We start from the raw sequence: 57,671 nt of genomic DNA on the forward strand, positions 1-57,671 counted from the left end.
AAGAAAGTGTCTTAATTACAAGACACCTTTTGAAACCTATACTGAAATGAGTGGTGCACTTCTACTTTGAATAAGGGAGATACAAAAACATGCCATTAATCATGGCTGTCTATGTTGGCTTCTGTTTGACCCATTTTTCTCGGCTAAGATAATATAATAGAGATAGCCATAATTATTTCTCAACGCTTAACTCAACACCTTACGATGCAAAGCCCATGACTCGGGGTCTTGGCTGCCTGCTAAGCATTACCAAGCAGAGGACTTTCACCTCCAATCTTCTACCGATTTATCTCGGCGCACTGGGTGTCTTGGTTATTTTGTTTCTAAACAAACCACGAATTTTCAATCACCCCCGTATATTTTTAGCTAATAAACCAATATTTTAAATGGTTATTTTTATACCAAGATGTTTATCACAACAATATTAATTTAAATGTTATACAATTAATCATTATATTTATGATGAACTAACAAATTAATTTATGAGTACTGCATTCATACAAATTCACAATAATACCAAGTTGGATAGTTCATCCTCACGCATGTTCGAATTACAACAAGAATTACACAAAACTGCGGAGTGTTTTGGATTTATTGGTGCAACCTATTTTATTAACCTTTCTGAAAACATAAGTATCAAAGACTCTTTATTAGCGAAACCAATTAACCCATCCTTACGCACTAAATGGGATAATTTTATATTCTCCAGTCCGAAAATGAAAACTTTACGTCAAGAGTTTGCTAGTAAATCAATTAAATCCGACCCAAATATCAGTAAAATAAAACACCATGATCATGCTGTATTTTGTTATAAAGGTGATGGTGAAGATGTGATATCGTGTCGTAAGACGCTTGATAAATATGGAATAAAAAGTCGATTATATTTTAGATTTACATGTGATGATTACCCCGAATTTAGTGCACACATTCTACTTATGAGTAGTTTATCTTCGGAACAGTTAGCCCTTTATGTTGAGAAATACGGGCCAAAACTCCGCAATACTTTGCAGTCGTTTCATCAAATGGTGTTTTGCAGTCGAATAACTGCAGATATTAATCCAATCGTTGGATTAGGTTTGGTATCAATTAAAGGTAAAGCCGTTCTTGAACTTGTCGCTAAAGGTTATTCTAGAACCGAAATATCTAAAACATTATTTTTAACTGAACGTGGTGTTGATTATCATGTTAATAAATTAAAAACATTACTGAATGCTAGAAATAATGCACATCTAATACGAGAATCTTTTCGACTTAAAATATTAAGTTAATTTTAAAACAAAGAAGGCTTGAAAATAATTGCCTTCTTTATTTTAAATATCTACAACTATTTGTTCGGGTGACATGTCATACAAGAGTATGGATCAGGGAAATGTTTTGACATACTCCAATCTGAGTTGGTGCCAGTTTTCACTGCAGTGTAGGATGCCCGATTGCCAGGAGCATCTCGTGGGTGAGTAGCCGCGGGTCCATTAGTGAAGATCTGTTTTTCCATGTCAAGTTTATCCAAAATACTGGCGATCGTACGCTGACTAAACGCGTCCCCGTGAAATTCAGGGGTTTTGGAGTCTGAATGACACCAGAAACATCTCGCGGTCGCACCATGGCCATCACTGCCACCATTAGTACCGTGACAGGTCGCACAGAAATATGCCTGGGGCTGGTCGAAACCATCAACGCTGTTAACCGGTAATGGAGCACCGTTCATGTGGCCAGTTTCACTTTCGTGGCACAACATACAATCAGCTTTTCCCCAACCGTAATGACTTTCTGTTAGTAGGGTGTCAACGTCTGAGTCGGTTGCTGGCAATAACTTCTCCAGTGTTACCACATCACCATCACCAAAGTCGTACTCTTTACTACCTTTGTCACCGTTATATTCCTCAAAACCGAACATTGGGTAGTGACTGGAATATTTCAACAAAGCATACTCTTTGGGATACGGCATCACCCACACATCGGTCATCAAGTGCAGCATGTCCCCGCCAAATATGAACTGGAAATCTTCGATGCACTCTTCTTTGCTAAAGGCACTCTCTAAGACTGGCTTACCCTCTTTATCCCATTTACAACTTGGTGACTTAAGAGTGAAATCATTGGCTGTATGATCTTCACCAAAATATGACAGCCAACCTTTACCCGCAGTAGATGTCAGACCATCAGCACGATTAATCGAGTAAGAATAAACCTTTGAACCAGTATCCAATACTGGCCAGTAGCTCATTTTGTAGTCGTAACCCGCATCAATGGCTGACATAAAGATGTCTACTGCAGTAATCACCCCTGGTTGAAATACGTCAGGACGCAGATCATGGGCGAATACTTCGAGATCGCGCACATAAGTGTAAGGCGTTGGCGCCCCCTCTTTCTGAATTCGCAACTCTGGGATTACATACTTACCATTATTGGCATCTAAGCGTTCCATTTCTGTTTTCCAAGAGAAGAACCGACGGGCTGTCATCGCCTCACCAAACGGCTGGAAACGTATGTCCATGTCATCTTGTGCCCACATTTCATCCATTCGAGCATAATTGGCTTCACCTGCTGGTTCACCAATATCACGCTGGAAATCGCCTGCACTGGTTTTAAAACGGTAAAACCAATCGTCCGAGTTAGAGTATTCCCCGTCGTCACTGAAGTCACCGTTATTATTGGCGTCGTAAGAAAGTACAAATTCAGTGGTGTTAAGCGGTGAATCTTTGGCTGTTACCACAGATTCAAAGCGCAATTGTGGATTGCTGTGAACCACATAACGTAGCACATCAAATACGCTGTACTGCCCTTGAACAAAGATATCAGGCCGAGCAGTATATTTACCCAATTCATCAGGATTTGCCTCAAGAAATGCGAATATATCTACAGAGTTTATATTGGGATCACCGAGAGGGTCGTTGAAAACCCCAGCCTGATGTGCATCTTCAACTGTGATTTTACCATCCTTGTCTAGATCGGCACCATCTGGACCATGGATCCACGCTTTAACCTTGTCATCGTAGCGGCCGAGAGAAACCCGATGAACTTTATCTATAATTGGCTGATGGTTAACGTCCACCACAGAATACTTTTCTAGAGGAAAAGTTTCTATCGGTGGCGCAACAGCCGAATTATCGTCATCACTGCCACATCCAGACAATATTAGACTCAGTAAAACAGCACTTGTTACTCTATTAAAATTCACGATCCATCTCCTCAAACCATTATTAAATACAGCTGATTTAACCGCTGTAGTTCCTGCGCCCAAAACTAATCAATGCCACTGCTATATTGCAGTGCGAGCAAATCAGGTACAGGACAGTTTAGTTTTGTGAAATTTGAAAAGCAGGTGTCACAATTCATAGTTAACGAAGCTTAAACATCAGTATTTTGAATGGGATCACATTGAATTGAGTCAATTGGTAAGTAAATCGATAAGTCAGATTAAACTAAAGAGATGTCTGTGACTATCACCTGAGGAACGGCCCGTTGAGAGTTAAAAGCATTTGCCGATACAGTGAGTGAAGTGCGTCCTTAAAGCATGTATTTCATCAAGGGATTGACTATTAACCGAGTCAGTTCACCTAATAAAAACGTCGAGCAAAACCCCGTCACATGACATGTTTTAAGTCGCCTTCGGTTTTAAATCAATGGCATTAACGGCTTAATTTCGAGTGATCCACTTCGAATTTAAATTTAGGAATCGCGAGTCAAACTTGACAGTTGTTGTTTACAAAATGTTCGCGATCTCATCCTGACAGCCAACCCGCATTACATAAATGACGCCATTCAAGCTTAAAGATGAGATGCTAAATGTTCTGCTGAAGATGTTATATTTTTGCGGCAGTGACTCAACTCTCCTTTCAACCCCAAAATATAATAATTTCCAGCCACTTCAAAACGAAGCATGCTTCCAATTTTTTCAGAGCTACTTGCAACCACTAACGAATCGTGTGCTAGATATAAGAAACTATCACATTGAGTGCGAACTTTTATATTTTTCATCTCTTGTTGCTATAGCGTAAACTCGAAAAACTCACAGTTTCCCGGTACTTGCTGTTGATCGGACCAAGGTGCCACTCCGCTTGCGACATTTTGCAGTACCCGTAGCCACTCTCCGTGCCCTATCACCACTAAGGTATTAATGTCTAAACACTCAATGCTGGCGAAAAACTTTTTGACTCTGGCTAATACCGCAGTGGCTGACTCCGCATTCTTAATGTCAATATGGTTAGCATTGAAGCGTTGATCATAAACGTGCCATCTATCATCGCCCTTCTCTCTTAATAGACCTTGTAATTCCCCAAAGCATCGTTCACGCAGTAACGAAGATGACCGGGTAGAAATATTCAAACTCTCATTCACGTACGTTGCCGTCGACAGGGCGCGGCCCAGATCGCTAGAGATAATGAGATCCGGCTGATACTGAGACAACTGACATCCAAGCTGTCTTGCTTGTAATATGCCTTCTTGGCTTAATGCACTATCAAGGTGGCCTTGTAACTTACCTTGCTGATTCCACACCGTTTCGCCGTGACGACAAAAGAGTATTTTCATATTCTCAGAGACTCCCACGATCGCGTTCACGCGCAATATCCGCCGCATTTGATAAGGCAAGCGCCTGCAGAGCGAATGTTAATTGAATCCACTGTTCTTCATCTGCAGGTAAGCCAAAGCGCAAAGCATCTTGCTCATCGGTTAAACGGGTCAAAATATTTTGACCACATAAGTGGTCATGCCATAAAGGCGCATTGGTTAGATAAATCGTCTGAAAGAGATCGGTACCAACGGCCTTGCCAGGCAAAAATAACAACAGTTCCTGTAATCGAATGCTAGATGCGTGCAGTCTTTTTTTCTGTCGTTGATGCCAACCAATATCGTCAAATGCGGCTTTACAGACTTCTCTTGCTGGGCCATTGAGACACCATGGACCAAGCTGAGTTTGCAAGGCATCCCTAATCTCATTTGCTGCATAGATAAACCCAGCGCGAACACCTGCTAAGCCAAAAAACTTACCGACTGAACGCAGGACAATTAGATTGTCATTCGTCAACGGCAGCATGCTCTGCTCTGGGGTCATGTCCATAAAGGCTTCGTCAACGACGAGAATGGCGTCCCTTGCAGACAATCGTTCTAGCCAAGAAATTAGGACGGTTCGTGGTGTAAGATGAGCCGCGGGGTTGTTAGGATTGATAACCAGCAGTACATCACAACGTTTAAGCTGTTCAGCTCGAGGTTGATAAACCTCGATAGGCATATCATCGTTATCTGCACCGTAGTATTCAATCTTCCAACCGTGCATACGCCAAGCTCGTTCATGTTCCTTGTAACCAACCCTTGGTAGCAGCACAACACCGGCGCCACCACGCTGCGCCGCCAATACCTTTGGTAAACACTGAATTGCAGCTTGAGAACCCGCAACAGGTAAAGCATTACGGCCACCATAGTAGCGGTCAGCGGACGCAATTAAGCCATCTTCGTCCTCGGGTAAACGATTCCAGCACGATACTGGAATATCGGGTATTGGATAGTGCCATGGACTCACACCGGTAGATAAATCTAGCCAGCTTGTCTCGTCGACGCCATACCGCTTAGCCACATCTTTTAGCCGGCCGCCATGGTGCAATAAACTCATATCACTATTCTCAAAAGTAAATTTTTAAAAGTAAGCTCTCAAAAGTAAGCTCTCAATAATATGTTCTAAAATCGATGTACTCAGATCACTTTAAGCAAGAATGCCATCACTAATAATGCTGCGACCCAATAAAAGGCGCTGAGCCAGACAAGATGACAAGCCCGCTTGATGTCACTTGCATCTGCAGCTCTGCCCTCACCCAGAATGGGTTTGTCGCAAGAATAGCCATCGTATTCAGCGGCGCCGCCCATGGTGATATTTAGACTGCCAGCGCCAGCGGCCATCACCACACCACCGTTCGGGCTGGCGCATTTAGGTGCCTGTGTGCGCCAACAGCGAAGCGATAACCTAGTCTTGCCGCCAAGGGCATAGGCAATAGCGCACAAACGCGCAGGGATATAATTGAGCAGATCATCAAGTTTGGCGGCACACCAGCCAAATTGAAGGTAGGTTTGATTCTTATAGCCCCACATTGCATCTAAGGTATTGCTGAAGCGATACAATAAGGCCCCCGGAACGCCGGCAACCGTAAACCAAAACAGGGCACCAAAGAGTGCATCGTTGCCATTTTCAAGAACCGATTCAAGAGTGGCATTGACCACTTGTTGCTCTGACAGGTTTTCGGTCTTACGGCTAACAATCATACCCACTCGATTTCTAGCCAGGGTTAAGTCACCTAACTTGAGTGCCTGACCAACAGCATTACCATGTTCAGACAGGCTGCGACCACCAATAACCAGATACAGAATTATCACGTCAAGCCACCATAGGCGTGGAAGGTACATAAAGGGCAAGATAGGCAACAAGACTAATAATACAGCGACAACGCCGCGGTATTTTGTAGGCTGCCAAAGGCATCTTTTGATCCGATTGGCAAACAGACCAAGACCCACTAGAGGGTGAGAACGTGACATTTCACCTAAGAGACGGTCGAGCAGCAGTGCTAATGAGATAACGCCGGCACAGTAAAGAGGGTCAAACCACATTAAGGTTCTCCTCTGGTCTCAATATCATCATGTGAATACGGCTGTGAGATAAACGACTTGAACAATTGTGCATCGTCAATGGTTCCAAAAGGAAAAAGATGCTGAAAACCAGATAGGTAAATACACGAGTGAATTTACAAAACCAAGAGCGCCCGCCCAGTTTTACAGCGTAACCATCAAGGTGGGTGCTCTGACTTCTGGTTTATTGCTTGCTTCAGCTTTTTGGTATTCCCAAATAGTTGAGCAACACTTGTCCAGTTACAGTTGCGGGTACAGTCCAGAAATTTCATCTGGTTCCCCCAATTAAACCTTATGGATCCTTGATAACATGTCTATTCTATAATAAAAACCGTAGGTTATTCACTGTTACTTTCTACAGTAAATTCAAATAAATCAAAAAGTGAGTGCTCATACTTGCTCCGATATAAGCAGCTTTGATCAAATATAAAAAAACCGAGAATAGATGCCTCTATTCTCGGTAAAGATGGGAGCAAGTTTTTAAGGAACTTACTTTTATTATTAAGGCAATGCTCTCAATAAATCGCTTTTAATCAACAGCATTCAATAAATGAGAGCCTTACCTTTTTATGATCATTTTGTTGTATCAAACTCAGCAAGCCCTATTTTACCTTGCAGGGACGACAATATGGCTACGTCGTTTAATACTGATCATTGCATCAAAAACGATACTGCAAAGTCGCCAGTATTAAATGGGCGTTATAATCATGGTTTAACTCACCTAAAGTGGTTAAGCCTGTAGGTCCGGTGCCAGGATAGTAATCAACAGGTAGCTGAGTATCATCACTGTCTTCATAGGCTTCAAACTCATAACGTAAGCCCACAACAACCTGCTGATTAATTGCATAATTCACATATAAATTGGCATGATGACTGGTTGATTCATACATACCAAATACATCATTACCATCGACATAGCTGTCGCTAAACGAGATAGCAAAACTGTAATCACCTCCGATAGTAATACCCGAGTCACTTAAGCCGCTGTAGGTAAAACCTGCACCAACAAAGCCAAACTCTTCATTGGTGTCACCTTCCCAATAACCTACGTATTGGCTCTTGGCGCTTGCTTGCTCGTTATCTAGCCACTGGTAACCACCATCGGTGCTGAGTAATAAATCACCGGTTACCTGCCAGCTTAAGCCTAAATCAAAGCCATAGCTGTTAGATTCGATAAGACCAATACTTGAATTAGTGTAATCATCAAGAGAGTAGTAACCATGAGCACTGATTGAGATGCTGTCAGTTGGGGTATGCGTTACAAACACTTCAGCCTTGCTGCTCTTCTTATCTGCTAGGTAATACTTACGCATTAACTGATCTTCTGCCGCATTAACAGCATCATCATAAAGGAACTGCGAACCGCCCTTATCGGCGTAGCTACCTTTTAGACGTAGATCCCACAAATCAAAGCCTGTAGCACGCCACTGTGCCCAGAAGATATTATCATCAGTCTCTTCACGATCTTGATAGCTGCGCTCGGTTTCGATGCGATCATAGCCCACTTCAATACGTTGACCGGCCATTAACTGGTAATTGGCACTGACTTTGTAAGCGCTGCGCGTGGTATCGTAAGGGGTGTTTTGCACTAGCTCACCGGTCACACCATCGAGGCCATACTGCTCATAATCATGCACATTGGTGATGTTATCGCGATCAGAGTAATCAACGGACGCATTAATGCGCAGACCTTTCATCACTCGGGTTGAAAACTTAAGATTTGCATCTAAGGTATCAACCTCGGCATCGGCGCCTTGGTTACCATCGGCAACGCCTGCTAAAGTGATAAAGTCGCCATCTTGGCTCATGTTACCGCTAGCCACGCGACCGGAGATATAGCTTCGACCAAAGAAATAGTTACCCATAAGGCTAACAAAATGAGCTTGGTTATCTACCGCTTGCGAGGCATCTGCAAACCCTTGCTGATCGATTGATAGTTTGTCAATATTGTTATCAAACCAGCTGCCGTTATAACCAAGTTCGGTGAACCAATTATCTCCCTTGAGGTTGACTCCTGCGCGTAGGTTTTGCGTGGTGTAATCAACGGGTGCAGCGATGTTAATGGCATCGATACTGCCATTTGACATGCTACCGCGCAGCTTGCCAGTTTTATCTTCGGTGCTCATGGCGACATAAGTGCCAAAACGGTTATGACTAAAGTCAGCTTCCAGACTGAACTTTTGACGCTCTAGCGCTAGTTCTTGAGTGATCAGATCTTCTTGCTTGACGAGATCGCCACCTTTTGCAAGCCAGCGGCTTTGCGCATTGTCGGCATCGAATTGGTGACTTGTCTGATAGCCTGCTTCCACGCTCCATTGACCTAAGCGGCCAGTTTTGAGCTTGGCTAAAGCCTGCTCGCTGCCTAGACCGTCGGAGTAAAGCTGAGTGCGATAGCCTTTATTATTGATCACAGTGTCTGCATCAAGACCAACGGCAAAACCATCGGTATAACGTAAACTGTTAGCGGCATGATCATCTTTACTGTCTTGCATGCCTGCTTCTAGGCTCACACTGCCTAATACTTGTTGGTTACTGATGCACTTAGTACATTTCCAACTGCCATTTTGAGTAGCGGCTTGGCTGGCGGTGACGCCAAAATCAAAAGCCGATGCACCCGTACTCACCGTCGCTAATGCTAAGGCGACAATATTTAGTCTAAATTTCATTTATTTATCCCCTTAAAATTGGAACGCTTTGCCAGATGGATTGTTTGAACCATGGATTTGGCTATGGCAATTTAGACAGCCTTGACCACCCGTTTGAATACTTTGATTATCACCAGGTGCAGTCGATGCATGAACATCACCAGCGTGACACTGCTTACACAACATAGGGACACGTGATTTCAGTAAGTCACCATTCACGCTACCGTGAGAATCATGGCAGTTTGCGCAATTTTCCATTACCGGAGCGTGCTCCCATAGGAAGGGACCGCGTTTTTCAGCATGACACTCGTAGCACGTTTGGTTGGTATCAAAGCCTTTTAGTTCATGGTCGCTCATGCTGCCGTGTGGATTGTGGCAATCGCTGCACACCATGGTGCCCCACTTAAGCGGATGCGAGCTGCGCTTGTTCATGTCAGCTTTGGCCTTCGTGTGACAGCTCACGCAAGTTTCCACTTGTTGGCTCGGGTTCATTACCGGATCTTGTACAACGTGGATCTCATGGCAACTAACACAACTCACATCTTGCTCTGCATGTGAAGAGGTATGCCAAGCCATCAGTGAAGTATCATTATGACAAGCGGTACAAACTGAATCCTGCATCTGCGCCGTTAATGGTGAATTTTCACCAAAACTCACCATCGGTTCGTTCTTACCTTTATGCTTACCTTGTGGACCGTGACAGGCTTCACATTGAAGACCCGCCATAGGACCCTCACCGCCCGCTTGGCCATGTACGCTATCAAAAATAGCCATCACCTTGTCGGAGCGCTTGTGACACATAATGCAAGTATCCGCTCCCTTCTTAGAGTAATTTCCTTCTTCAAACTTTTTCATTAGCGTATCGAGGGGCGCGGCGGTGGCTCCCATAGATACCCCAGAGAAAAGCACCAGCGCAATACTCATCACATTAAATATTTTCATCGTCATCTGCCGTATTATTTTTTAATTATTAAAGTCTAACTAACTGAAATATGGTTATTTCAGTCTAAGGCTAGAGGATAAATGAAATAAATACCCTATGATTTATGACAGCATTTACCAAAATGTTAACTTTGCAGTTAATTATTTTCATGTGTAAAGCAATGCTAAACATATTGGCACAGTATTCGATGCCGCCAGCATTTACACTTGAATAGTAAATCCTTATAAATCAAATGGTAAACCACCCCCTCTATTTATTCGACAGTCACAGCACCATTAGGCCCCTGACCGTCTGAATTAATCCCAGCGAAAACTGCGACTTGCCGCAGCTAAGCAGAACAGGGTTATCGCCACCAGAAACAACAGGTGGTCGCCTATCTCTAGCAGACCCGCACCATCGATAATCACCGCGCGGTTAGCATCGTTCATATGGGTTAACGGTAAGCAGTCGGCGATGAATCGTACCCAAGGTTTACTGCCCTCTAAAGAGAACCAGATCCCTGACAGAAACATCATTGGCCAGGAAATAATGTTTAGCAGACCGTTACACAACTCATCAGAGCGAGTTCGACTGGCTACCAGTAGTCCAATACTGATCATCGCGGCGCTTCCAAGTACTGTATTAATCACCAAAATTGCCACATTGCCCTGAGAGCGAATGTCAAACATCAATGCGATCACTGCAAATACGAGAATGGCAGAAAGGACCGTCGCGCCAAGGCGGGAGAACAGCTGCGCAGCTAAAAACTGCCACGCTGCCAATGGCGTCACTTGTAAGCGCTTCAAGACTCCAGTTCGGCGATATCTAACAATGACATAGCCCACTCCATAGAGGGCTGAAAACATCATATTCATGCCGATAATACCGGGCAAAAGCCACTCAACATGGCGTACAGCCTTGCCGCTAATCGCCTTTTTATCGAGTTCAGGGATCTTACCCAAGATCACCTGCTCTAAAATATATCCTTGAGCACTCTCTGGGTTAACCCAGTAACTGTCGCCACTGAGCAAGCCATCGATTAAATGGCGTGAAACCTTATGCTTTGCCTGCGCTAAATCTTGGTAATAGATAATTTCAACGTGCTTTAGCGCCTTGATCTTTTCTATCTGCGGAACCTCGCCATAAATACCGACCTGATAAAGACTTGGGTTATCGTCATCGAACACCAGCACCAGCGCGATAATGATGATGATTGGAAACAGTAGCGACCAGCCTAATGCAGACTTATCTCGAAAAAACTCCAAATTACGCGCACTGATCAGTGCAAACAGGGCATTCATAGTCGAAGCTCATTACCAGTTAATTTTAAAAATAGATCTTCAAGATTTGGCTTACGTACCGCCATGCCGTTTAGATAAGGCGTTGAAGTTTTAAATGCAGACAGTAGATCATTAAAAGAGTGACACTCTACCCGCGTGCGCCCTGCACACGGACTTAACCTTACAGGTAGAGAGCCGAAATCTTTTTGTGTGTACACACCATCAAGCTCCACAATCTGCGGCAAAAAATGCTCTTCTAGTAAAGTTTTTGGTGTTCCTTCTGTAATAAACTGGCCACGGTCCATAATTGCAATCCGATCGCAGAGCTGCTCTGCTTCTTCCATGTAGTGCGTCGTCAATATGACGGTTTTGCCCTGCAACTTGATCTCTCGTACGAGCTGCCAAAAATGTAATCTCGCCTGAGGATCTAAGCCCGTAGTAGGCTCATCTAAGAAGAGTAACATCGGGTCATTAATCAGACTCAGAGCCAGTAATAAACGCTGACGCTGTCCCCCTGACAGATTGTAATGCAGCTTGTCTGCTATCTCGGTCAGCTGACACTGCTTAATCAAATGTTCGATTGGGGTGTGACTTTGGTAAAAACTAGAAAATAACTTGAGGCAATCATATACCGTCAGATAGTCAGGCAAGGTCGTCGATTGAAACTGAATACCTATCTCTTGCTTGAAGTTTTTATCGATAGGTAACCCACGGTACAGCACCTCACCCTGAGTCGGCTTAATTAGGCCCTCAAGGATCTCCAGCGTTGTCGACTTACCAGCACCATTTGGCCCGAGCAAGCCATAACACTCACCCGCCTGAATATCCAAGCTAATGTTATTGACCGCAATAAAATCACCGTAACGGTGAGTTAGGTCACGCACACTCAATAAAACTGACAATACAACCTCTGGAACGCCTAAAAAGAGCTGTATTGTCTGCAGAGACATAAAAAAATACACTGGGGTTTTTAACAGTCTTTCATACTGCTACTCAAATTTGTGTACTAGTACGCAATCCCGTTTTGACTCACTTGTCTTTAGCATCAAACTGCCCATGATGCGCACTTATTGGAAATTTAGGGATTTAACATGCGCGCGCTACAGATAATATCTTTGCTTTTAATGCTAATTGGACCTCAAATCGCCTTTAGCCATGAAGGCCAGCCACTACGAATTGTATCCCTAGCCCCCAATTGGAGCCATACCGTAGCCGAGATCGGCGCCATCGACGATCTCGTTGGTGTAACACGTTACGCACGCTTTCCGGCTGAAGTGCCTCTGCGTGTAAAACAAAAACGTATCGCCGTGGTGGGCGGTTTTACCGATATCACTGTTGAGAATGTCACTAAGCTAAAACCCGACCTTGTTCTGACGGCCACCAGCTTACAACTTGGCTTGAAAGCAAAGTTACAAGCACTGGGAATCGAGGTTCTCCATATGGAAGAATCTAGCCTAGAGGAGGTTTATACAAAGATTGGATTACTGGGCGATGCCATTGGTCACCAACAACAAGCCGATGAGCTCGTTGCATCAATACGTAGCGAGTTAACACTGATTGCATCTCAGTACCGTGCTCAGCCATCACCAAAGGTTTACTACGAGATCAATTACTTCTATAAGTGCGTACCTGGCAAACACTCTTATATGACGGAGTTAATGGAGCTTGTCGGTGCAACGCCAATTTTCGCCGAGCGTGACGGCATAGCCCCTATGGTTACCTGGTCAGAAGTGATCGCTGCAAACCCTGATGTGATTTTATTGCCGATGTGGCCTGAGGCCACGGGACCGATTTTTAAAGGTCCACAAGCGGGGAGCGGAACCACGACTATCAGCGAAGTAAAAGGCCGTAAAGATGCGGGTAAGGTCAACGCTATAACAAATGACGCGGTGAGGTTTATCGATTCAGCCGTAACCAAACAAGCGGGACCGAGTATCCCACAGGCAGCGAGATTATTGGCTGAAGCCATCTATGAGACTCAATCATAAAAGAGTTTTAAATACTGAGGTTATTACCAAACAGAATAAAATAGATGACTTTTTTAGTCATCTATTTTCAACTAAAGCTCAACCCACTCATTAATGCCTTTAGAGAAGGTAACGGACGAAGGTTTATTAAAATTTGCTAAATAGTTTATTTTAAGAAGCATCACTAACCGTTCTTAGCGCCAACATAATATTATGCTCATTAATCGTGAGCGGATTGCCCCAGTTGAGTTGCCCAAGTACGAGTTCTATTAGGGCGATATTACTTAATGTCACCTTATGACCCCGACCGGGATTAAGTAAATGATTCGATGCCATAACATGGATACCGCGACTGACGGTAAGTAATTGTTTATATGTGCTCTCGATCTGTTGCTGTTCGGCCTTTATCTGACCTGATTGCAGCATATTTTCCATCAGTAATTTGCTATGCCTTATATTTTCTTCAAAAAATTCGCCTAGCTCGTTAATCGCCTCATCACTGGCATGAGACAGCACACTGCCGTTACACCCTAAAAACGTCACCCCATAATCGAAGTTACAATCTCTAAACTCCGACAGGTAACTAGGGTAAAGTAACCAAACAACGAGTCGCTCTTTCTCATTTAGCGGTAATTTTTTTATGTGTGTTTCTAACTCATTACCACTTGAGATACAGCCGATAAAAATCTTAATTAGCACATCACTCTTATTACGTACGGTGCGATATAGAGTACCAGCTGATAGTCCACTCTCTTTAAGAATATCGCGCATTGAAAATGCCATGACGCCCTGTTTTTTAATCACCTTTTTGGCGATTTTAACCACAAGACTCGCATCGACTTTTTTCATTTATTTCCTTCAAAAAAACGAAGAGGCAAACACCTCTTCGTTAATATTGTTTATTTATTTACGTGACAAGTAACACAAGAGTACGGGTCGGGGAATGATTGACTAGTATGCCAGTCACTGTTACCCAATGTGGTGAGCTTGTCCGAAAATTTCACATCTGGGAACTTATTCTCATAGTTTCCGGCTTGATCGTGCGGCAACAATATCGGATATGGCAACACCTGCTGATAATTGCTAGTCGTCGAACAAGGTCCCTTTTTGCTCGGATCGGCTTCGCCAGTATTGAGTTCGATACAAGCGACATCTCCGAAAGTACGATTGATCGACGCATCACCGTGATTGACCATCTTTAGATCTTTAGAGTGACACCAGAAACAGTGAGAGTTTTCGCCATGCCCTGCTGTCGCACCATTATTACCATGACAAGATGCACAGAAATAGGGTTCAGCCGAATCAGGCAAAGCCGGAGAGTCGCCCTCTAAATGAATGTTATCTATGCTGTGACACATACCGCAATCGGCTACCTTCCAGCCAAAATGCGTTTCATCCAGCGGAGCGATGGCTTGCTCAATGTCATATACAGGGTATTTACTGTCTCCAGCAACATTCTGCTCTGTAGGGTTCCAAGTAAAAGGCATCTTGTTTAGCCAGATAAATTTCAAGGTACTTGGTGGATAGCGACTGACCCACACATCTTTCATAACATGAATATGTGGCCCACCGAAAAGATTTCCCCACTCCTCATAACATAGGGTTGCGGACTCAGTCGTATGACGTTCATCCTCGACTAACCAAGAACAGTGCTTAGTTCCAGAGTTTATAATGTTTTCAATGATCCCTGGGCCACGCTCTAGAGGTATCGGGTCAAAGAAGTCGTCAAACGTTTCTTTTTCTCCAATGCGTGACGTCCAACCGGTTAATCCTTGGCCACGTTGACCGTTAATCCCTGTTACCGCATAGCTACCGACATTGGCGCTGGTTGAAAGGGTCGGCCAAAAGTTAAAGTCAATGGCTACTTGCCCTGAATCATGGGCAGACATAAGAAGATCCATTACGGTATAACTACCCGGCTTATATATATCGGTACGCATATTGTAAGGTTTAGCGACAATATCTTTTGCAACAGTAACAGGGCCTGCACCATCATCGAAATCAACTACAATCTCAGGCACAATGGCTCCACCATATTGGGTAAAGCGCTCCACCTGCTGCTTTTGAATCTGTTGACGTCGCTCGGTCATGGCTGGTGAGAACGATTCAAATCTAAGGGTTAGATTATCTCTAACCAGAAACTCATCTAAGCGCTCATATAATACTTCTAGTGTGGCTTGGTTTCCTTCTCGCAATGATTCTCCTTCTGAATACATAAACCTTGCGTACCAGTCACGGCTATTTAAGTTCGCTTCACCATCAATATTATCTTTTTCGTCAAATTTACCGTCACCATTTCTATCCCAAGAAACGGTAAAGTCATAGGAGCCAATATCGTTATTAAACTCGCCGAGTTCAAAGTTGATATCATCGCGTGCATCACCAATATAGCGTAAAATATCCAGCGCAGAATAATGTCCTTCCGCAAATAACTGACTATTAATCGATTCTGGGTACTTCCTTTTTAAATCATCCGCCCTTACGGTAATAATGTATTTATCATCATCTGGTGTAATTAGATTCTTGCCATCTTTACCACAGTACTGTGGATATGTTTCACATTTACGATGACGACCTAAATAAACCGTCATCTTTCCAGAGAAAGATTCATTGGTTTCAACTTCTATATCTATATTGCTGTATATTGGTGGTATTGGCTCAACCGGTGGTTGAGTATTACTATGGTCACTATCTGAGCCACAAGCACTGATAGCCAGTACCAGTGGTAAAAATATTAGTTTTTTCATTATCATCCTATTATTAGTTTATCCAGCCTCTTTTAATAGCTAGATATATTAAATGGGTTTTATTATTAGCGCCAAAATAATCCTTGGCATTTTTTATATGATACTCTACGCCTCTTGGCGTTAAATATAAGACTTTAGCGATTTCAATGGAGCTAAACCCCAAGGCCGTCAGCCTTATCACCTCCTGCAGTTTCTTACTGGTTAATAGTTTTTCTTCTTTTCTTTTATCATTACTCAATTGACAACAACCTAATTGGTATTACTTATGTGATTATTAAATACAAATAACCCAGTAGACCAACCATGGTAATCATCTTATAGTGAAGTAGGCTAACCTTGGTCTCTGAATCCGTTTTAATAAGGCTGGCCATTTATTTTTATTATCAACCTCAGGGTAATGAGGTAATACCAAGCCAATATAGATCCGATTTAACATGTGGTTTACTTATATAAAAGTACATATAATTTATTGGACGTAACAATACTAATTCCATAATCGTTAGTGATTCAATGCAAAATAAAAAACTAACTACTCTTATAAAAATACTCAAAAAATCAAATCAACTGATAGTAGATATTATAAGTAATTGGAATTTTTAGAATGTGAAGCGTTTCTTTGTTCCTATCTAAAAGATAACATCTATATGTTAATGTGAACTACAGCACAAATTACCACCAAACCTGCTCAAACATTAACCATTAAGTGCAACGGTAGTGTGATGGATATATCATAATTTGGAGTCCCTGATAATGAGCTTTAATCTTTTTGGAACGAGTGTCCAATTTAGTGGCTATTTTTTGTTATAGATCCGTTCGAGCCAATTCTAATTAACTACCGAAATATTGATACATCTCAAAAATACAATATATATCTACCAAAACATCTAGGCATATATTGGGTTCATCCAGTTCTACTGTTAACCTGCTACTCTATTCATTTAATTCAATAATCGACTATGCATCAAGTCACCTTAGACGACATTAAACTGATCAATCAAATTACCCGTCTGGGCAGTTTTGCTCGAGCCGCAGACTCGTTACAACTATTGCGCCCTAATGTCACTAGACGGGTCAAGCAACTCGAAATTCACTTAGGTGTCACCCTGTTTCATCGCTCAACTCGAAATCTTTCACTGACCTTTGAAGGCAAAGCCTTTATGGAACACTCGATCTCTATCGAGGAACGCTGGACGACGGCCATAGAGCAGATGAAGATTGCAGGTGGCCAGCCTACTGGAACGCTCAGGATCAGTGCACTTGGCCTATTTAATCGATTACTTGCTGGCCCAGTGCTTTCACGTTTTATGGAAGCCTATCCCGGTATTCGACTTGAAATGAAGTCCACTTGGGCGGCACCTGATGCCACAAAATTTGATGTTGATATCATGTTCAATACCAAACCTATAGAGGATAAGAGCTTTATATGCGAGCCCTTTGCTCTTTCATATAGGGACTTCTATGCCAGTCCAGTCTATCTGGCTCGTAAAGGCCAACCTAAAGGGATTGAGGACTTAAGCCTTCACAACCTTATCGCATTAAACTACACAGATTTAGCCGAAGGTGAATGGCTTTGGCTGGACGGTGAACAGAAAAAAATACTGGCCGTAGAAAGCCAGTTGTATCTAGACGAAGCGGAAGCGGCCCTTAAAATGACCCTATTAGGTCATGGGATCTGTTGGTTACCTGACTTTTTCTGTCGAGATCATGTCACCACAGGCGAGTTAGTTCCACTGTTTGAACGTCGTCACGCAAGTTTAGCCCCTCTTTGGGCTATCTATCCTAGAACCCCTTTTGAAAATCAGAGAATAAGGCTGTTTATCGATATGGTGAGAGAGAGTGAATTAATGGGAAAGCCAGCTATTGCTTAGCAAAGGATGATTAAACAAACTGATGAAGTAAAAAATAAGTTAACCGTTGACTCGATATTTCGCTGCGTATATGCCCCGTTACCAGTCGCTTTAATATATAAACTGCCATAGCCGTCACTAAGTTGTAATCAACCCGTGGGTTTATTCCTTTAGACAGCGGATACGAGAGCTCTCGTTGGGCCTGTTCCCATTTTACTTTTATCGAATCAAAATCGGTAATGATCTCTGTTTGCCCAGCCAACAACAGAGTAAAACACCCTCTAAACTCAGTTGTAATAAGAAAACGACAGTAAATGATACTCATGAGTCGACTCTGCTATGCCCAAGTGCTCTATGCATAGGCTCCGATAACTCTTGCATAGGCCAAATCCTTACTAAAATGAGTAAGGATTTCACTCGCCAACATCTGCTTGCCCCGTGGGTTATTATTTAACTTTTTAACGGTTCTAATGTCACTGACTTAAGGCCATTTTAAGGCTAAATACTCGGCGATCTTTAGCTTCTATTCGATTCATGACTTGAGTAACCAGATCTAAAGGAAGCGCTGAACTAATCTGCTCAAGCTTTTGTTCTGCTTTAGTAAAAGCACCAAGTTGGCGATAGATCTCCACTGCTATCATAGACTCTGAGGTCGATTGCATATCTAATAAACCAAGTAGCTCTCCTAAGTTTTGTGCCTCAAACTCACTCCAATCAATGGCGCGCTCATTACGGCGGTATCTATGATTACTCCGCTGCCAGAGTTTTTGACGAATATGTAACTCATGCTCAGAGGGTGTATTTGCATGAACAGCAAGCCAGTCATGCATCCCCTCTTCACTCAATTTATGATAATCGACGGCATTAATTGAGTTCTTACTTATTGCAAGTTCTGGAAGCCATATTGTCGAGTCACAATGCCCACAAGTAACGACTAAGCAAGGTTCTGGTATCATAGGGCTGTCGACATATCCATCACTCCATAAGTCTGCATGGCGACCATCGACACTGATCATTGGACGATGACACAATGTTAGCTGACAAATATTACACATCAAATAAGTTACGGGTCCAAACTTCACTTTGTTATCTCCAAGTACTATCTAAATTGGTGATGAATCGTTGAATAAATCCGTCTGAGATCAATTGCTCAGATGAATCAATGAAAAATAAGCTGATAAGCACAATCGTTGTGATACTGAGCACTTTACTAATGAGGGACGAGTCCTCATGCTTACGCTGTCTAGACATAGTGGATCCTTACATTTGAGTTAAAACCCATCAAGATCAAGCTAATTGCCTTTTAAAGCGGTTTAGCGCTTTTCTTCTTAACTTGACCGACTCGTTAATAATGAGTCCGACGGGACAGAAGTAGCGACACCAAAAATCAGGAATAAAGCACGCACCGAACAGAGATAGCGGTAAGATATACCACTGCAATCCAACGCCCTCCAGAGCAAACATCATAGAGAAAGGTTCATAGGTACCGAGTGCAGGATGACCCGAGAGAAAAATCAATATGAAAGAGGCCCAGATCATCGTCAAGATAAGGCTACGACCATACTTATTCAGCCACTTAGGCACCTTCATATTGAGCCCCGTTATACTATGGAGCAAAGACTGCACCGCCGCGTAAGGGCACAACTTATTGCAATAGAGGTTACGGCCCATCAGTATAATGCCTAGAAAAATGGTGCCCATTAGGATCCACCATATAGGGTGTTGCTTTAGGCCCGGTAGATACCCTAAGAAGAGACCTGCAAAACTACCGACACTCAGTGAAGCATTTGTATAAAAGCCGACAAAAATCAAAGACGCTATCGGCAATATTAGCTTGAGGGCGTTGATAATTTTATGCTTAGTTTTAAGGCTAATAATAAGTGTAATTGAAACCAGTAGTAGCATCCCAATCTCATCCCAACCAAATACCCAAGGTTCTGCCGTCCAAGTCGGTTCCATTCCAAATTTGTCAGTCGCCATCACATGCACAGACCCTCTAATCGCCTGGCTGACGGCTCGAGCAGTCACGGTCGCCCCCGAGTAACCGTCTACATCCTGTGTAAGCAAGAAGTCATCAGTGACCGAGCTATTACCAAGTTGGCGGAAAAACTGCTTCTTAACCAAGCGTTCTACATAGGGTGGCGTTTCTTTGTGAGCAATCAAACGTACATATTGAGTACGCACACCTGAATCAGTTTCCACTATAGCCGTTGCGACAACTAATGGGCCGCCGTAGCCTTGTGCTTGACCAACTACGACCCAATTGGGATCATCAGTCTTTGGGGTTGTCCAATCGTATAGGAACAGGTCGCCATTATCTGCTGGTGACTTAACCAACTCGATCCCTGGAAATGCTTGCTTCAGTAAGACGTTATAATCCGTTTTATTACTGATGTGCCCAATAACAAAAGCTGCCGCAAGGCTAAGCCAAGCGAATACTTTTATCATCGGAAAGAGGTTGGATTTAATGTTAGCCATAAGATGAATTCTCATTCGGGAAATAGGGACAGATTACCGTAGAGTCATCCGTCCCTGTACGGGTTAAAACGTTAATCCTTTAGGAACGAACTTTCTCCAAATAAAGGCCATCAGTAGCAAAGCTGGCATACAGAAGATTGCTAAGCCTAATGCCCCCGATTGAGGGATATCCTCCACAAACGAGCTCCCAGCCCAGCCCAGACCGAACAAAAATAGTAAACCACTTCCGATCATTCCAGCCCAAGCAAACCAAGGCATAGTCACCTTAATTGATAGGTAAGCCATGGCGAAAACGCCAACGGTGAAGATGATCCCTAAGATGAAAAATTCAAGTAATTCCATGTAACGCTCCTTAAGATTGACCTACAGCGCCAAATACATTTCGGTTAGTCGGGTTAACGCGCATTCCCTCACCGGTATTCCAGAACTTAACCACTTTGGCAGGATCTTCCGTTGCACCATAGCCAAAGGCTGGATGCATCTTAGACATTGCGCTGTGAAGCACTGAAGGAATAAACGGATTAGCCGCCACAATCATCCAGTGGTGCCAAAAATCAGGCTCGTTAAAGGTACAGGCTGCGATACAAGCACCGCAGTCACTATCGCTCTCTAACCAGTAGTCGAAACATTTCTTAGAATCGTTGTGATACTTCAAGATCCCTTCATGGTTGTTCCAGTTGTATCCCGGCTGTTCTGAGTGCTCACCAATAAACTTGAAGGTAGGTTCATCTTCCATAGGTACGGCATCAGATGGGCAAGCATGTGCGCACTCCTTGCAGCTCTTACAAAACTCTTCTATGCCCCAAGAGTGTGGCTCGTCATAATCGACAAATTCAAAATCGGTATAGACCTTACAGAGACGAACTCGTGGGCCGTATCCGGGAACAATCAGACTACCAAAACGGGAGCCCTCTCCCAAACCTGCGGAGATAGCGTAGGCTATTGAGTTGCCGAGATCGTTGCCTGATGCTACAGCGTGGTAGCCTAAGCCTCGTAGGAATTTCGCCATCGATGATGCGAGGGTAGCCATCTTGGTATAGGCATCACCTACCGTTGCCGATGCGGTTAGAGCTGGCGCTGCGGCCATACAATCGTAGTCCATAGGCACAGCCATTACGATTACAGTCTTAGGCTCGAACGGAAAATCTTTTTCCCAGGACAGTTCACTTTCTACTGGCTTAAATTCCGCACCCAAAGCCTGCATGGCCTTTGCCATTTCCGCCTGGTCGTCAATCTTATTGATCCCTCTTCGGTGTAGCGCCTCAAACATCTCTTTCGAGGGACCGGCATGATAGATAGGAGAATAGTCCCAGCGCTTATCCCTAAGTGTAATACCGCAGCGTACAGCACCGAACAGTCGTGCCGCACTACGAATGGCATTGGCCGCCTGCTGTTTTGACTCGAACTTATACTGTTCATGTTCTACATCGGACTGATCCCAGGAAAACCAGGTGGTATTAGGGAAGCTCATAGCTCCCATACGAAGATCCCACTTATGCGGAGGGCACCAGCCGGCATGTGACAATGAACGGTCTAGCTGCGTATATCCTATTCGTGAGTTGTCCCAGCCTTTTTCCTCGTAACGAGGAAGCTGAAGTTGGAAGTTGTAATTTGGATTGCCTTTGACTAAGCGGCCAAATTGCTCGTTGAGCTCAGGCCTACGCATCATTTGAGAAGGACTCGTTGCATAGGAGAATATCAAGTTTTCACCGCGAAACGGCTTGAAATCGTCAGCCAATACTGGCCACACCTTATTCACGCTCCCCTCGATGGCAACGCGGCCCGCACCATAAATCCCTATGCCTGCAGCTAATACCGCTCCACCACCAATAGCTGCACGTTTAAACAGTTTACGTCTTTCGGGATTATCAAGCTCATCGGCTTTGCTCGACCCTGGCTCATCATCTTCACGATATCGATTATCGGTCATTCTTATCTCCAAGTTATTAGATAGCCATTCATAAAAAACAACTAACTTTTGCTATAACAAATTCACAAGGATTATAAGTGAGTGATAATTATAGAAATATAGGATGCCAGGAAACTGATTATTTCCAATTTGATAACTTAACCCATCAAGTGCTTGGAAGCATTGCTACAAGCGCATTTGCACTTCTGCATATTAAATACGAGGCTGTCATCAAAGTGGAATTTTGTGAGCGACCTTGTGTTTTAACAACAAGATCACACGTTTATTCTGTCGTTTTTGCCCCCTCCCGCCCTTAAACTTGGCTTGTATTAAACCTTCTGCCATGGGCACTTAATACCAACCAATATAAGATCCTATTTAGCTTTACCATAAATTGGGTTTATATATTAACGGCGTAAATTTAGATTAAGATCACAACTGCCATTGCCGCAAAAAAAACCTAACAGATCCGATAAGGTTTCAAAAAAAAAGATACGTTAATCTCATTTTCACCCATCTTGGGTTAATAATAATTCCAATGAGAATGATGATGAAGAAAACCTTGATAAGCACCTTTGTGCTAACACTACTGTTAGGTTGTGGCAGTGATGACAATACCCACACGATACCGACACCAGAGCCTGATCCAGAAACGTCTAAATACCTAATGCTTGATGTTAAACCAGAAGCTAAATTTGAGGGTGAATTCTACGTTAATTTAGGCCGTTATCCTGATCCGGTTAAAGCCTGGTTACAGAGCGATGAGGCTAAACATTTGGGAGATGTAGATCACGGCCATGACCGACCAGAAAATGGCGTTATTTATGCCGCTGATGAACGTGACGCGGTGCTAGCGAGCATAGTTAACGAGCCCGAGAAAGTTATTGCAGTAGATACAGCAAAAATGCATCAACTGTTAATGACAAACCCGGACGGATTAGGCGCTGGCAGCGCCCGAGGTGATATTTTTGTTACCGGTCACTACTCTGCATTCGATGCCCTTCGCTACCTAGCCTTAACCCGCGACGATTTACGATTAGATAAAGTTGTCGCTCATGATTACACTGGCCGAGATACCTATGAGTACACAGTTTCATGGGACTGTAATGGTGACGGCGAGTTTAGCGATTCGGATAATATCAGTACCGATCCCGATGATATTTATGGCTGCGGCGTCAATGCCAGTAACTTTGAAAGCCCAGATTGGCACTTTAGGTTTACCTTTGAAAATGGCCAGACCAAAAACGGCGGAACCAAAGAGAACGGCACCCTAAATGGTATCGGCCCACAAGGTGAAGGCACCTATGAACGTATGGATCAGTTTTGGCTTAAACCTGGCATGTTGATACGTTTCCAGTCCTTTTCAAACGCAATGACCCAACGACGTCAATGGGTTCAAGATACTGAAATGAAGCGCCTCGACCAAAATGGCGGTAAGGTAATCGTTCCACAGTTTATGGTGGTTCCACCAAAGCCAGCAACACCCACTATGGTTAAAGGCTTGGAAGTCACCGCCCATAATATGAGACCCGATATTTTCCAGCCTGGCGTGATCACCGGCATGGATATGTTTCTTTCTGCTGCCGATGCAGGCCTAGATATTAAGTTTAACTACTGGCCAAATCTGTCAACAGGAGCCGAGGTGGGTGGTTTTGCGCTCTTTAGCGCACAAGGCGTCGCCTCTTCTGTTGGACGTGGCTGGAGTACCAAGTTTGGAGAATTTGCCATTGATCATGATTTTGGTCGCCATTCTACCTGTGATTTCTCATCACAAGGTTTAATTGTACCGGCTGAAGATTGCCGTCGCGATTGGCAGTCAAGATTCGGCGGCACAGTACTGCATCTGATGTCGGATGTATGGGTGATGAACCAGCCTCCTGAGTATGCGGCTGCGGCCTATTTGGATCACTATAAGACCTGGGGAATGGAAGAGTTTTCTGGCAATGATATTGTTGAGCGGGACTTCAGCGAAGCAGAAGACGGCTCTGATATCATGACGCTACAAGTTTTCGCCCTACCTGACGCCGAAGAAGAGCCTGTTTTACAGTCGACTCATTTTGGTTGGGGTATCGCCGATTGCACCGAGTGCCATAATGAAACTAAGTCGCCTTTAGGACATGGTGGCCACAGCTGGCCTATAAACAGTAGCGATGGTTTTGATCAAACACAGCCTTACTACTGTGCCACCTGTCACGGTAGTAATGGTGCCCCCGATGCACACGGAGAAACTGCTCGTTGTTTCTGGTGTCATGATTCCGATACTAGCCGCCCGGCACACCACGGTGATGCCTCTACTCAACGTCTCTTTCAAGGTGATGATGTCAAGGGTAATAGCCATATTTACAACGCACCATCTGAAATAAATGCCTTACCAAGAGATAATATGGGTAACTTTAAAGAGTTAGATAAGGTATGGAGTTCGATTAACTCTGACTGGAATATGAGTAAGGCATTTCCAGATCCATACTCTTGTATGACTTGCCATAAAACCTCAGCTAAATAGCTAATTATTACATTGAACCTGTCAGACATTTCAAAGCAAGATGCTCTGAATTGAAATGTTTGGCAGGCTCATATTTTTAAAGCGAAGATAATATTCTAATACGAGGGTAAAGCTGTAAACCCTAGTCGAATGTAGCGGGTAATTATATGTCTTTGTTACATTATTAACCTTAAATTATGTCTATATCACATATTTAGCATTCACATTCTCGTTAGGACCTTATAGCCCCTTCAAGCAATTGATGTAAATAGAGTATGAATGTATGCTGCATTAACTAACTTCCTCTGTCGATTCAATGAGTAACAACCAAGTACTCTTAACTATTCATTAACCAATCTGCCCATGAAAAACAGTACAACTAGACCCTGCAATCTTAACCCAAAACATATGAATTTAGTTTCTGACTATCTAAGATCCTATGGGATCACCGAGTTCTTTTATGGCATCACAATTAAGGCGAAGCAAACCAACTCTTCTCCATTTAAGCGATTGCGTCGGCGCAGAGCGGACGAAATGCTTAATGCACGTTTTATGGGGTTTTCGAGTATTGAGATCATGGAGTACCGACACCAATATCTGACGCATTTTGCCAGTTATGATCTCGGATTCTCAGAGCCGCAATTTATGGGGCTAAATTTTTTAAAAAATGCAGACCTTCGCTCACCGAAAGGCTTGCAATTGCAACGTTTAAGAGATGAACTCAATATTAAAAGCTGGGGCACCTGGCGCCTTCCGACCAAATACAATCCTAATTGGGACTCTGTATTTGTGTTCCATTCAGATCTAGAACAAGACGTGCTTAAGCAAAAAATAACAGCCAACCAAGATGAGATAGATCATCAACTATTGCTGTATTCGACTTTGTTTAACGATCAATGTATTACTCAAATAAATCCAATCACTAACTATAATTGTCTCTCAGATAAAAGCTTACAGGTGCTGCTGTTAACCGCCCAAGGGTATTCTAGTGATGAAATTGGTGAACAACTCGTTATCTCTGAAAGTGGCGTCAACTATCATCAAAATAGACTTAAAGAGCTGTTTAACGCTAAAAATCGCGTTCAGTTAGTCAGTTTTGCCCACACTCTTGGTGTGCTCAAATAACCAGGCCAATGACAAAAAAATTCAAATCGCCTAAATAGTTTGCTCCACTCTAAAAGCTTATCCCTATAAGTATTAATTCCATATCGGTCACAACTCTCCCTGCTCCAGCAAAACACTACGACTAGTCGTAGCGTTTTGCTTTATCGTTTCGGCTAACCTCGTATCAGCAAATTCAGAGTGATTTGTATAATTTAAAAAAAATTTACGATTCGTATCGAGAGAAATGATGATGAAAAAACAGCTACTGAGCGCACTTATTCTAAGTATGTTAGCAGGCTGTGGCAGCGATGACTCGCCACAAACTCCGGTAACACCAGAGGTTCCTGAGCCAGAAAAGTCAAAATATTTGACTCAAAATATTAAACCTGAAGCCAAATTCCGAGATTTCTACGTTAAGTTAGGACGTTATGACGATCCTGTTACTAAATGGATTCATGACAATAGTGATTTAGTCAATAAAGATAAGCCTATCATCGGCGGACCGGATGTAGATTTTAATAAAGATGGCTGGATAGACGAACGTGATGCACATGCAGTTGGCGTGTTTAACCAAGATGAAGACACGATCAAAATTGATGCGGCCAAGATGCATGAACTGTTAATGACTAATCCAGATGGCTTAGGTGCGGGTAGTGCCCGCTCTGACATTTTTGTTGAGGATCATTATTCTGTATTCGATGCATTACGATATCTGGTCTTAACCCGTGATGATCTAAGGTTTGACTCAATAACACGCCCTGAAGATAGCGGCCGAGATACCTATGAATTTATACTTTCTTGGGACCAAAATGGTGATGGTATTTTCGATGAGCAAGATAATGATGTCTATGATAATTATAAAGGTAAAAACTGGCACTTCCGCTTTAACAACTCTGGGGGAGACTTTAAAAAGATTAACAGCACAATCAGTGGAATAGGACCTCAGGGTGAAATAACCTATAACCGCATGGATCAGTATTGGGCCGATCAAGATATGACAATTCGTTTCCAGCCTCTTTCACCGGAAATGACTGAGCGCCGTCGTTGGGTACAAGATAAAGAAATGGCTCGCTTAGCAAAGGCGGGTGGTAAGGTTATTCTTCCTGAACTGACTATCTCGCCGACACCTGACAATGTAACTGTCATCAAAGATCTAGAAGTCACCGCCCACAACATGCGTCCTGATATTTTCCAGCCTGGCGTGATCACTATGATGGATATCTTCCTATCAGCAGCCGATCAAGGCACCGACATAATGTTCAACTATTGGCCAAACCTTTCTACTGGAGCTAAGGTGGGTCATTTCGGACTCTGGCGTGCAAAAGGTATTACTTCTGATGTAGGTCGTGGCTGGACAACCGCCTACGGTGAGAAGACAACCATCAAGGACTTCGCTCGTCATTCTGTGTGTGACTTCTCTTCTCCACAAAGTGGTGGTCAAGACTTAATAGTCGATCCTGAACATTGTCGTATCGACTGGAGAACCAACTTTGGCGGAATAACTGGCATTCACGTTATGTCAGATGTCTGGGTAATGAATCAACCAATCGAAACTGCCGTTATCAGTATTAAATCTCATTATGATGTCTGGGGAATGCCTGAGTTTTCTGGTAAAAAGATCATAGAGCGCGACTTTAGTCAGGCTGAGGACGGCACCGATATTATGACGCTTCAAGTTTTTGAGCTACCAGATAGCTCAGAGGAACAAATATTAAAATCGACCCATTTTGGCTGGGGAATAGCTGATTGCACCGAGTGTCATAACGAAATGAAGGATCCGCTTGGACACGGTGGCTCTAGCTGGCCGATAAACAGTAGCGATGGCTTCGATGAGACGCAACCTTACTACTGTTCAACCTGTCATGGCAGTAACGGCGCTCCTGAAGGGCATGGAGAGACTGCACGCTGTTTCTGGTGTCACGATAGTAAAGAGAATCGACCAAAGCATCATGGTGACGCATCCACCCAAAAACGCTATCAATCGATTAACGGCGAGATAAGAAGTAATGTCGCCATATACAATACCAACACACCGAAGGAGCTTAACTCGCTTCCAAGAGATAAGAACGGGAACTTTGAAGAATATTCAGACTTGATGAGCTCAAAGAACTCTGACTGGGATATGAGTCGAGTGTTCCCAGATCCTTACTCATGTATGACTTGTCATCCTAACACTATTTAAGAGGTAGTTAACAGTTAGAGAAGAAGGGCTGGTAATTAATAGAACGCCAGCCCTTAATAACATATACTCACCTCAAACAACGCCGCATCTACCTGATAGATAACACAAAATACTATTGAAGTTTGTTATGAATCACATTAAAACAAAATCCTGCAACATATCCAATGATCAACTCAATTCAATAAAAGTATTTTTCGAAACCTATGGAGTTAGTGATTTTCATTATGGCATTACTACCAAAAAAATAGTTTCAGAAATAATAGGCTTCAAAAAATTAACACGCCGCCTTCCTCAAGAGATGCTAAATGCTCGATATTCAATCTTCTCTACCGATAAAATAAGACGGTTCCGTCACTCTTATTTAGAATCTTTTGCTAACAGTGATAATGGATATAAACAAACCAATGTACTTGGTGCAAATGTCTGGCGAGAGCCTGATTATACAGGAACTAAAGGTGAGCAATTTAAACGCCTAATGAATGAGCATGGTATTGTTAGTCGAGGGGTATGGTTCCTACCTGTAAAATACAACCCTGACTGGTTTGCGGTATTTGTATTCTTTTCTCCTTTGGAACGAGAAGCTCTTAATCAAAGCTTAAAGACACACCAAGCAACAATACACCAACAGCTTGAACTTTACTCCAGCCTATTCAACGAACAATTTATAGCGCAGCTTAATCCAATCAGTAACTTTAACTGCCTTTCAGCCAAGGCAATACAGGTTTTAGAACTGACTGCCCAAGGGTATTCCTGCGAAGAGATAGGTGAACAGTTGGTGATGACAGAAAGCGGCGTACACTATCACCAAAATAGACTCAAAGAGCTGTTTAATGCCAAGAACAGGGCTCAACTGGTGAGTTTTGCTCACTCATTAGGGGTGTTGAACTAAGTTTCTAGTATTGATATCTCAAATAAGATGGGCTACAAACCTAGGCCCATCAGTTAATAAAATCTTAGTCGTGAAGAGCTTAGCCATTATCGTTGAACAACAACTGTCGCTACAGGCTATTGACGGCAGCGTGTTTGTTTTTTGTAATAAAGGGCGTGATAAATTAAAAATCCTGTACTGGGATAGCACCGGCTTTGCGCTTTGGTACAACAGAAACGCTTCGGGGCGAGCAGTGAGAGCCATGATTATCAAGGTGAGCTGTTTAACGAAGCAGAAGTGACTGCCGATGCACCGGTTGAGTTAACGACAGGTGATGTTGCTCCCCCTAAAAAACGCGCCAAGCGCCAGCCATTGTCTAAAGACCTGCCTCGCGAAGTCATCACTCATGACATTAGCGAAGCCGATAAACAGTGTGCTTGTGGTCATCAGCTGACCGTGATGGGACAAGATAGCAGTGAAAAGCTCAAATTTATTCCCGCGCAAATTAGTGTCATTGAGCACATTAGGTTGAAATACAGCTGCAAGCATTGCGAAACGAAAGGGACGCAAGCGAATATCAAACAAGCGCTGGTCCCTGTTAGCCCAATCCCTAAAGGATTTGCGACACCGAGTTTACTAAGCCAACTCATTACCAGTAAATATCAGTATGCATTGCCGCTCTACAGGCAAGAAACCCTGTTTAAGCAACATGGTATTGAATTAAGTCGACAAACGATGTCTGACTGGATGATGAAGTCAGCGGCCTTGTTTAAACCCTTATATGATTTACTGCACCAACATCTATTAATACAACAGATAATCCATGCTGATGAAACCACACTCAAAGTGATTAACGACGAGCGAGTAAAATCCTATATGTGGGTGTATTGCTCACATGCGCGGCGTAATTCAAAGAAGCGACAGTAGCACAAGGTAAAAATAAGACAGGTAAAATGAGTAAAGCGGATATGGCGCTCAACATGATAGCTAAGCTGTATCGTATAGAGAGTCAAATCAAGGAGCTGTCGCTTGAAGAGCGGCTGTACTTTAGGCGTACTCACTCAAGTGCTCAGCTCGCGCTATTTAAACAATGGTTGGATAAATCTGCGCCGCAAGTGTCAGAGAAAAGTGCTTTGGGCAAAGCCATCTATTACAGCCTCAAACTGTGACCTTAATAGCCTCTTGTCCTGACTCGTTGATCTAAGCAAGGCGTTGTTCACCGGACGCTCACGAAGCTTTGGCTGGAGTAAAAGCAATAAACAAAGTAATAGAACTAGGGATGCCAATTAGGAAACAAGTTGCCTAATTCGATAAAACACTTGGGGTAGCTGCATCTAGAACTGCTATTTGATCAACGACGCCTTGCTGAAGCATAAGCACTTATTATATGAGTAGTGCTGTTTCGGTCATCCTGATTAGATAAACCGCGTAGTGTTTTTCCATCAATCGCAATAACGTCTCCATTAGTCAGCTGGTGAACAGATTGTACCCAATCAAAAAAACACACGTTAAAACTTTCAGGATTAATGACTGAAATTGTTCTAGCAATTGTATCGTCAGCAGGGAAGCCATCAGTAAACGTTTTCTGCGTTTTTAACCAGTGATGGTGACCTAGAATGTATTATTGAGTATCGAACCAACCATTTGAACTTTCAATCGCCACACACAGAGAACCGAACAGTATATAGAACAGTGGATAGGTGATTTTTGCACTTTGGCGATGGTCTTCAATCGCGCTAAAATGTTATTTAAATGATTCGATATACATAATCTGACACCTTAAAAAGGAGTATAAGATCAGAAGCACTTGAACAGGTCAAATATTTACTTAAATTGCTCACATAACACTCATGACCAGCCTCTGCTCAATACCTAGCTTACCCATACAACGTCAAAATAGCGTTTAACGCCACCAATGTTCAAGCAGAACTCTTCACCCTTACATTTATTCATTACAGCGGCGCCCAAAGGTGACGCAGGCGTGACTATCAGCACAAATATACCGTCAAGGTGGATCTTTAGCCCACCAGCACTAGGACCTACAAACAAATATTGACGTTTATCATCCTCATCAACTAAGACAACAACCCGCCCTAGACGTACTTGCCGCTGTTTGTTGCAGCTTTGTTGACTGATAAATTCGGTACTCGTACTCTCTGCCACTGTAGGATCTGTATTGGCGATATCATTATTTAATAGTGCAATATCAGCCGCGTTTCCGACAAGGTCTGCAGTGGCGAAGAGTTGTCTAAATGCTTCTATATCCGCCCTGCACTGTGCCGCCCGCATTGATTGCCCATGAGCAAGGTATGAGGCCTCTAACCCAAATGTGTCATACTTATTTTCGGCAATACTTTCACTACCCGTTGCGGTTTCATGAGCGCGACTTGCTGCTGCACTAGCACTTGCGTATGCATTTTCTAGTGCTGCCAATATTAGTGTATTTAACTTGTTAATTGATAACACGTTTTGTTATCCTGAGTAAAAAGTAGCGACTACACATAGATTAACAAACTCATATAAAAAAAACTGAGGTTATATTCATTTGGGAGCGTAATTGTCACTTGATAATCCCTGTGAACTCGTTAACTTAGTGATAGACCTGTAGAAATAGTGGTCAAAGTATTAAACTGAAATCAACTTAAACATCTCACCTCGCTCAGTCGTTTTTAAAGGAGTAAGATTGGTTAATAATCAGCTCGACGACAAAGAGAATTCACAGCCAAACTGCCAATGCTACAGTCATTGGCTTGTTTGCTTTCAAGGCGCGGCATTAATGACTTCGCTATTTAGCGGCTATGCTGCAGCCCAAGATCTAGAACCTCGCAGCTACACCAATATACCTATCGGTATGAACTTTATCGCAGCGGGTGTTGTGCGTTCTCAAGGAGATCTTTCTCCTGCTCCGTCGGCCCCGATTACAGATGCAAACGTAACAATCAATGCCGCAGTGGTTGGATATGCCCATACTTTTGCTTTAGCTGGAAGCTCATCAAAACTCGATATGGCTGCAACACGAGTCTGTTATAAGGGCAGCGCAATACATAATAATGAACAAGTTAAAGCGGACCGCTGTGGATATGGCGATCCAACTATGCGGCTCACCTGGAATTTTTACGGCGCGCCAGCATTACAAGCTAAGGATTTCGCCAATTGGCAACAAGGCGTAGTGATTGGCACAAGTGTTCAAATTAGCTTCCCCTTTGGAAGCTATGATCCAACTAGATTATTAAATGCGGGTAGCAATCGCTGGGTATTTAGGCCGGGCGTTGGCATGTCTCACAAACTCGGTAACTGGTATTACGATTTGATAGCCTCGGTTCGGCTATACGGAGATAACAATCAATACATTGGTAATGCCAGCTTAGAGCAAGAGCCTCAATATACTCTGCAAGGACATCTTATTTATAGTTTAAACCGCGGCCATTGGATTTCAATTAACGGTAACCTATTTTTTGGTGGCGAAACCAGTCGCGATAAAATCAGTTCATTGGATGAGCAACGTAATTCCCGCTTTGGTGTGACCTACGCCTTCCCTATTAACGCTCAACACAGCATTAAATTATATGCTAATACAGGGGTAATCACTGAAGTTGGTAATGATTTTGATACCTTAGGAGCGCTATGGCAATACCGATTCTAGCGGCGTTAGTTTGGCGGTAAGTTTAAAAATAAAATTATTGTACGGAAAAGTGTTTGCAGGGTGAGTTTGGTAAAAACTTGGGTAAAAACATAGCTCAATTGCAGATTTGCTACTGAGCTATGTTTATCAAGCTATATTAACCGGTTATGCCATAAAATCCGCACAAACAGCCGCTATTTACTCAACGTCATCAAAGTACCAATAACCCGCATTAACCCATTGCGTTAATTGCTGCATGACGTCTTTATCATTGAGCCAATCTGCGATATCCGCAGATGTTAGCATCTGCTTGTTACACAAGGTCTCAATTAGAGCAGATTGTCCTTCAACAAATTGTACTTGCTCACCGTTGATATACATCATGCCATCGGCCAGTGTTGCAGCAAAGTACAGGCAGCGAAGTCCACCTAAACGAATAAGAGGTTGCTCTTGTAAGATGGCTTTAACATCTTCAACATCAAAGCCAAGTATCTCTTCAGGTAAATCCAGCTCACACTTTGATTGAGTCAAATAACGGCCACTAAACTCACTAATTAACGTGTCGTCTAATGTCTCAATAAGCTGCTGCTTAATCCGTGCTAAGTCTTGCTCATCAATCAAGCCTGAGTGCTGACTTAAGCTGCGTTCTGGGTCGCTTATTTGCTGAGCACCCATCTCTTTATCGATCAGGTGATCTGCTAACGCGCTAACCATATCCTTTGCAGTAGCGGTACGATAACCCACTGAAAAACTCATTGATGGCTCTAACGTTACCCCATCGTGAGGGAAACCTGGTGGCAGATATAAAATATCGCCGGGAAGTAATTCCACATCAATGATAGGCTCAAACGCTTCGGTATGCAGTAAGGCTGGGTGCGCTGCGAACTCTTTATGAGGGCCTAAATCCCCCACTCGCCATCTGCGACGACCCGAACCTTGGCAGATAAATACATCATATAGATCTATGTGTGGACCAACGCCACCGCCAGGTGTCGCATAACTAACCATCACATCATCTAAGCGCCAGCGCGGAATGAAATCAAAGCACTTAAGTAACTCTTCAGCCTCTGGTACCCAGTTGTTTAGCGCCTGGACAATCAAGGTCCAGTCATTTTCACCCAAGTGGTCATAAGATTCAAAAGGTCCAAACTCAGCCTGCCAGTTGCCATCTTCGCGATAGACTCTACGAGACTCCACCATTTCTTCGCATGCCAAACCCGCCATCTCATCAGGAGACAACAAATCTTGAAAGTTTTTAAAACCTTGACGGATCACTAACGGTTTCTTTTGCCAATATTCTTTAAGAAACTGTTCAGGTGTTAAACCATTTATATCTAATTGCATGTGACATACTCACTAAAATTTGCGCGCATGGTACCAAAAAAATGCAATAAAAAATCTCGGTCGGATCATGAAAACATGCTTAATTTGTGCAGGTATCAGTCAAAATAGCCTAAAGCGTCATCCTGTGTCATAACTTGATTGACTGCACTTTAAGGATCAATACAATATCAAACAAACTTTATTGATGATGATCCACTTTGGCCAATACAACTCATTCACGCCTAATTCAACACGCCGACACCGTCATAGTGCTCGATTTTGAAACAACGGGCCTCTCTCCAACCCAAGGTGACCGAGCAATTGAAATCGGTGCAGTCATGCTTAAAGACGGCAAGGTTATAGACACATTCCAACAATTGATGAATCCGGGTTTTAGGGTCAGTGGATTTATTGAGAACTATACGGGGATCAGCAACGAAATGTTGATTGACGCCCAGTCTTGCGAAGTCGTGATGGCACAATTTGCGGACTTTATCGGTGACTATAATCTGGTTGCCCATAATGCATCATTCGATCAACGCTTTTTGGATGCTGAACTGAGCCGAGTAAACTGCCACTATTCAGGCCAATTTGCCTGCTCGATGTTAATTGCACGAAGATTGTATCAAGATGCACCGAACCATAAACTCGGCAGTTTAATACAATATAAAAATATCCAGCATGATGGCGTATTTCACCGGGCGTTAGCAGATAGTGAGATGACCGCCGACCTTTGGCTCGCTATGCTTGATGATTTAAACACTGACTATCAAATACAGCGGCCAGCATTTTCATTATTGCAAGCTATTGCTAAACAAAGCAAAAGTAATGTAGGTCAATATTTGGCACGTCAACGCTAATGCTTGCAGCACTGTTTAGCCGTTATGACCATTGGCGTAATAACAGCTAAACAGTGCTCAATATAAAATTCTATACACAATTGATAAATTTATATCCCTAGCTCGTCGAGTAGATCATCCGCATCCGTTTTTGTCGCCGCAGGCTTATTCGTCTTGTTCACAGAGGCTGGATTTGCAAGTAATTGCCCGTGCTCTGCAAGTAATTCATCTAAGTCAAACTCTTCGTCAGTTTCAAATTCACTTAGCTTTATAAACTCTGTCTTGTCCATTGCAAACTCAAGATAGAACACATGATTGCTTTGAGTTTTAAAGGACACTCTTCTTGCAACCGCTTCATCTAAGTTAGTATCAATAGAAATGGTTAGCTCTTTATTGATGGTCAGCATCTTCGGTTGGCTTTGGCTAATGCTCGTTTGTAACTCTTTACTGATTTTATTAATAAAATCACCCAAAATCTGATTCATCAATTCGCCCATCACATTGCCGACTTCATCAGAGGTGTGTGAAAATGCCAGTTCAGACTCTGGCATTCCCATGTTGAGCATGTATTCACGATAGATCTCTAATGCGGCGGGAGCCGAAAAATTAATCACCACCAATCCAGAGAAGCCTCCATCAAAAATAGAAAAACATCCTAAATCAGGCTTTAGGCAGGTTCGCGTAATAGTTTGAACCATACCAGCATGAGTAATTTGGCTATGGGTTGTGCTTGATAACACGTGGGATACAGAATGACATAGCTTTAATAAAATATCGTCACTACTAACGGTAACTGTCGATTGCATAAAAATAACCTTTTAAAAATAATCGCCATTATATTGCCCCACTAATTTAACAAAACAAAGTAAAACCCGTAATCAAAATGGTTTTATCACCAATAAACTCATGACTTAACATTGTCACCCTTAGTATAGGCCGTCGAACTCCTAGTTTACTGACCAAGCTTGGTATCAATAGGGAGTCACAACGAGTGTTAAAACTTGTAATCGATAGAGTTAACATTTTTAAAATAAACATACGGTTACTGTTTATTCATTACGCTATAAAAGGTAAGTTAAACTCACGTATCCGTAGCAGACAATAACGATATGATCGCCCTACTAAGACAATTTACGATTTTACAACGCTTGATATTAATGCTCATGCTGGCCGCAATAGGCACAGTTTGTTTCGCCAGTTTTTCAATTAATGAGCAATATAACAACTTAGTTGCACAAAAGTGGTTGCAAAACGATGCTCAGATCAACACGGCAATGAGTTTGATAGAGGCGAATAATAGACAAGTTGCTGGCAACAAAAGTAACTTGGCTAGCACTCAAACCGCAACAGCCGACCTTATCAATCAGATAAGTTTTGGCAATGATGGTTATTTTATCATTTTAGATAGCAAGCAAACCATTATCGCTCACGGCGCAGATTCGAGTGCAATCTCTAAAAACGTCAAAGCAGTGTATAGAACTCAAGGCGCGGTCAGTCTCGATACATTATTAACGTTGGCCAAAACCCAGTCCGTAGCCAAAGGGCAAATTGATTTCCCTAACCCTACCACGGGTAATTTAGAATCTAAGCTCGTAGAGGCTAAACTATACCAACCCTGGGGATGGACAATTATTACCGGCAGCTACACAAGTGATGTCAATGAGCTGATGTATTCTATGGCCATTGATTACCTCATCATCATGATGATGATATCTGTGCCTATTTTCCTGTTCTTTTTAGTGCTCAATATTTCTATTACTGCACCGTTAAAAGAAGCCATCGTGGCAATGAGAGACATTGCCCAGGGAGAAGGAGATTTAACCCAAAAACTGCCCACGAAAGGCAAAGATGAAGTTGCAGAACTTGCGCAAGCTTTCAATCTGTTTGTAATAAAAATTAGAGATATGGTTGCTCAACTTCAACCTATAGGTAAAAACTTAGATCTCGATGCTCAGCGTTTACTCAACGCTGCTGAAGAATCAAATGTCAGTGTCGACCACCTTCACAAAGAAACCTCGAGTGTCGCAACGGCAATAAACCAAATGTTATCGACCACCCATGAGATGGCCAGTAATACTAATCAAGCTGCGGAAGCAGCTAATAGCGTCAAACATCAAGCCCAACAAAGCATGTCGATGATGGATGCCACATTAGACAATTCAAAGCATCTCGCCAATGAGCTAAAGAGTGCTCAACAGATCACTCATGCATTAGGTAACTCCTCGGCTCAAATTGGTGGGATCTTGGATGTTATTCGAGGTATCGCCGAGCAAACTAACCTGCTTGCATTGAATGCGGCAATTGAAGCCGCTCGAGCAGGTAGTCATGGACGCGGGTTTGCGGTCGTAGCCGATGAGGTGCGTGCCTTAGCGAACCGTACACAAGATTCAACTAATGAGATCCAAAATATCATTAAAGAGATCCAATCAGGAGTGAGTTTGGTCGTTGCCAGTAACGAGCAAAATCAAAATCAATCCCAACAGGTGCAAAACCAAGTCAACGACGTAAGTGATTCATTAACTGACATCTTAAATCTAATTGCACATATTAGTGATATGAATACTCAACTTGCCAGCGCGACAGAAGAGCAGTCAATAGTCACCGAAGAGATTAATCGTAATATCTGCGCTATCACCGAATTAACGGAAGTGTCAGTTAAAGCGAATGAAAGTAATCATAATGCCGCGGTGTCACTACAACATATCAGTCAAGATTGCGCTCGCACTCTAGGGCAATTCAAAGTCAATTAACGTAAGGTTGCACAAAACCTATACTCACGAGGGGCAACAATTGCCCCTCTCGCTCATTCGAAATTATGATAAGCTAAATTCACTGAAGGGATTTCTTTATAGGTGAATTCAATTTATGGCTCGCATGACGTTAGCTGTCCACCCAGAGCTCTACACTATCCATAGTTTTTCAGCCGACAGTCCTATTTCGGCCGATATTTTTCAGCAAGATATGTATTTCATCGGTAGAACCAAGGATGAGATCTCTGTCGTCGTCCCTGCAAGGTTAATTCTCGACAGCATAGAGCAAGAAGAGGATTGGCGCTGCCTCGAAGTTATCGGGCCATTGGGCTTTTCCATGACTGGCATTTTAGCCAATGTGTCTACCACTCTCGCAAACGAAAAAATTAGTATCTTCGCAATATCGACCTTTGATACCGATTATATTTTAGTCAAAAAAGAGACCCTCTCGGCTGCAACCAAAGCACTAAAAAAGAAAAATTACCAAATAATTGATTATTAGTTATATTCCCCTTAAGTTAGCGTTAACCATAAAGCACACCGAGCTTTGCATCGACTTATAGAGTGCTACATTTTATGTATGAAAAGAGCATTATTATCACCGCTAAACACGGGATCCATACCCGTCCAGCAGCTTTGGTTGTAAAAAAGGCAAAGTCTTTTGACTGCAATATCACCGTGGAATGTGGTGGTAAGCAAGCGAGTGCGAAAAGTTTATTCAAACTACAAACCTTAGGGCTTTATTATGGCGTATCAGTGAAAGTCTTCGCCGAAGGTGAGCAAGCTCAACAAGCTGTTGAAGACGTGTCAGAGCTGCTTATTACACTAAGTTAAGATTCAAGTTAAGATTCACGTTAACACCAAGTTAAGGGTGCCACCATGTCGATTACGGGAATTGCAGTTTCATCAGGTATCGCTTTTGGACAAGCGCTACACCTCAATTTACACCATGAGAAAATTGATTATCGATTAATCCCCAAAGCCCAAATTGCTATCGAGTTGCAAAAGCTACGACACGCCTTCGCTCTGCAAAGGCTGTATTTAAATCAAAGCTTAGAAAAGTTACAACCCGACAGCAGCCACTTTGAGTTAATTGAAGCGGACCTACTGATCCTCGATGATGAAGACCTGTTAGCGCAAATTGAACACACCATTTCTAGGTTACAGATCAGCGCTGCCGCTGCTATTGAAAGGGTCTTCGAGCAACAAGCATCTGAACTGGCACTCTTAGACGACCCCTACCTTGCCAATCGGGCACTAGATGTCTCCTGTTTGGGTCGTCGACTCATTGCCCGTTTGAACGGTGCTCAACATCTAGATCTCAGCCAGCTGACACAAGATACAATAGTATTTTCTCAAGATTTAACCCCGGCCGAATTCGCCATGCTTCCGCTTGAGCATATCACTGGCATCGTGCTCAATACAGGCGGTATTACCAGCCATACCGCGATTTTGACCCGTAGCGCCGGGCTTCCAGCGCTACTCAGTTGCCAATATGACCACACGCAGATAAAAAATGGCACTCAGGTTGTGTTAAACGCCATTGAAGGTGAGCTGATAATAGAGCCGGACCCACAGCAACACGCATATCTAACAGTACTAAAACAACAGGAGTTCGAACGAAAGCAACAATTACTTACCCTTAAAGATTTACCGACTGAAACTTTAGATGGTCACAATATATCTTTATTAGCCAATGTCGGTAACCTTAACGAAATAAGTCACTTAGCCGATGTTGGCGCCGAGGGGATTGGACTATTTCGAACTGAATTCATGCTAATGAATACCAGTAAACTACCCGATGAAAAAATCCAATATCAATTTTATAGTGATGCTCTGCATTTAATGGATGGCAAAACCTTTACGCTAAGGACGTTAGATGTTGGCGCCGATAAAGAGCTTTCTTGTCTAGAACCGATCAATGAAGATAATCCGGCATTAGGCTTAAGGGGAGTTCGCTACAGTTTGGCCCATCCGCAACTCTTTAAAACCCAGCTCTCAGCGATTTTGCGGGCGGCAAATCACGGCTCCGTTCGCTTGATGTTCCCAATGATTAATCAAATTGAAGAACTTGAGCAGTTACTCGGCTACGTTGAGGAGTGTAAAGAACGCCTCGTTGAAGAGGAAAAAGGCTTTGGTGAGCTAAGCTATGGTATCGTAGTCGAAACACCAGCCGCAGTGCTCAATCTTGAGTCCATGCTGCCACTGCTCGATTTTGTCAGTATAGGCACCAATGATCTGACCCAATATACGATGGCCGCCGATCGCACCAATCCATTACTGACGAAACAATACCCGTCACTCTCGCCAGCAGTGCTGCAGCTCATCCAAGCCACCATAGATATTGCTCATAAAAATGACATCACCGTATCACTTTGTGGAGAGTTAGCAAGCGATCCAAAAGTAGCGCCTTTGCTGGTGGGAATGGGAATTGACGAACTCAGTGTTAATTTAAATTCATTATTAGAGGTTAAGTCTGCAATACGTGATATAAGTTATCAAACATGCTTGATCCTAGCCGAACAGGCGCTAAAAATAAAAAGAATCGAAGAGTTAAAATGTTACCTTAACCCTCGACCTTAGAAATTATGATAGCTGCATTAGCCTTTTTCAATAAAAAAAACGATTCCAAGGGGCAAATTAAATGGGATTTTTGAGCCGTATTAGACGCCTTATTTCAGGACAAACTGACATCTCTGGCGAAGTCAATGTGTACGCACCTGTCAGTGGCAAAATTGTTGCCATTGAAAAGGTACCTGATGCTGTATTTTCAGAAAAAATCGTTGGCGATGGTTTAGCCATAGAACCTAAGGGGCACCTAATTTTGGCGCCAATCGATGGCACTATAGGCAAGATTTTTGAGACCAACCATGCATTTAGCATTGAGTCGACTCAAGGGATCGAGATATTTGTACACTTTGGTATAGGTACAGTGGAGCTTAGAGGTAATGGGTTTAAGCGATTAGCCGAAGAAGGCCAAGAAGTAAAAATGGGCGAGCCAATAGTCGAGTTCGATATAGACTACTTAAAAGAGCATGCAGACAGCCTGCTCACCCCTGTTCTTATCGCTAATATGGAAGACATACGCAGTATCGATAAAAACCAGGGGCATATAGAAGCCGGTAAAGATGTGATTTTTTCCGTCAGACTTTAAGTCTTAACCTTATATATACCCAAGTTACCTCCGTGAAGGCCTAATCTTAATTAGGCCTTTTTCTTCGCCGTGCAAAATTCAACTTCAAGTCCTCTCAAGTAAGTCCTCTCAAATTTAAATGCATTGAATAACACTCAACAAGGGGGATAACGCAACAATTGTCCCTTGAGCAGAGCTAAAAGCAATGCCACAATGCAGACGACTTATAAAAATAGATTGGAGTACCCTTTTGACACTTTTCGGCATTAAGAATTGCGATACCGTTCGTAAAGCGCGTAAATGGCTTGAAGCAAATCAACTTGACGTGACCTTTCACGACTTTCGTGAAGATGGGCTCAGCAGTGAACAGATAGAAGAATGGGTCAGTGCTATTGGCTGGGAAGCCCTATTTAATAAACGTAGCACCAGTTTTCGTAATCTAACCGATACCGATAAAGCCGATATTAACGAAAAGAAAGCGATTGCACTCATGGCCCTCTACCCGACGCTAATCAAACGTCCTGTACTCGTCATAAACGGCCAAGTTCAAGTCGGATTTAAAGAAGCTGACTATCGCGCGTGGTTTAACTTATGAGCCACAATGACGACTCAGCAGTATTAAGCCTCGCCAAAGACCTCATATCCCGTCAATCCGTAACACCTTTAGATGAAGGCTGTCAGCAGTTAATGGCTGACAGACTCGCAGCGGCAGGCTTTGGCATTGAATCTATGGTATTTGATGACACCACCAATATGTGGGCGCGCCGAGGAAATCAATCCCCGGTATTTTGTTTTGCTGGCCACACAGATGTGGTTCCCGTAGGTGATCTTAATCGTTGGCATACACCACCTTTTGAGCCCGTTGTTATTGATGACTATTTACACGGTCGTGGCGCAGCAGACATGAAAGGTTCATTAGCTGCGATGTTAGTTGCAACCGAGCGTTTTGTTAAAAAATTCCCCAATCATCAAGGTTCAATCGCCTTTCTTATTACCAGCGATGAAGAAGGCCCATTTATTAACGGCACGACTAGGGTCATCGATACTCTAGAGGCGCGCAATGAAAAAATTACTTGGTCATTAGTGGGTGAACCATCCTCGACTCATAAGCTCGGTGATATCGTTAAAAATGGTCGTAGGGGTAGCCTAACGGGTAATTTAACGGTCAATGGGATCCAAGGGCATGTTGCCTACCCTCATCTTGCTGATAATCCAATTCATAAAGCAGTACCTGCGTTAGATGAGCTGGCTAGAATGAAGTGGGATAATGGCAATGAGTTTTTCCCACCTACCAGTTTTCAAATCGCCAATATCAACGGCGGTACAGGTGCATCAAACGTCATACCCGGTGCATTAGAGGTAATGTTTAATTTCCGATATTCGACCGAAGTGACCGCAGAGCTCTTAATCGAGAGAGTCGTCAATATTCTCGATGCCCATGGTTTGGATTACGATATTAACTGGGTCTTTAATGGTTTACCTTTTCTTACTGGTGAAGGCCCTTTATTGGACGCGACTAAAGCAGCAATTAAAAAGGTTACCGGTACAGATACCGATCCGCAAACATCTGGTGGCACATCTGATGGTCGCTTTATCGCACCGACGGGGGCTCAGGTAATTGAGCTTGGCCCCGTTAATGCGACCATTCATAAAGTGAATGAGTGCGTCAAAGTCTCAGACCTTGAGTTACTCACTGATTGTTATGAAGCCATTTTGGAAAACTTGCTGTGCAAGTAGCCCATCCATTTCTCTACGGCCTCCAAAGCAAGCATTTAGTGGAATGTTTAGGACAGCTTTTAGAGCTAAACACTGCCGCTGCATTTTTAAAAATGCAGCGAGCAGCGTTAACTGAAGGTATCGATATCCAGCTTTGCTCTGGATACCGAGACTTTGACAAACAACTATCAATTTGGAATGCCAAAGCCAGTGGTAAGCGAGCGGTATTAGATAAACATTCTAAGGCGGTCTCCATTGACCAACTTTCCTCAAATCAATTGATCGATACCCTACTAATATGGTCCGCAATTCCTGGCATGTCGCGACACCATTGGGGAACTGACATCGATATATTTGATGGCAACAAGATAGAAAGGTCTCAATTACGCTTAGTTTCCGATGAATATCAGCAAGGTGGACCTTGTTTCACTTTGAGTCAATGGTTACACTGCCACGCAGAAAAATATGGCTTTTATCTGCCTTTCCAACAAGGTCTAAGTGGTGTGAGTCCAGAGCCATGGCACCTGAGTTACTTTCCGATTTCAAAAGACTATATAAAGACTTACGAAATAGACTCAGTCAAAGCGATCTTAAGCTCTAGTGCTATTTTATATAAAGATACCATTCTCGAGCGTTTAGACGCTCTCGTTAATGAGTATGTTTTGCGCGTCGCGCCAGTACCGGCTCTGAAGCCCTCAAACACTTAACCCCGATTTCACCGAACATATTTGAGATAACACTGTGAATACAATCGACTTAACCACAAACTTTTCCGCCAACAGACACCAACTAAACATAGATGGTAGTACGCTAAGCTATCTAGATATTGGTCAAGGGCCAGTTTTATTGATGGGTCATAGTTACCTGTGGGACAGTGATATGTGGGCGCCACAAATTGCCCACTTAAGTCAAAGTTACCGCTGTATTGTTCCAGACCTTTGGGGTCATGGTTTTTCAGGGGCGCTACCTGAAAACTGTCGAAACTTAAGAGCCGTGGCCGCGCAAATGCTTAGTCTTATGGACGCGTTAGACATCGACACATTTTCTGTCCTAGGCTTATCGGTTGGTGCTATGTGGGGCGCTGAATTGGCACTTAAAGCACCGACTCGTGTTCAACACCTCATCATGCTAGGTAGCTTCATTGGTTATGAGCCAGAAATCACCCGTGATAAATATTACGCTATGCTCGATGTTATTAAAGCTGAACAAACAATATCACCTAAGATCATTGATGCGATCACCCCACTCTTTTTTGCTCATCAGCCCAAAGCAGAACTTGTCGCACAGTTAACACAAAAGCTCAGTCATTTTGATAGCGATAATATCGACACCCTTTATCAGCTTGGTAGAATGATTTTTGGTCGTCGAGACACTATGGATGATGCCGAGTTATTCACCCTTCCTTGCTTGATTATGACTGGCGTAGAAGATAAGGCTCGCAGTGTACTCGAAGGCTACTTGATGCACGATGCCATTCATGGCAGTAAATATGTGCATATTCCAGATTGCGGTCATATCTCAACATTAGAGCAAGCAGAATTTGTTAATCAGCAAATTGAGCTGTTTTTAGCTCAAAATAATTAATTTAGGCGAGTGAAAGTAATTCGCTCTCAACCTGTGCTGCAGCATGACTCATTAACACTAACAACCCTGCAGCAACACTTTTAACAAACAGTTAAGCTTACTTATCTATAGTACTGAATAGACCAGCAGCGCTAGGGTTCAATGATAGACTTAGCCTGTATTGAAGTTTTTCTTAACTGAGCGAACATAAGAGCAGAATGAAACTACTAAAACCGCTTTTTGATAATAACCGTCGTTGGGCGGGCCGGATCCTTGAAGAGGATCCAAAATTCTTTGAGCAGCTGGCTAAACAGCAAAACCCAGAGTATTTATGGATAGGCTGCTCTGATAGTCGCGTACCATCAAATCAAATTATTGATTTGATGCCAGGCGAAGTATTCGTCCATCGTAATATCGCCAATATGGTTATCCACACCGATTTAAACTGCCTGTCTGTACTGCAATATGCTGTTGAAGTACTTAAAGTCAAACATATTATGGTTGTTGGACACTATGGTTGTGGTGGTATTAAAGCCTCAATGGGTACAGATAGATTAGGTCTAATCGATAACTGGTTAGGCCACATCCGTGATATTTACCGCCTGCATAAGAGCGACCTTGATAACATGGATGAGGAAGAACGGTTTGATCGTCTATGCGAACTAAACGTGATTGAACAAGTTGCCAATGTCACTAGCACGACAATCGTTCAAGATGCCTGGGCTCGCGGTCAAGATGTCGCTATCCATGGCTGGATTTATAGTGTTGAAAACGGATTGCTGTCCGATTTAGATGTTACGGTAACTAGTGAAACTGAACATCTACAGCGCTAAGACCGCTTAAACTTAAACCATTATTTAAGGGCTGACCTAAGCATCTAGCTGGTACAGCCCTTTTTTGCGGCATTCGTTACACAATTGCTGCTAAATAGAAGAAAAATAGTAAGAATTCTCGCAGTTACTACCCTATCCCAGTTATAATCCGGTATTTATTTTTAGCGCAATTTTGCGCAGTGAATGCTAAGGAAATATCCATGCCTGGTTTTGAATTATTTGGTCCTGAAGAGAAACAAGAAGTCGCGGATGTAATGGAAAATGGTTTCACCTTCCGTTATAACTTTGACCATATGCGCAATGACCGCTGGAAAACCCGTGAAATGGAAGCCTTATTGTGCGAAAAAATGAATGTAAAACACGCACATCTTGTATCGAGTGGCACAGCAGCGCTACAAACTGCAATGGCTGCTGCAGGAATTGGCGCGGGTGATGAAGTTATTGTCCCGCCTTTTACTTTCGTTGCCTCTGTGGAAGCGGTATTTATGGCAGGAGCAGTGCCTGTATTTGCAGAAATCGACGAAACGCTTTGTCTATCCCCTGAAGGCATTGAAGCTGCGATCACACCAAAAACTAAGGCGATTAACTTAGTCCACATGTGTGGTTCTATGGCAAAGATGGATGAAATTAAAGCAGTTTGTGCCAAGCACCAACTAATCATTCTGGAAGATGCTTGCCAAGCAATTGGTGGCAGCTATAAAGGCCAAGCTTTGGGTACTATCGGTGACGTTGGTTGTTACTCATTCGATTCGGTAAAAACCATTACCTGTGGTGAGGGTGGAGCTGTGATCACCAATAATGACACCATCTACAACTACGCGCATATGTTCTCAGACCATGGTCACGATCACGTAGGTAATGACCGCGGCGCAGAAGGTCACCCTATCATGGGCCTTAATTTCCGAATTTCAGAAATGAACTCAGCGATGGGCTTAGCTCAGTTACGTAAACTCGATAAAATCATTGATATCCAGCGTACTAACAAGAAATTAATTAAAGACGCTATGGCTGAGATCCCTGAAGTTACTTTCCGCGAGATCCCAGATGTTGAAGGCGACTCGGCAGGCTTTTTAACTTTCTTTATGCCAACTGAAGCTCGCACAATCGAGATCAATAAAAAGCTGGCACAAAATGGCGTTGATGGCTGCTTCTACTGGTATGTCAATAACTGGCATTACCTATCTAACTGGAAGCATATCCAAGAGCTTAAGTCCTCTTCTGCGCTTCCGATAACACTTATCGAAGACAGACCCGATTACACTCAAGTGTCTGTGCCTAAGTCTGATGCTATCATGAGCCGCACTATTTCTATGCTTATCAAACTTTCATGGACGGAAGATGAGATTAAGCAGCGTATCGAAAATATAAAACGCGCTTTTGCTTAATGAACAACAAGTATCCGTCGCGCCAATATGTATTGGCGCGATAGCACATTTTAAACTAATGGCCCCAACGGAGAATGTCGTAATGAGTTTTAAGAATTTCAAATGTGTACCAAAAATGATTTTTGGTCGCGGTTCATTTGCCCAACTCGATCAAGTGTTAGCGGAAGAACGCCAAGTAGAAAATGATTTTGTAGTGTTTTTAGTTGATGACGTCCATCAATTAAAACCACTAAGTGATCGTATTCCAGCTAAAGCACATGATCTACTCATTTATGTCAATGTGGATGATGAACCCACGACAAAGCAAGTTGATGCACTTACCGAGCAAGTTCAAGCTTTTAATAGTAAACTACCTGTGAGCGTAATTGGCTTAGGTGGCGGTTCAACATTGGATCTCGCCAAAGCGGTATCACTGATGTTAACTAACCCTGGCGGCAGCGCCGAATACCAAGGCTGGGATTTGATTAACAATCCAGCAATTCACCATATTGGTATTCCTACTGTTTCAGGTACTGGCGCAGAAGCATCGCGTACAGCAGTACTTTGTGGCCCTGTGCGTAAGCTTGGTTTAAACTCCGACTACACGGTATTTGATCAGATCATTATGGATTCTGAGCTGATTGCGGGTGTGCCTACAGACCAATGGTTCTATACCGGTATGGATTGCTATATCCACTGTGTTGAATCATTAGAGGGCACTTATTTAAATGAATTTGCGAAAGCATTTGCCGAAAAATCGATGGATCTTTGCCGTGAGGTCTTTATAGACGACCATGCAGAAAAAGATGACAAACTAATGATGGCTTCTTATATGGGCGGTATGAGTATTGCCTATAGTCAAGTTGGTGCATGTCATGCAGTTTCTTATGGACTGGGCTATGTATTAGGCTACCATCACGGTATAGGCAACTGTTTAGCATTTGATGTACTCGAAGATTTCTATCCAGAAGGTGTGGCTGAATTCCGTAGGATGATGGATAAGCACAATATCGTTCTGCCTAAGAATATCTGTAAAGATCTTCCTGATGAAACCATCGCTAAGATGGTTGCTGTCACCAAGAGCATGGGCCCACTTTGGGACAATGTTTACGGTGAAGGCTGGGAAGATAAAGTCACCGACGAAATGCTCACAGCGCTATTTCGTCGTATCTAAAATCTAGCGTAAGCAAGACTGGGCTCTAATCACGGAGCCCACGATACTTTTTTAAGTAGGTAAATTGAATGAATGTAACCTTATTAATCCCTGCTCGTTACGGCTCTAGCCGTTTCCCTGGCAAGCCATTGGCACCGATAAACGGTAAACCAATGATCCAGCATGTTTACGAGCGCGCTGCTTTAGCAAAAGGGCTTAAAGACATCTATGTTGCAACCGACGATGAGCGCATTAAAGCCGCTGTTGAAGGTTTTGGCGGCAAAGTTGTTATGACAGGTGCAGATGCCGCATCAGGTACCGACCGTATCGATGATGCTATAACACAACTAGGACTCGCTGATGACGACCTTGTGATTAACTTGCAGGGTGATCAACCGTTAATCGATCCTATCTCTATCGAACAGCTGGTTAGCCTTTGTGAACGTCACCCAGGTGAATTTGACATGGCCACCTTAGGCTATGCTATCAGTGACGAAGAGCAATTAAACGATCCTAACCACGTTAAAATGGTGTTCGATAACAATTTTAATGCGCTTTACTTTTCTCGAGCACGTATCCCTTACGGTCGTGATACAAGCGATTTCCCCGTATATAAGCACCTTGGCGTTTACGCTTATACCCGTAAATTTATCCAGACGTTTGCTAAGCTACCACTTGGCCGCTTAGAAGATTTGGAAAAATTAGAGCAGCTTCGAGCTCTAGAGTATGGCTACAAAATTAAGGTTGCTATCAGTGCATTTGATTCACCAGAAGTGGATACGCCTGAAGATATCCGCATCTGTGAAGCAAGACTGGCTGTTGACTAATTGATAAGGCGATAACCGTTATGTCAAATCTTGAAGTTGGATTACTCATTTTATTAATCGTTGGTGTTATCGCCAGTAATTTAGCGGTCTTGAAATACAGCGCTAAATTTAAAATGACACAATTTGGTAAAGATCATCATAATAGAACGCCCGCAGAAAAAAAAGTTGCTGACAAGGATGCTCAAGACCAAGATCCAAAAGCTGACTCTGAAAAGAAGTAACTAGACAGTCTACTCTGCTATATTGAAAACAAAAAAGGCGCTATAGCGCCTTTTTTATTGTCTTACCTACACCTGCTACTTCTTATACCAATCAGTATAAAAATCTGATCGCTCAGCGAGAGCTCATCGCAACAATCACTTAGCCCCGCCCTGCTAATTCTACTGTGCTAGCTCCTTTTCAAGCAGCTTCGCAATCTTCTCTGGCGAGCCAGTATTCTTTGCTAATAACGAGTAAGCCACTGGGATCACGAGCAACGTAAAGAAGGTTGCCAATGTAATGCCCGATAACACTACAACACCAATAACAAAGCGTGTTTCAGCGCCCGCGCCCTCGGAAAGAACTAACGGGACCGCACCTGCAGCTGTGGTGATCCCCGTCATTAAAATGGGTCTCAATCGCTGACTCGATGCCTGAATGATCGATTGCTGGAATTCAACGCCTTTATCTCGTAACTGATTGGCAAACTCAACAATCAAAATACCATTTTTTGCCGCTAGCCCCACCAGCATGATGATCCCTATCTGACTGTATATATTAAGGCTTTGCCCCGTTGCCCAAAGCCCAATAAGCGCACCAAGTGTCGCCAAAGGAACTGTCAGCATTATCACCAATGGATGAACGTAACTTTCAAATTGAGCGGCTAACACGAGAAATACAATACCTAACGCTAAAACGAACACGAAATACATCGAATTACCTGAGTCCTGGTAATCGAGCGACTGCCCTTTATAACTGACTATCGCCTCAGCAGGCAGATACTCATGGGTTAAGTCATTTAAGTAATCTAGCGCTTCACCTAAGCTATACCCATCGGCCAGATTAGCTTCAATCGTAATAGCGCGCATACGATTATAGCGATTAAGCTGACTGGCATCGGCAAACTCTTCAACATGCACCAAGTTAGACAATGGGATCAGCTCTTTACTTCTGTCAGAGCGAACATAGATATTCTCAAGGTCGTTGGCAGTATTTTGATTATCGCGATTGCCCTCAATAATCACATCGTACTCTTCACCATCTCTCATGAAAGTCGTTACTAAACGGGAGCCTAACATCGATTCCAACGTACGCCCGATATGGGATATAGACACCCCAAGATCAGATGCTCTGTCTTTGTCGATCACCACTCTAAGTTGGGGTTTAGTCTCGTTATAGTCGTGATCTAACCCCACTAGGTTTGGATTTTCTTTCGCTTTTTCGATAATAATATCGCGCCATCTAGCGAGCTCTTCATAACTCGGACCACCTAAAACAAATTGCACGGGTTTACCGACTCCACGGCCAAAGGCTTGCCTCATCACAGGAAACGCCCTTACTCCCGCTAAATCTGATAGACGCCCTCTAATATCACCAATGATTTCAAACGCGCTACGCCTAACCGCCCAGTCCTCGAGCACAATAATCGCCATACCGTTAGAGAAATTTGAGCTACGGCCAAAGCCTCTGGGCGCACGAATAAGCAAACGCTTAATTTCGCCAGCCTCAACTAATGGCATCAAGCGATTCTCTATTTCATCCATATAAGATTCAATATATTCAAAACTTGCCCCTTGAGGCCCGTTAACAATCAGGAACATTGATCCTCTATCTTCTCTTGGCGCAAACTCTTGCGGGACTTCTTTGGCTAAAAAAGCACTACTGACAAGTGCAATGAGGATCAGCGATGAGACTAAAAATGGATGCTTCATCGCTTTCAGCAAAATCATCCGGTAATGAGCAGAAAGGCTATCCATGCCCGCATCTATTTTACGTACCAACCAAGAGTCTTGTCCTGAAGGCTTAAGCAGCTTGGAGCACATCATAGGGCTTAAGGTTAATGCCACAATACTTGAAAAAATAACCGCCGCACTCATTGCAACCGCAAACTCTTTAAATAACTTACCCAGATCACCTTCTAAGAACGTAATCGGCATGAATACCGCCACTAAAACTAAAGTCGTTGCCACTACGGCAAATGCCACCTCACGAGCGCCTAGGTAAGCTGCTTTTAACGGTGTATCACCTTCTTCTATACGCCTGTGAATGTTTTCCAGTACTACAATCGCATCATCAACGACCATACCAATCGCTAGGATCATCGCCAGCAAGGTTAGTAGGTTAATGGTATAGCCAAGTGCATACAGCACGATAAAAGTTGCCATCAAAGACACGGGAACGGTTAATGCCGGAATAAGCATGGCGCGCACACTACCAAGGAACAGGTATATCACCACTATCACTAAAAACATGGCGATAAATAGTGTCTGGTAAACCTCTTTAACCGAGGCTTCAATAAATACTGAGCTATCGTAAGAACGCTTTATTTCCATACCTGCGGGTAAGGTTGGATTAATCTGATCGACTAATTTATTCGCTGCGCGGGCAACGTCGAGTGTGTTGGCAGTTGATTGCTTTGACACGCCAAGACCAATCATGGCTTCGCGGTTACCTCTGAAAGTAATCCGCTCCTCTTCTGAGCCAATTTCAACTTTGGCAACATCACCGAGTTTTATTAGGTAACCGTCATCGCCTTCTGCTAGAACTAAGTTGGCAAAATCATCAGATGTTTTATAACTGCGCTCTAATCGCACCGTAAAGTGGCGCTCTTTTGACTCTACACTTCCTGCAGGTAATTCAACATTCTCCGAACGAAGTGCTGACTCAATATCTGCTACCGTTAAATTTCTTGCCGCTAGCGCTTGCCTGTCAATCCACACCCGCATGGCATAGACTTTACCGCCACCAAGGCGCATATTTGCAACACCATCAATCACAGAAAAACGGTCGACTAAATAACGTCTGGCGTAATCTGTTAGTTGTAAAGTGGTCATCTGATCTGAGACCAAATTAAGCCACATAATGACTTCATCTCCCCCATTGGCCTTTTGAACCTCTGGCGGTTCAGCTTCTTCGGGGAGGTTATTAAGTAGCCCTGATACCCTATCTCGCACATCATTTGCAGCCGCTTCAATATCACGGCCAACATCAAACTCTAACGTTACATTTGAGCGGCCATCACTGCTCGATGAACTAATGTGTTTAATACCTTCAACGCCGCTAATTCTATCTTCGACTAATTGAGTGATACGGCTTTCGACTACTGCGGCACTCGCACCACGGTAATTGGTCTGAATTGAGACCACTGGCGGGTCGATATTTGGATACTCTCTTAGCGGCAGCTTTTCAAACGCCACTAAGCCAAAAACAATCAATAAAATACTAATAACAGAAGCGAAGACCGGTCGCTTAACCGAAATATCAGTTAAGATCATGCCACTGGCTCCACACTCGCCTGCTTAAGAAAACTAAAGCGCTCGCTAAAGGTCACTTTGACTTTATCGCCAGGGCGCACTTTTAAAAGCCCGCGGATCACGACTTGCTCATCCAGCACGACACCGTCAATAATTTCAACCCAACCCCGCTTACGCAGACCTAGAGACACTTGCTTTTGCTCAATAACGTCTTCGTCATTGACCACATAGACATAATGCCTATCTTGAATTGGAATAATGGCAGATTCTGGCAATATCAGTGCATCACGGCTGGTTTTGATCAGCATCACCTTCATCAACATGCCTGGAAGTAATCTTTGTGTTGGGTTAGGGATCTCAGCCCTGACGATTACGGTGCGAGTCTTGGGGTTAATGCGACTATCAATAGACACCACTTTACCTTTAAACACCTCATCGTCGAATGCTACAGCAGTAGCTTCAACCTTCTTTCCTAATGCTAAGGCTTGCAAAAAACGCTCAGGTACAGAAAAATCCAACTTGATGACAGAGATATCATCTAAGGTTGTAATCGCATTGCCTGGACTGACTAGCGCACCAACGCTAACTTGGCGTAACCCTAATGCACCAGAAAACGGCGCCTTAATACTGCGATCTCCTAAGGCAGATTGTGCCTGTGCTAACTCCGCTTTTGCGGTATCAATCAAGGTTTGCAGCCTATCGCGCTCAAGCTCTGCAATTGTTTGACTGGTAACTAGACTGCGAATGCGCTCAAGCTCTCGTTGATGATCTTTAACTTTAACCTTGGCAACCGTGACACGTGCACGCTGTTCACTGTCTTGCAGTTGGATAAGCAAGCGTCCCTTCTGGACTAAATCACCGTCATTAAAGTTGACTTGGGTAACGACGTCAGTCACTTTAGGCGTCACTGTAATAGACTCGTTGGCCTTGCTAGTTCCTAACGCTTCGACTTCATCACGTATCGGTTGCATCGCGGCTTTAGTAATAACGACATTGGGTGTGGGGCGAGATTTCTTTTGCGGTTGTGCTGGAGGTTGCTGCCAATAGAGATATGCTGCAACGGCTAGCAATGTAAGGATTATTATTATTTTTTTCATGTCGGCCTTAACAAACTACTTTTAGTTGCAGTTAGTTTACCTAGAGATAACTTTGCTTCAATACGTTTTACTTTTTCTTACAAATAAAACACTTGAGTCACACAAGGTCGTTTTCAGCACAACGTTCTAACTTATATCCATCAATATAAAGATGTGATCGCTCAGCAAGAGTTTAGCGCTTGCGCGGTAATATTATGAATTGCTCCTCGGCTCTAGCATCCAGCTTCGCTCTACCTCCTATATCCTTATCGTCGTGCATTAATGACATTCGCAGCATCCATCCGTATTTAATTTACTTGCCATAAACACTCTCAATCGCTCGCTTTCTTATCCTGATTACTATTACATATTTATTATTCTGGCTCTAAGCTAGCTTAATTTTAGCGCTGAAAACAACAAAGGAGCCCTTAGGCTCCTTTGTTATTTGACTTTACATTAGTGATTACGATTAGCGTACTTTGCGATCTTCACGCATCAACTCTGAAAAACCATCATAAACAACAGTCACAACCTCGTTAGACAAAGGTTCATTTTTTGCGTTCAAGAGGTGAATTTCAGTCTTGTCATCAATGCCATCTTTAAGCTCAATACGATAAGAACCGGCTTCAATTGGTAGCTCTTTCTCACTCCATAACGAGCTCCAGAAACCTGAATCATCAGTCACATTGATATAAAGTAGACCTTTGTTACTGTCCATATCGACAATTTCAAAACCCATTTCAGGTAGTACGATACGTAGACGATCCCAAGTGCGTTTAAACTTCGCATCAGCTAACCAATAAGCTTGCTCTTGTGCATCCGCGATAAGGTTGACATCAATACCAAGACTTTGCTTTAAGCGTTTCGCTTTCAATGCTCTAGCACGTTCGACACTCATGTAACTGATTGAGTCATTTAATCTATCAATAGTATAACGACGCTTATCTTCGCCACTTAATAGAATATCCTGACGCTCGCCGTCATAGCTTTCTTCATGCTCAACCAACTCAATCGTTAAGTTGCCGCTACGACCGTGAGGACGAACATCTACTTTATATACGTAACGCTGCTTCAGGGTATAAACTTTGTCGCTTCCCCAGAAGCTAGACTCGATAACTTGAGAGCTTTCGATCCAATCCGTTTCAATCGTACCAAGCTCATAGTTTTCACTGCGTATTGAAATTGACTTACTCGCAAAGTACTCTTTTAAAACATCAAATACTTCTTGCTTTAGATCAATATCATTATCAATCGACTCAATAACGATTTTAATATTGTCGTCGCCCTCTTCTACTCGTGTTCCTTCTGCCATAGGTAAAACCTGTAGCGGTGGGCGAATATCAAGGTTTGTGCCAACTAGCGCTTTATCGGCCTTGGTGCCCACAGCTGGAATAGTATATTCCTTGCTATAAGTCGGCTTATTTAAGCCTGCGGGGATAACTAATTCAGGTGCAATAACCAGATCTTGGTAATTCTGATCCGTATCATTTGCCTGTCTTCTGTCAATCGGTGTACTACATGCAGTAACTGCAGCAACTAAGATCAGTGGAGATATTTGCTTTAGCATTTATTATTCAACCTCTATTCGGGCATTTTTCATCGCTTCTAGCAACAGACCATGAAACTCTGGAGAAAGTTCAGTTAATGGCAAACGAATATCACCTCGACTGATCAGTCCCATACGGTGAGCCGCCCATTTTACAGGGATAGGATTCGCTTCACAGAACAGCGCACTAAATAACGATTGAATTGACTCTTCAGCGTTCAGCGCCACTGAGATATTACCCGCTAAAGCCGCATCACACATGGCTTTAAACTGTTTTGGAACAATGTTATTCGCAACCGAAATAACACCATTACCACCGAGTGCGAGAAACTCTCTTGCAGTGGCATCATCGCCACTGTAAAGCAAGAAATCTTCACCGCATAAACGACGTAATTCTTTTACGCGAGACAGATCGCCAGTCGCTTCTTTAACACCGATAATATTTTTTACACCCACGAGTTGAGCTACTGTTTCTGGCAGCATATCGACAGCGGTGCGTCCTGGTACGTTATATAGGATTTGTGGCACATCGGTACTCGCAGCGACTGCGGTATAGTGTGCAATAAGCCCCTTCGGTGTTGGCTTGTTGTAATAAGGTGTGACACCTAGCATTGCTGCCACACCAGTATTTGAGAGTCCTTTCGTTAACTCAACCGCTTCTGCCGTTGCGTTAGCGCCATTACCACCAATAATTGGGATACGGCCCGCTGCAAATTTTACCGTTTGTTCGACTACGCTAATATGCTCTTTTGCCGGTAGTGTTGCAGACTCACCAGTTGTGCCAACGGCAACGATGGCATCTGTACCTTGGGCGATATGGTACTCAACTAAACTTTCAAGACTTTTATAATCTACTGTGCCATCACTATTCATTGGTGTGATTAAGGCAACGATGCTTCCGTATATCATGTGTATTCCCCAAGGGTTCAGGACTGGCTATGGTACTGATGCAATCCACTAAAAACAAGCTCTACTATGCAAGACTTGAGCATATTCATCATCAACTTGAAACATATTAAATAAGTGGCAGGATCACAATGACAAGGATCGCAAACTGATTAAGTTGTGATAGCATTACTGACCACGAGAAAAATACGTCACCACATCGGCTATTTTTCAGCCTAAACAAATAACAATATGGGGTATGAAATGTCCAATCACTTGGTCGTTACTGCAATGGGGGCTGACCGTCCAGGTATTGTAAGTAAGTTTGCACGACTCGCGAGTGAGTGTGACTGCGATATTGTTGATAGTCGCATGGCACTTTTTGGTAATGAATTCACCTTGATTATGATGTTAGCGGGCTCTTGGTCATCGATCACCAAGATGGAAACCTCATTACCGAGTCTAAGCGTAGAGCTAGAATTATTAACGGTGATGAAGCGTACGTCAAAACACACGCCGCAAAACTATATCTCCCGTTTAGACATCAACTTCAGTGGTCGTGACCAGCGGGGAACGATGAGAAAGATCACCCAATTTATGGCAGAAAGATCGTTAGATATCGCGGCGGTGAAATCCCATGCTGAAGAAGATGCGTCTGGTAATCCAACGCAAAACATTAACCTAACCATTAATGTACCTGAAAAGGTTGATGTCGATAAATTGGAAGTGGGCGTGTTTGAATTAGCTAATGAGCTAACGCTAGAGTGCACGATTGAGCGTATGCAAGGCGTCGAAAGCTAACCCTGATTAACATGGATAAGAATATGAATACCTTAACAGCCGGCGATAACGCGCCACTTTTTACTCTACAAAATCAAAAAGATGAGTCTGTAAGCCTTACTGAAGCTTTAACAAAAGGCCCCGTACTGGTTTACTTTTATCCTAAGGCGTCTACACCCGGTTGTACCGTGCAGGCCTGCGGCCTACGAGACAGTAAAGAAGAGCTCAATAACCTCTCGGTTACAGTATTTGGCTTAAGCCCAGACCCCGTAGCTAAACTTGCAAAATTCGCAGATAAACAGTCACTTAACTTCTCTCTGCTAAGCGATGAAGATCACGCCATTGCCGACGCTTTTGGTGTTTGGGGTGAAAAGAAGTTTATGGGCAAAATTTATGACGGTATACATCGCTTGAGTTTCTTAATTGGTCAAGACGGTAAAGTTGCACATGTTTTCAATAAATTTAAAACAAAAGACCATCACGAAGTCGTATTAGCTCATTTGAAAAATAGCTAAAGCTGAATCGATTTGAAAGCGAGTATTCCAATACTTCGCCGTGAAATATGATCTAAAAAAGGAGCTTTAATGCTCCTTTTTTAGATCTGCATAACTAAACCAGATATGGATAGATCAATGCTGCGGCAATAGACCACATGGTGAAACAAATAAAGCGGTCTAGGTAACACCAAGCCTTAGGTTTTTTAAATACCGGACTCAAATATTTAGCGCCTATACTTAAACTGAAAAACCACACAAAAGAGGCTAATACTGCACCCGCGCCAAACCATTGTTTATCCGTCCCCTCAAATTGAACACTAATACTACCTAACAAAACCACAGTATCTAAATAAAGATGTGGATTCAGTAAACTGATTGCCAGCGTCGTCAATACCGCCTTTTTTAAACTGTCTGCCACATGGTTTTCTTCACTCACCATTGTGTTCTCGCTAAATGAAGACTTTAGTGCGCCATAGCCATAAATGAGTAAAAATATAGCACCGCCAAAACTAGCAATATCTTTAATAAGTGGAAAAGCTAAAATAAGATGACCGAGACCAGCCACACCAGCGGTGATCATTATCGCATCGATAAAAGAACAAATAGCAGCGATAGGTAATGAATGAGAACGCTTAAGCCCTTGTTTTAATACAAAAGCATTTTGTGCTCCAACTGCCATAATTAGGCTTCCGCCTATTCCCATACCTTGTATAAATGCTGTCTGCATGCCGACCTCAAAACGACGTTAATTTCTAAGGCGCTAGCTTAATCGTCGCAAAAAAATAAGTACAACTAATAAATTTAATAATATATAAGTAAAACTAATACTGTGAATTTGCAGAACCATGACTTGTTGGAGAATAGTATGTTTGATTATGCACACCTTAAAGCGCTATCGATTGTTGTCGCTGAAGGAGGATTCGATAAAGCCGCAAAACGCCTATACATCAGCCAATCTGCGGTGTCGCAGCGGATCAAATTACTCGAAGAAAAAGTGGGCCAATCCTTATTAGTAAGGGCAAACCCCATCAGAGCCACAGAAACGGGGAAGCGCTTGCTACGGCATTATGCTCAAGTACAGTTATTAGAAAGTGAACTACGTTCTGAAATGGATGTTGACGATCCATCATTACCAACAATTGTAAAAATAGCGGTAAACGCTGATAGTTTAGCGACCTGGTTTTTACCCGCTCTCGCCGACACCTTTAAACATCATAAATGGCTACTAGAGTTAATTGTTGACGATGAGGCCTATACACATCACTTGCTTAA

At 43.1% G+C, this 57,671-nt stretch carries 54 protein-coding genes, 2 pseudogenes and 1 riboswitch (1 of these 57 running past the window's edge); of the genes and pseudogenes, 29 read left to right on the forward strand and 27 right to left on the reverse strand.

Annotation, left to right across the window (positions count from 1 at the left end; translation table 11 throughout):
- The first annotated feature begins 482 nt into the window (after window positions 1–482).
- Entirely contained in the window at window positions 483–1,268 is a 786-nt protein-coding gene (locus tag ACVBIL_RS12425) for a response regulator transcription factor (protein WP_447167286.1), read from the forward strand.
- A 56-nt stretch (window positions 1,269–1,324) separates the two neighbouring features.
- On the opposite strand, the gene ACVBIL_RS12430 is transcribed toward ACVBIL_RS12425, so the two are convergent.
- From ACVBIL_RS12430 to ACVBIL_RS12470, 9 genes are all read right to left on the reverse strand, one after another.
- Window positions 1,325–3,175: a hypothetical protein gene (locus tag ACVBIL_RS12430; protein ID WP_447167287.1), complete on the reverse strand. Its 1,851-nt coding sequence runs from the start codon at window positions 3,173–3,175 to the stop codon at window positions 1,325–1,327.
- A 590-nt stretch (window positions 3,176–3,765) separates the two neighbouring features.
- Window positions 3,766–3,975, reverse strand: coding sequence for a hypothetical protein (locus ACVBIL_RS12435; protein WP_447167288.1), 210 nt, complete (start codon window positions 3,973–3,975; stop codon window positions 3,766–3,768).
- Between the two features lie 9 nt (window positions 3,976–3,984).
- Window positions 3,985–4,527, reverse strand: coding sequence for a histidine phosphatase family protein (locus tag ACVBIL_RS12440; RefSeq protein WP_447167289.1), 543 nt, complete (start codon window positions 4,525–4,527; stop codon window positions 3,985–3,987).
- Between the two features lie 4 nt (window positions 4,528–4,531).
- A complete protein-coding gene (gene cobD / locus ACVBIL_RS12445) occupies window positions 4,532–5,605 on the reverse strand; it encodes a threonine-phosphate decarboxylase CobD (protein WP_447167290.1) in 1,074 nt (357 codons plus the stop codon).
- An 80-nt stretch (window positions 5,606–5,685) separates the two neighbouring features.
- Window positions 5,686–6,591 (reverse strand): adenosylcobinamide-phosphate synthase CbiB, encoded by a 906-nt coding sequence (gene cbiB / locus ACVBIL_RS12450; RefSeq protein ID WP_447167291.1) that lies wholly within the window; start codon window positions 6,589–6,591, stop codon window positions 5,686–5,688.
- A gap of 163 nt (window positions 6,592–6,754) precedes the next feature.
- Window positions 6,755–6,929: riboswitch (cobalamin riboswitch) on the reverse strand.
- Between the two features lie 339 nt (window positions 6,930–7,268).
- Window positions 7,269–9,275, reverse strand: a complete 2,007-nt coding sequence (locus ACVBIL_RS12455; protein ID WP_447167292.1) for an MtrB/PioB family decaheme-associated outer membrane protein — start codon at window positions 9,273–9,275, stop codon at window positions 7,269–7,271.
- A 12-nt stretch (window positions 9,276–9,287) separates the two neighbouring features.
- Entirely contained in the window at window positions 9,288–10,202 is a 915-nt protein-coding gene (locus tag ACVBIL_RS12460) for a DmsE family decaheme c-type cytochrome (protein ID WP_447167293.1), read from the reverse strand.
- Between the two features lie 291 nt (window positions 10,203–10,493).
- Window positions 10,494–11,477: an ABC transporter permease gene (locus ACVBIL_RS12465; protein WP_447167294.1), complete on the reverse strand. Its 984-nt coding sequence runs from the start codon at window positions 11,475–11,477 to the stop codon at window positions 10,494–10,496.
- Complete coding sequence (locus ACVBIL_RS12470) at window positions 11,474–12,406, reverse strand: ABC transporter ATP-binding protein (protein WP_447167295.1); 933 nt, start codon at window positions 12,404–12,406, stop codon at window positions 11,474–11,476. Before ACVBIL_RS12470 ends, ACVBIL_RS12465 begins: the two co-directional genes overlap by 4 nt.
- Before the next feature lie 141 nt (window positions 12,407–12,547).
- Here ACVBIL_RS12470 and ACVBIL_RS12475 point away from each other — a divergent pair, with 141 nt between their 5' ends.
- A complete protein-coding gene (locus ACVBIL_RS12475; RefSeq protein ID WP_447167296.1) occupies window positions 12,548–13,444 on the forward strand; it encodes an ABC transporter substrate-binding protein in 897 nt (298 codons plus the stop codon).
- Between the two features lie 150 nt (window positions 13,445–13,594).
- Here the strand turns inward: ACVBIL_RS12475 and ACVBIL_RS12480 are convergent, their stop codons facing one another.
- From ACVBIL_RS12480 to ACVBIL_RS12490, 3 genes are read right to left on the reverse strand one after another with little or no spacing between them, the layout of a single operon-like run.
- A complete protein-coding gene (locus tag ACVBIL_RS12480; RefSeq protein WP_447167297.1) occupies window positions 13,595–14,272 on the reverse strand; it encodes a TetR/AcrR family transcriptional regulator in 678 nt (225 codons plus the stop codon).
- A 50-nt stretch (window positions 14,273–14,322) separates the two neighbouring features.
- Window positions 14,323–16,170 carry a hypothetical protein gene (locus tag ACVBIL_RS12485; RefSeq protein WP_447167298.1) on the reverse strand — a complete coding sequence of 616 codons (1,848 nt, stop codon included), beginning with the start codon at window positions 16,168–16,170 and terminating at the stop codon, window positions 14,323–14,325.
- Window positions 16,171–16,183: 13 nt separating this feature from the next.
- Window positions 16,184–16,408 carry a helix-turn-helix transcriptional regulator gene (locus tag ACVBIL_RS12490; protein WP_447167299.1) on the reverse strand — a complete coding sequence of 75 codons (225 nt, stop codon included), beginning with the start codon at window positions 16,406–16,408 and terminating at the stop codon, window positions 16,184–16,186.
- A 718-nt stretch (window positions 16,409–17,126) separates the two neighbouring features.
- Between ACVBIL_RS12490 and ACVBIL_RS12495 the strand changes: the two genes are divergently transcribed.
- Window positions 17,127–18,038, forward strand: a complete 912-nt coding sequence (locus ACVBIL_RS12495; RefSeq protein WP_447167300.1) for a LysR family transcriptional regulator — start codon at window positions 17,127–17,129, stop codon at window positions 18,036–18,038.
- A 10-nt stretch (window positions 18,039–18,048) separates the two neighbouring features.
- Here ACVBIL_RS12495 and ACVBIL_RS12500 read toward each other — a convergent pair whose 3' ends face one another.
- The 6 genes from ACVBIL_RS12500 to ACVBIL_RS12525 all read right to left on the reverse strand — a co-directional run bounded on the left by ACVBIL_RS12500 (window position 18,049) and on the right by ACVBIL_RS12525 (window position 22,425).
- Window positions 18,049–18,342 carry a hypothetical protein gene (locus tag ACVBIL_RS12500; RefSeq protein ID WP_447167301.1) on the reverse strand — a complete coding sequence of 98 codons (294 nt, stop codon included), beginning with the start codon at window positions 18,340–18,342 and terminating at the stop codon, window positions 18,049–18,051.
- 148 nt (window positions 18,343–18,490) lie between these two features.
- Entirely contained in the window at window positions 18,491–19,099 is a 609-nt protein-coding gene (locus ACVBIL_RS12505; protein WP_447167302.1) for a hypothetical protein, read from the reverse strand.
- 4 nt (window positions 19,100–19,103) lie between these two features.
- On the reverse strand, window positions 19,104–19,268 hold the full coding sequence (locus ACVBIL_RS12510) for a hypothetical protein (protein WP_447167303.1): 165 nt from the start codon (window positions 19,266–19,268) through the stop codon (window positions 19,104–19,106).
- A gap of 36 nt (window positions 19,269–19,304) precedes the next feature.
- On the reverse strand, window positions 19,305–20,495 hold the full coding sequence (locus ACVBIL_RS12515) for an FMN-binding protein (RefSeq protein WP_447167304.1): 1,191 nt from the start codon (window positions 20,493–20,495) through the stop codon (window positions 19,305–19,307).
- 63 nt (window positions 20,496–20,558) lie between these two features.
- Window positions 20,559–20,837 (reverse strand): hypothetical protein, encoded by a 279-nt coding sequence (locus tag ACVBIL_RS12520; protein WP_447167305.1) that lies wholly within the window; start codon window positions 20,835–20,837, stop codon window positions 20,559–20,561.
- A 10-nt stretch (window positions 20,838–20,847) separates the two neighbouring features.
- Window positions 20,848–22,425 carry a reductive dehalogenase gene (locus tag ACVBIL_RS12525; RefSeq protein WP_447167306.1) on the reverse strand — a complete coding sequence of 526 codons (1,578 nt, stop codon included), beginning with the start codon at window positions 22,423–22,425 and terminating at the stop codon, window positions 20,848–20,850.
- A 529-nt stretch (window positions 22,426–22,954) separates the two neighbouring features.
- On the opposite strand from ACVBIL_RS12525, the gene ACVBIL_RS12530 reads away from it, so the two are divergent.
- The 7 genes and pseudogenes from ACVBIL_RS12530 (at window position 22,955) to ACVBIL_RS12560 (ending at window position 30,209) form a co-directional block, all read left to right on the forward strand.
- Window positions 22,955–24,907, forward strand: a complete 1,953-nt coding sequence (locus tag ACVBIL_RS12530; RefSeq protein WP_447167307.1) for a hypothetical protein — start codon at window positions 22,955–22,957, stop codon at window positions 24,905–24,907.
- A gap of 387 nt (window positions 24,908–25,294) precedes the next feature.
- A complete protein-coding gene (locus ACVBIL_RS12535) occupies window positions 25,295–26,011 on the forward strand; it encodes a helix-turn-helix transcriptional regulator (protein WP_447167308.1) in 717 nt (238 codons plus the stop codon).
- Between the two features lie 229 nt (window positions 26,012–26,240).
- Window positions 26,241–28,172: a hypothetical protein gene (locus tag ACVBIL_RS12540; RefSeq protein WP_447167309.1), complete on the forward strand. Its 1,932-nt coding sequence runs from the start codon at window positions 26,241–26,243 to the stop codon at window positions 28,170–28,172.
- 127 nt (window positions 28,173–28,299) lie between these two features.
- On the forward strand, window positions 28,300–29,061 hold the full coding sequence (locus tag ACVBIL_RS12545) for a helix-turn-helix transcriptional regulator (RefSeq protein WP_447167310.1): 762 nt from the start codon (window positions 28,300–28,302) through the stop codon (window positions 29,059–29,061).
- A 70-nt stretch (window positions 29,062–29,131) separates the two neighbouring features.
- Window positions 29,132–29,341, forward strand: coding sequence for an IS66 family insertion sequence element accessory protein TnpB (gene tnpB / locus ACVBIL_RS12550; RefSeq protein WP_447167311.1), 210 nt, complete (start codon window positions 29,132–29,134; stop codon window positions 29,339–29,341).
- Window positions 29,263–29,934, forward strand: a pseudogene (gene tnpC, locus ACVBIL_RS12555) (IS66 family transposase); the annotation flags it as partial. The gene tnpB and the pseudogene tnpC, both read left to right, overlap by 79 nt.
- Before the next feature lie 59 nt (window positions 29,935–29,993).
- Window positions 29,994–30,209, forward strand: coding sequence for an IS66 family transposase (locus ACVBIL_RS12560; RefSeq protein WP_447167312.1), 216 nt, complete (start codon window positions 29,994–29,996; stop codon window positions 30,207–30,209).
- Window positions 30,210–30,397: 188 nt separating this feature from the next.
- Here ACVBIL_RS12560 and ACVBIL_RS12565 read toward each other — a convergent pair.
- Window positions 30,398–30,772: pseudogene (locus tag ACVBIL_RS12565) on the reverse strand (ISAs1 family transposase); the annotation flags it as partial.
- 140 nt (window positions 30,773–30,912) lie between these two features.
- Window positions 30,913–31,506, reverse strand: a complete 594-nt coding sequence (locus ACVBIL_RS12570; protein WP_447167313.1) for a GreA/GreB family elongation factor — start codon at window positions 31,504–31,506, stop codon at window positions 30,913–30,915.
- A 217-nt stretch (window positions 31,507–31,723) separates the two neighbouring features.
- On the opposite strand from ACVBIL_RS12570, the gene ACVBIL_RS12575 reads away from it, so the two are divergent.
- Window positions 31,724–32,683, forward strand: a complete 960-nt coding sequence (locus ACVBIL_RS12575) for a transporter (protein WP_447167314.1) — start codon at window positions 31,724–31,726, stop codon at window positions 32,681–32,683.
- 177 nt (window positions 32,684–32,860) lie between these two features.
- On the opposite strand, the gene ACVBIL_RS12580 is transcribed toward ACVBIL_RS12575, so the two are convergent.
- Window positions 32,861–34,006, reverse strand: a complete 1,146-nt coding sequence (locus ACVBIL_RS12580; RefSeq protein ID WP_447167315.1) for a ribosomal protein uL16 3-hydroxylase — start codon at window positions 34,004–34,006, stop codon at window positions 32,861–32,863.
- A gap of 197 nt (window positions 34,007–34,203) precedes the next feature.
- Here ACVBIL_RS12580 and ACVBIL_RS12585 point away from each other — a divergent pair, with 197 nt between their 5' ends.
- Window positions 34,204–34,845 (forward strand): 3'-5' exonuclease, encoded by a 642-nt coding sequence (locus tag ACVBIL_RS12585; protein WP_447167316.1) that lies wholly within the window; start codon window positions 34,204–34,206, stop codon window positions 34,843–34,845.
- Between the two features lie 89 nt (window positions 34,846–34,934).
- Here the strand turns inward: ACVBIL_RS12585 and ACVBIL_RS12590 are convergent, their stop codons facing one another.
- A complete protein-coding gene (locus tag ACVBIL_RS12590) occupies window positions 34,935–35,630 on the reverse strand; it encodes a DUF3334 family protein (protein WP_447167317.1) in 696 nt (231 codons plus the stop codon).
- 303 nt (window positions 35,631–35,933) lie between these two features.
- On the opposite strand from ACVBIL_RS12590, the gene ACVBIL_RS12595 reads away from it, so the two are divergent.
- The 14 genes from ACVBIL_RS12595 (at window position 35,934) to ACVBIL_RS12660 (ending at window position 48,384) form a co-directional block, all read left to right on the forward strand.
- Window positions 35,934–37,574: a methyl-accepting chemotaxis protein gene (locus tag ACVBIL_RS12595; RefSeq protein WP_447167318.1), complete on the forward strand. Its 1,641-nt coding sequence runs from the start codon at window positions 35,934–35,936 to the stop codon at window positions 37,572–37,574.
- 115 nt (window positions 37,575–37,689) lie between these two features.
- Window positions 37,690–38,076 carry an ACT domain-containing protein gene (locus ACVBIL_RS12600; RefSeq protein ID WP_447167319.1) on the forward strand — a complete coding sequence of 129 codons (387 nt, stop codon included), beginning with the start codon at window positions 37,690–37,692 and terminating at the stop codon, window positions 38,074–38,076.
- Between the two features lie 74 nt (window positions 38,077–38,150).
- On the forward strand, window positions 38,151–38,408 hold the full coding sequence (locus ACVBIL_RS12605; protein ID WP_447167320.1) for an HPr family phosphocarrier protein: 258 nt from the start codon (window positions 38,151–38,153) through the stop codon (window positions 38,406–38,408).
- 45 nt (window positions 38,409–38,453) lie between these two features.
- Window positions 38,454–40,157, forward strand: a complete 1,704-nt coding sequence (ptsP, locus tag ACVBIL_RS12610; protein ID WP_447167321.1) for a phosphoenolpyruvate--protein phosphotransferase — start codon at window positions 38,454–38,456, stop codon at window positions 40,155–40,157.
- A gap of 61 nt (window positions 40,158–40,218) precedes the next feature.
- Window positions 40,219–40,728, forward strand: a complete 510-nt coding sequence (gene crr / locus ACVBIL_RS12615) for a PTS glucose transporter subunit IIA (RefSeq protein WP_447167322.1) — start codon at window positions 40,219–40,221, stop codon at window positions 40,726–40,728.
- A 184-nt stretch (window positions 40,729–40,912) separates the two neighbouring features.
- Window positions 40,913–41,302, forward strand: a complete 390-nt coding sequence (locus ACVBIL_RS12620) for an ArsC family reductase (protein ID WP_447167323.1) — start codon at window positions 40,913–40,915, stop codon at window positions 41,300–41,302.
- Window positions 41,299–42,444, forward strand: a complete 1,146-nt coding sequence (dapE, locus tag ACVBIL_RS12625; protein WP_447167324.1) for a succinyl-diaminopimelate desuccinylase — start codon at window positions 41,299–41,301, stop codon at window positions 42,442–42,444. Before ACVBIL_RS12620 ends, dapE begins: the two co-directional genes overlap by 4 nt.
- A 38-nt stretch (window positions 42,445–42,482) precedes the next feature.
- Window positions 42,483–43,130 carry a M15 family metallopeptidase gene (locus ACVBIL_RS12630; RefSeq protein ID WP_447167325.1) on the forward strand — a complete coding sequence of 216 codons (648 nt, stop codon included), beginning with the start codon at window positions 42,483–42,485 and terminating at the stop codon, window positions 43,128–43,130.
- A 34-nt stretch (window positions 43,131–43,164) separates the two neighbouring features.
- Window positions 43,165–44,007, forward strand: a complete 843-nt coding sequence (locus ACVBIL_RS12635; RefSeq protein WP_447167326.1) for an alpha/beta fold hydrolase — start codon at window positions 43,165–43,167, stop codon at window positions 44,005–44,007.
- Between the two features lie 197 nt (window positions 44,008–44,204).
- Window positions 44,205–44,819, forward strand: coding sequence for a carbonate dehydratase (gene can / locus ACVBIL_RS12640; RefSeq protein WP_447167327.1), 615 nt, complete (start codon window positions 44,205–44,207; stop codon window positions 44,817–44,819).
- Window positions 44,820–45,019: 200 nt separating this feature from the next.
- The gene (gene kdnA / locus ACVBIL_RS12645) at window positions 45,020–46,204 is read left to right on the forward strand and encodes an 8-amino-3,8-dideoxy-alpha-D-manno-octulosonate transaminase KdnA (RefSeq protein WP_447167328.1); all 1,185 of its coding nucleotides are present in this window, start codon (window positions 45,020–45,022) and stop codon (window positions 46,202–46,204) included.
- Window positions 46,205–46,286: 82 nt separating this feature from the next.
- The gene (gene kdnB / locus ACVBIL_RS12650) at window positions 46,287–47,357 is read left to right on the forward strand and encodes a 3-deoxy-alpha-D-manno-octulosonate 8-oxidase KdnB (RefSeq protein ID WP_447167329.1); all 1,071 of its coding nucleotides are present in this window, start codon (window positions 46,287–46,289) and stop codon (window positions 47,355–47,357) included.
- A 68-nt stretch (window positions 47,358–47,425) separates the two neighbouring features.
- Window positions 47,426–48,163 carry an 8-amino-3,8-dideoxy-manno-octulosonate cytidylyltransferase KdsB gene (gene kdsB / locus ACVBIL_RS12655; RefSeq protein WP_447167330.1) on the forward strand — a complete coding sequence of 246 codons (738 nt, stop codon included), beginning with the start codon at window positions 47,426–47,428 and terminating at the stop codon, window positions 48,161–48,163.
- Between the two features lie 20 nt (window positions 48,164–48,183).
- Window positions 48,184–48,384: a DUF2897 family protein gene (locus ACVBIL_RS12660; protein WP_447167331.1), complete on the forward strand. Its 201-nt coding sequence runs from the start codon at window positions 48,184–48,186 to the stop codon at window positions 48,382–48,384.
- A 159-nt stretch (window positions 48,385–48,543) separates the two neighbouring features.
- Here the strand turns inward: ACVBIL_RS12660 and ACVBIL_RS12665 are convergent, their stop codons facing one another.
- The 4 genes from ACVBIL_RS12665 to dapA all read right to left on the reverse strand — a co-directional run bounded on the left by ACVBIL_RS12665 (window position 48,544) and on the right by dapA (window position 55,146).
- The gene (locus tag ACVBIL_RS12665) at window positions 48,544–51,636 is read right to left on the reverse strand and encodes an efflux RND transporter permease subunit (RefSeq protein ID WP_447167332.1); all 3,093 of its coding nucleotides are present in this window, start codon (window positions 51,634–51,636) and stop codon (window positions 48,544–48,546) included.
- Window positions 51,633–52,712, reverse strand: coding sequence for an efflux RND transporter periplasmic adaptor subunit (locus ACVBIL_RS12670; RefSeq protein WP_447167333.1), 1,080 nt, complete (start codon window positions 52,710–52,712; stop codon window positions 51,633–51,635). Before ACVBIL_RS12670 ends, ACVBIL_RS12665 begins: the two co-directional genes overlap by 4 nt.
- A gap of 448 nt (window positions 52,713–53,160) precedes the next feature.
- Window positions 53,161–54,258, reverse strand: coding sequence for an outer membrane protein assembly factor BamC (bamC, locus tag ACVBIL_RS12675; protein WP_447167334.1), 1,098 nt, complete (start codon window positions 54,256–54,258; stop codon window positions 53,161–53,163).
- A 3-nt stretch (window positions 54,259–54,261) separates the two neighbouring features.
- Window positions 54,262–55,146: a 4-hydroxy-tetrahydrodipicolinate synthase gene (gene dapA, locus ACVBIL_RS12680; protein WP_447167335.1), complete on the reverse strand. Its 885-nt coding sequence runs from the start codon at window positions 55,144–55,146 to the stop codon at window positions 54,262–54,264.
- A gap of 240 nt (window positions 55,147–55,386) precedes the next feature.
- On the opposite strand from dapA, the gene ACVBIL_RS12685 reads away from it, so the two are divergent.
- Window positions 55,387–55,923 (forward strand): glycine cleavage system protein R, encoded by a 537-nt coding sequence (locus ACVBIL_RS12685; protein ID WP_447167336.1) that lies wholly within the window; start codon window positions 55,387–55,389, stop codon window positions 55,921–55,923.
- 23 nt (window positions 55,924–55,946) lie between these two features.
- The gene (gene bcp / locus ACVBIL_RS12690; RefSeq protein WP_447167337.1) at window positions 55,947–56,417 is read left to right on the forward strand and encodes a thioredoxin-dependent thiol peroxidase; all 471 of its coding nucleotides are present in this window, start codon (window positions 55,947–55,949) and stop codon (window positions 56,415–56,417) included.
- 94 nt (window positions 56,418–56,511) lie between these two features.
- Here bcp and ACVBIL_RS12695 read toward each other — a convergent pair whose 3' ends face one another.
- Window positions 56,512–57,126: a LysE/ArgO family amino acid transporter gene (locus tag ACVBIL_RS12695; protein ID WP_447167338.1), complete on the reverse strand. Its 615-nt coding sequence runs from the start codon at window positions 57,124–57,126 to the stop codon at window positions 56,512–56,514.
- Window positions 57,127–57,264: 138 nt separating this feature from the next.
- Between ACVBIL_RS12695 and ACVBIL_RS12700 the strand changes: the two genes are divergently transcribed.
- A protein-coding gene (locus ACVBIL_RS12700) for a LysR family transcriptional regulator ArgP (RefSeq protein WP_447167339.1) crosses the window boundary here: on the forward strand, window positions 57,265–57,671 show its beginning. Its footprint extends 484 nt past the window's final position; only the first 407 of its 891 coding nucleotides appear in the window; it begins with the start codon at window positions 57,265–57,267; its stop codon lies off the right edge, out of view.

This window comes from Shewanella sp. 125m-7 (assembly GCF_052977045.1).

What these genes read in the sequence shown, in the direction of transcription:
- ACVBIL_RS12425 (WP_447167286.1), top strand. Translation starts at nt 483, where the DNA reads ATGAGTACTGCATTCATACAAATTCACAATAATACCAAGTTGGATAGT.
- ACVBIL_RS12435 (WP_447167288.1), bottom strand. Translation starts at nt 3,975, where the DNA reads ATGAAAAATATAAAAGTTCGCACTCAATGTGATAGTTTCTTATATCTA.
- ACVBIL_RS12440 (WP_447167289.1), bottom strand. Translation starts at nt 4,527, where the DNA reads ATGAAAATACTCTTTTGTCGTCACGGCGAAACGGTGTGGAATCAGCAA.
- cobD (WP_447167290.1), bottom strand. Translation starts at nt 5,605, where the DNA reads ATGAGTTTATTGCACCATGGCGGCCGGCTAAAAGATGTGGCTAAGCGG.
- cbiB (WP_447167291.1), bottom strand. Translation starts at nt 6,591, where the DNA reads ATGTGGTTTGACCCTCTTTACTGTGCCGGCGTTATCTCATTAGCACTG.
- ACVBIL_RS12455 (WP_447167292.1), bottom strand. Translation starts at nt 9,275, where the DNA reads ATGAAATTTAGACTAAATATTGTCGCCTTAGCATTAGCGACGGTGAGT.
- ACVBIL_RS12460 (WP_447167293.1), bottom strand. Translation starts at nt 10,202, where the DNA reads ATGACGATGAAAATATTTAATGTGATGAGTATTGCGCTGGTGCTTTTC.
- ACVBIL_RS12465 (WP_447167294.1), bottom strand. Translation starts at nt 11,477, where the DNA reads ATGAATGCCCTGTTTGCACTGATCAGTGCGCGTAATTTGGAGTTTTTT.
- ACVBIL_RS12470 (WP_447167295.1), bottom strand. Translation starts at nt 12,406, where the DNA reads ATGTCTCTGCAGACAATACAGCTCTTTTTAGGCGTTCCAGAGGTTGTA.
- ACVBIL_RS12475 (WP_447167296.1), top strand. Translation starts at nt 12,548, where the DNA reads ATGCGCGCGCTACAGATAATATCTTTGCTTTTAATGCTAATTGGACCT.
- ACVBIL_RS12480 (WP_447167297.1), bottom strand. Translation starts at nt 14,272, where the DNA reads ATGAAAAAAGTCGATGCGAGTCTTGTGGTTAAAATCGCCAAAAAGGTG.
- ACVBIL_RS12485 (WP_447167298.1), bottom strand. Translation starts at nt 16,170, where the DNA reads ATGAAAAAACTAATATTTTTACCACTGGTACTGGCTATCAGTGCTTGT.
- ACVBIL_RS12495 (WP_447167300.1), top strand. Translation starts at nt 17,127, where the DNA reads ATGCATCAAGTCACCTTAGACGACATTAAACTGATCAATCAAATTACC.
- ACVBIL_RS12500 (WP_447167301.1), bottom strand. Translation starts at nt 18,342, where the DNA reads ATGAGTATCATTTACTGTCGTTTTCTTATTACAACTGAGTTTAGAGGG.
- ACVBIL_RS12510 (WP_447167303.1), bottom strand. Translation starts at nt 19,268, where the DNA reads ATGTCTAGACAGCGTAAGCATGAGGACTCGTCCCTCATTAGTAAAGTG.
- ACVBIL_RS12515 (WP_447167304.1), bottom strand. Translation starts at nt 20,495, where the DNA reads ATGGCTAACATTAAATCCAACCTCTTTCCGATGATAAAAGTATTCGCT.
- ACVBIL_RS12520 (WP_447167305.1), bottom strand. Translation starts at nt 20,837, where the DNA reads ATGGAATTACTTGAATTTTTCATCTTAGGGATCATCTTCACCGTTGGC.
- ACVBIL_RS12525 (WP_447167306.1), bottom strand. Translation starts at nt 22,425, where the DNA reads ATGACCGATAATCGATATCGTGAAGATGATGAGCCAGGGTCGAGCAAA.
- ACVBIL_RS12530 (WP_447167307.1), top strand. Translation starts at nt 22,955, where the DNA reads ATGAAGAAAACCTTGATAAGCACCTTTGTGCTAACACTACTGTTAGGT.
- ACVBIL_RS12535 (WP_447167308.1), top strand. Translation starts at nt 25,295, where the DNA reads ATGAATTTAGTTTCTGACTATCTAAGATCCTATGGGATCACCGAGTTC.
- ACVBIL_RS12540 (WP_447167309.1), top strand. Translation starts at nt 26,241, where the DNA reads ATGAAAAAACAGCTACTGAGCGCACTTATTCTAAGTATGTTAGCAGGC.
- ACVBIL_RS12545 (WP_447167310.1), top strand. Translation starts at nt 28,300, where the DNA reads ATGAATCACATTAAAACAAAATCCTGCAACATATCCAATGATCAACTC.
- ACVBIL_RS12560 (WP_447167312.1), top strand. Translation starts at nt 29,994, where the DNA reads ATGAGTAAAGCGGATATGGCGCTCAACATGATAGCTAAGCTGTATCGT.
- ACVBIL_RS12580 (WP_447167315.1), bottom strand. Translation starts at nt 34,006, where the DNA reads ATGCAATTAGATATAAATGGTTTAACACCTGAACAGTTTCTTAAAGAA.
- ACVBIL_RS12590 (WP_447167317.1), bottom strand. Translation starts at nt 35,630, where the DNA reads ATGCAATCGACAGTTACCGTTAGTAGTGACGATATTTTATTAAAGCTA.
- ACVBIL_RS12595 (WP_447167318.1), top strand. Translation starts at nt 35,934, where the DNA reads ATGATCGCCCTACTAAGACAATTTACGATTTTACAACGCTTGATATTA.
- ACVBIL_RS12600 (WP_447167319.1), top strand. Translation starts at nt 37,690, where the DNA reads ATGGCTCGCATGACGTTAGCTGTCCACCCAGAGCTCTACACTATCCAT.
- ACVBIL_RS12605 (WP_447167320.1), top strand. Translation starts at nt 38,151, where the DNA reads ATGTATGAAAAGAGCATTATTATCACCGCTAAACACGGGATCCATACC.
- ptsP (WP_447167321.1), top strand. Translation starts at nt 38,454, where the DNA reads ATGTCGATTACGGGAATTGCAGTTTCATCAGGTATCGCTTTTGGACAA.
- crr (WP_447167322.1), top strand. Translation starts at nt 40,219, where the DNA reads ATGGGATTTTTGAGCCGTATTAGACGCCTTATTTCAGGACAAACTGAC.
- ACVBIL_RS12620 (WP_447167323.1), top strand. Translation starts at nt 40,913, where the DNA reads ATGCCACAATGCAGACGACTTATAAAAATAGATTGGAGTACCCTTTTG.
- dapE (WP_447167324.1), top strand. Translation starts at nt 41,299, where the DNA reads ATGAGCCACAATGACGACTCAGCAGTATTAAGCCTCGCCAAAGACCTC.
- can (WP_447167327.1), top strand. Translation starts at nt 44,205, where the DNA reads ATGAAACTACTAAAACCGCTTTTTGATAATAACCGTCGTTGGGCGGGC.
- kdnA (WP_447167328.1), top strand. Translation starts at nt 45,020, where the DNA reads ATGCCTGGTTTTGAATTATTTGGTCCTGAAGAGAAACAAGAAGTCGCG.
- kdnB (WP_447167329.1), top strand. Translation starts at nt 46,287, where the DNA reads ATGAGTTTTAAGAATTTCAAATGTGTACCAAAAATGATTTTTGGTCGC.
- kdsB (WP_447167330.1), top strand. Translation starts at nt 47,426, where the DNA reads ATGAATGTAACCTTATTAATCCCTGCTCGTTACGGCTCTAGCCGTTTC.
- ACVBIL_RS12660 (WP_447167331.1), top strand. Translation starts at nt 48,184, where the DNA reads ATGTCAAATCTTGAAGTTGGATTACTCATTTTATTAATCGTTGGTGTT.
- ACVBIL_RS12665 (WP_447167332.1), bottom strand. Translation starts at nt 51,636, where the DNA reads ATGATCTTAACTGATATTTCGGTTAAGCGACCGGTCTTCGCTTCTGTT.
- ACVBIL_RS12670 (WP_447167333.1), bottom strand. Translation starts at nt 52,712, where the DNA reads ATGAAAAAAATAATAATAATCCTTACATTGCTAGCCGTTGCAGCATAT.
- bamC (WP_447167334.1), bottom strand. Translation starts at nt 54,258, where the DNA reads ATGCTAAAGCAAATATCTCCACTGATCTTAGTTGCTGCAGTTACTGCA.
- dapA (WP_447167335.1), bottom strand. Translation starts at nt 55,146, where the DNA reads ATGATATACGGAAGCATCGTTGCCTTAATCACACCAATGAATAGTGAT.
- ACVBIL_RS12685 (WP_447167336.1), top strand. Translation starts at nt 55,387, where the DNA reads ATGTCCAATCACTTGGTCGTTACTGCAATGGGGGCTGACCGTCCAGGT.
- bcp (WP_447167337.1), top strand. Translation starts at nt 55,947, where the DNA reads ATGAATACCTTAACAGCCGGCGATAACGCGCCACTTTTTACTCTACAA.
- ACVBIL_RS12695 (WP_447167338.1), bottom strand. Translation starts at nt 57,126, where the DNA reads ATGCAGACAGCATTTATACAAGGTATGGGAATAGGCGGAAGCCTAATT.